The sequence below is a fragment of the Blastococcus sp. SYSU DS0552 genome, assembly GCF_054050815.1.
This window is the reverse complement of record NZ_JBJHAB010000010.1, coordinates 1-56286: the sequence shown is the minus strand read 5'-3', so window position 1 is coordinate 56286 and position 56286 is coordinate 1. Positions and strand designations below refer to the sequence as shown.

Annotated in this window: 56 protein-coding genes, 1 pseudogene and 2 riboswitches (1 of these 59 only partly in view); of the genes and pseudogenes, 28 read left to right on the top strand and 29 right to left on the bottom strand. The window is 74.0% G+C overall.

Annotated elements, in window-relative coordinates; genetic code table 11:
• A protein-coding gene (locus tag ACI8AG_RS12025) for an AI-2E family transporter (protein WP_456597221.1) crosses the window boundary here: on the bottom strand, positions 1 to 855 show its 5' portion. Its footprint begins 348 nt before the window's first position; the window shows 855 of its 1203 coding nt (coding positions 1–855); the start codon lies at positions 853 to 855; its stop codon lies beyond the left edge, outside the window.
• A 38-nt stretch (positions 856 to 893) separates the two neighbouring features.
• Complete coding sequence (gene metF, locus ACI8AG_RS12020) at positions 894 to 1799, bottom strand: methylenetetrahydrofolate reductase [NAD(P)H] (RefSeq protein ID WP_456589508.1); 906 nt, start codon at positions 1797 to 1799, stop codon at positions 894 to 896.
• 133 nt (positions 1800 to 1932) lie between these two features.
• On the opposite strand from metF, the gene ACI8AG_RS12015 reads away from it, so the two are divergent.
• From ACI8AG_RS12015 to ACI8AG_RS12005, 3 genes are read left to right on the top strand one after another with little or no spacing between them, the layout of a single operon-like run.
• Positions 1933 to 3129, top strand: a complete 1197-nt coding sequence (locus tag ACI8AG_RS12015) for a polyprenyl synthetase family protein (RefSeq protein WP_456597220.1) — start codon at positions 1933 to 1935, stop codon at positions 3127 to 3129.
• Positions 3129 to 4625 carry a phytoene desaturase family protein gene (crtI, locus tag ACI8AG_RS12010; protein ID WP_456597219.1) on the top strand — a complete coding sequence of 499 codons (1497 nt, stop codon included), beginning with the start codon at positions 3129 to 3131 and terminating at the stop codon, positions 4623 to 4625. Before ACI8AG_RS12015 ends, crtI begins: the two co-directional genes overlap by 1 nt.
• Positions 4622 to 5575 (top strand): phytoene/squalene synthase family protein, encoded by a 954-nt coding sequence (locus ACI8AG_RS12005; RefSeq protein ID WP_456597218.1) that lies wholly within the window; start codon positions 4622 to 4624, stop codon positions 5573 to 5575. The genes crtI and ACI8AG_RS12005 overlap by 4 nt, the downstream gene beginning before the upstream one ends.
• Here ACI8AG_RS12005 and ACI8AG_RS12000 read toward each other — a convergent pair.
• The 3 genes and pseudogenes from ACI8AG_RS12000 to ACI8AG_RS11990 form a co-directional block, all read right to left on the bottom strand.
• Positions 5572 to 5733 (bottom strand): annotated as a pseudogene (locus ACI8AG_RS12000) (lycopene cyclase domain-containing protein); the annotation flags it as partial. The gene ACI8AG_RS12005 and the pseudogene ACI8AG_RS12000 overlap by 4 nt on opposite strands.
• A 44-nt stretch (positions 5734 to 5777) precedes the next feature.
• Positions 5778 to 6122 carry a lycopene cyclase domain-containing protein gene (locus tag ACI8AG_RS11995; protein ID WP_456589512.1) on the bottom strand — a complete coding sequence of 115 codons (345 nt, stop codon included), beginning with the start codon at positions 6120 to 6122 and terminating at the stop codon, positions 5778 to 5780.
• 43 nt (positions 6123 to 6165) lie between these two features.
• Complete coding sequence (locus ACI8AG_RS11990) at positions 6166 to 6489, bottom strand: Rv2175c family DNA-binding protein (protein ID WP_456589513.1); 324 nt, start codon at positions 6487 to 6489, stop codon at positions 6166 to 6168.
• A gap of 43 nt (positions 6490 to 6532) precedes the next feature.
• Between ACI8AG_RS11990 and ACI8AG_RS11985 the strand changes: the two genes are divergently transcribed.
• From ACI8AG_RS11985 to ACI8AG_RS11970, 4 genes are all read left to right on the top strand, one after another.
• Positions 6533 to 7657, top strand: coding sequence for an alpha-hydroxy acid oxidase (locus ACI8AG_RS11985; RefSeq protein ID WP_456597217.1), 1125 nt, complete (start codon positions 6533 to 6535; stop codon positions 7655 to 7657).
• 4 nt (positions 7658 to 7661) lie between these two features.
• Positions 7662 to 7746: riboswitch (ZMP/ZTP riboswitch) on the top strand.
• A 23-nt stretch (positions 7747 to 7769) separates the two neighbouring features.
• Complete coding sequence (locus ACI8AG_RS11980) at positions 7770 to 9236, top strand: glycine hydroxymethyltransferase (RefSeq protein WP_456597216.1); 1467 nt, start codon at positions 7770 to 7772, stop codon at positions 9234 to 9236.
• 148 nt (positions 9237 to 9384) lie between these two features.
• Positions 9385 to 11370, top strand: coding sequence for a Stk1 family PASTA domain-containing Ser/Thr kinase (gene pknB / locus ACI8AG_RS11975; protein ID WP_456597215.1), 1986 nt, complete (start codon positions 9385 to 9387; stop codon positions 11368 to 11370).
• A gap of 4 nt (positions 11371 to 11374) precedes the next feature.
• Positions 11375 to 12283, top strand: coding sequence for a deoxyribonuclease IV (locus tag ACI8AG_RS11970; RefSeq protein WP_456597214.1), 909 nt, complete (start codon positions 11375 to 11377; stop codon positions 12281 to 12283).
• A gap of 98 nt (positions 12284 to 12381) precedes the next feature.
• Here the strand turns inward: ACI8AG_RS11970 and ACI8AG_RS11965 are convergent, their stop codons facing one another.
• Entirely contained in the window at positions 12382 to 13383 is a 1002-nt protein-coding gene (locus ACI8AG_RS11965) for a threonine aldolase family protein (protein WP_456597213.1), read from the bottom strand.
• A gap of 108 nt (positions 13384 to 13491) precedes the next feature.
• A complete protein-coding gene (locus tag ACI8AG_RS11960; RefSeq protein ID WP_456597212.1) occupies positions 13492 to 14829 on the bottom strand; it encodes a class II 3-deoxy-7-phosphoheptulonate synthase in 1338 nt (445 codons plus the stop codon).
• A 240-nt stretch (positions 14830 to 15069) separates the two neighbouring features.
• Between ACI8AG_RS11960 and ACI8AG_RS11955 the strand changes: the two genes are divergently transcribed.
• Positions 15070 to 17220 carry a methyl-accepting chemotaxis protein gene (locus ACI8AG_RS11955; protein ID WP_456597211.1) on the top strand — a complete coding sequence of 717 codons (2151 nt, stop codon included), beginning with the start codon at positions 15070 to 15072 and terminating at the stop codon, positions 17218 to 17220.
• A gap of 63 nt (positions 17221 to 17283) precedes the next feature.
• Here ACI8AG_RS11955 and ACI8AG_RS11950 read toward each other — a convergent pair whose 3' ends face one another.
• From ACI8AG_RS11950 to ACI8AG_RS11925, 6 genes are all read right to left on the bottom strand, one after another.
• The gene (locus tag ACI8AG_RS11950) at positions 17284 to 17577 is read right to left on the bottom strand and encodes a GlsB/YeaQ/YmgE family stress response membrane protein (RefSeq protein WP_456597210.1); all 294 of its coding nucleotides are present in this window, start codon (positions 17575 to 17577) and stop codon (positions 17284 to 17286) included.
• Between the two features lie 136 nt (positions 17578 to 17713).
• Positions 17714 to 17956 (bottom strand): STAS domain-containing protein, encoded by a 243-nt coding sequence (locus tag ACI8AG_RS11945; protein WP_456597209.1) that lies wholly within the window; start codon positions 17954 to 17956, stop codon positions 17714 to 17716.
• Positions 17957 to 18308: 352 nt separating this feature from the next.
• Positions 18309 to 18899 carry a PucR family transcriptional regulator gene (locus tag ACI8AG_RS11940; RefSeq protein ID WP_456597300.1) on the bottom strand — a complete coding sequence of 197 codons (591 nt, stop codon included), beginning with the start codon at positions 18897 to 18899 and terminating at the stop codon, positions 18309 to 18311.
• Positions 18900 to 18946: 47 nt separating this feature from the next.
• Entirely contained in the window at positions 18947 to 19516 is a 570-nt protein-coding gene (locus ACI8AG_RS11935; protein ID WP_456597208.1) for a hypothetical protein, read from the bottom strand.
• 55 nt (positions 19517 to 19571) lie between these two features.
• The gene (locus ACI8AG_RS11930) at positions 19572 to 20054 is read right to left on the bottom strand and encodes a polyadenylate-specific 3'-exoribonuclease AS (RefSeq protein ID WP_456597207.1); all 483 of its coding nucleotides are present in this window, start codon (positions 20052 to 20054) and stop codon (positions 19572 to 19574) included.
• A gap of 154 nt (positions 20055 to 20208) precedes the next feature.
• Positions 20209 to 20970: a lysophospholipid acyltransferase family protein gene (locus ACI8AG_RS11925; protein ID WP_456589525.1), complete on the bottom strand. Its 762-nt coding sequence runs from the start codon at positions 20968 to 20970 to the stop codon at positions 20209 to 20211.
• Positions 20971 to 21080: 110 nt separating this feature from the next.
• Here ACI8AG_RS11925 and ACI8AG_RS11920 point away from each other — a divergent pair, with 110 nt between their 5' ends.
• From ACI8AG_RS11920 to ACI8AG_RS11910, 3 genes are read left to right on the top strand one after another with little or no spacing between them, the layout of a single operon-like run.
• Complete coding sequence (locus ACI8AG_RS11920; protein ID WP_456597206.1) at positions 21081 to 21899, top strand: alpha/beta hydrolase; 819 nt, start codon at positions 21081 to 21083, stop codon at positions 21897 to 21899.
• Positions 21896 to 22576, top strand: a complete 681-nt coding sequence (locus ACI8AG_RS11915) for a hypothetical protein (RefSeq protein ID WP_456597205.1) — start codon at positions 21896 to 21898, stop codon at positions 22574 to 22576. Before ACI8AG_RS11920 ends, ACI8AG_RS11915 begins: the two co-directional genes overlap by 4 nt.
• Positions 22577 to 22578: 2 nt before the next feature.
• Positions 22579 to 23814 carry an ornithine cyclodeaminase, nickel-pincer nucleotide-dependent gene (locus ACI8AG_RS11910; RefSeq protein ID WP_456597204.1) on the top strand — a complete coding sequence of 412 codons (1236 nt, stop codon included), beginning with the start codon at positions 22579 to 22581 and terminating at the stop codon, positions 23812 to 23814.
• 66 nt (positions 23815 to 23880) lie between these two features.
• Here ACI8AG_RS11910 and ACI8AG_RS11905 read toward each other — a convergent pair whose 3' ends face one another.
• Genes ACI8AG_RS11905 through ACI8AG_RS11890 form a run of 4 tightly spaced genes read right to left on the bottom strand, consistent with a single transcriptional unit; the run spans position 23881 to position 26793 of the window.
• A complete protein-coding gene (locus ACI8AG_RS11905; protein ID WP_456597203.1) occupies positions 23881 to 24867 on the bottom strand; it encodes an ROK family glucokinase in 987 nt (328 codons plus the stop codon).
• A complete protein-coding gene (locus ACI8AG_RS11900; protein ID WP_456597202.1) occupies positions 24864 to 25211 on the bottom strand; it encodes a hypothetical protein in 348 nt (115 codons plus the stop codon). The genes ACI8AG_RS11905 and ACI8AG_RS11900 overlap by 4 nt, the downstream gene beginning before the upstream one ends.
• On the bottom strand, positions 25208 to 26356 hold the full coding sequence (locus ACI8AG_RS11895) for an ArsA family ATPase (protein ID WP_456597201.1): 1149 nt from the start codon (positions 26354 to 26356) through the stop codon (positions 25208 to 25210). Before ACI8AG_RS11895 ends, ACI8AG_RS11900 begins: the two co-directional genes overlap by 4 nt.
• A 5-nt stretch (positions 26357 to 26361) precedes the next feature.
• Positions 26362 to 26793: an SRPBCC family protein gene (locus ACI8AG_RS11890; RefSeq protein WP_456589532.1), complete on the bottom strand. Its 432-nt coding sequence runs from the start codon at positions 26791 to 26793 to the stop codon at positions 26362 to 26364.
• Between the two features lie 157 nt (positions 26794 to 26950).
• On the opposite strand from ACI8AG_RS11890, the gene ACI8AG_RS11885 reads away from it, so the two are divergent.
• Positions 26951 to 28744, top strand: coding sequence for an AMP-dependent synthetase/ligase (locus tag ACI8AG_RS11885; RefSeq protein ID WP_456597200.1), 1794 nt, complete (start codon positions 26951 to 26953; stop codon positions 28742 to 28744).
• 42 nt (positions 28745 to 28786) lie between these two features.
• Here the strand turns inward: ACI8AG_RS11885 and ACI8AG_RS11880 are convergent, their stop codons facing one another.
• From ACI8AG_RS11880 to ACI8AG_RS11860, 5 genes are all read right to left on the bottom strand, one after another.
• Positions 28787 to 29911: a glycosyltransferase family 4 protein gene (locus tag ACI8AG_RS11880; protein WP_456597199.1), complete on the bottom strand. Its 1125-nt coding sequence runs from the start codon at positions 29909 to 29911 to the stop codon at positions 28787 to 28789.
• Positions 29908 to 31173 carry a M48 family metallopeptidase gene (locus tag ACI8AG_RS11875; protein ID WP_456597198.1) on the bottom strand — a complete coding sequence of 422 codons (1266 nt, stop codon included), beginning with the start codon at positions 31171 to 31173 and terminating at the stop codon, positions 29908 to 29910. The genes ACI8AG_RS11880 and ACI8AG_RS11875 overlap by 4 nt, the downstream gene beginning before the upstream one ends.
• Before the next feature lie 240 nt (positions 31174 to 31413).
• Positions 31414 to 32493, bottom strand: a complete 1080-nt coding sequence (locus ACI8AG_RS11870) for an NlpC/P60 family protein (protein ID WP_456597197.1) — start codon at positions 32491 to 32493, stop codon at positions 31414 to 31416.
• A gap of 17 nt (positions 32494 to 32510) precedes the next feature.
• Positions 32511 to 32687: riboswitch (cyclic di-AMP (ydaO/yuaA leader) on the bottom strand.
• Between the two features lie 176 nt (positions 32688 to 32863).
• Positions 32864 to 33172 carry a hypothetical protein gene (locus tag ACI8AG_RS11865; protein ID WP_456597196.1) on the bottom strand — a complete coding sequence of 103 codons (309 nt, stop codon included), beginning with the start codon at positions 33170 to 33172 and terminating at the stop codon, positions 32864 to 32866.
• 83 nt (positions 33173 to 33255) lie between these two features.
• Positions 33256 to 35001, bottom strand: a complete 1746-nt coding sequence (locus tag ACI8AG_RS11860) for a D-alanyl-D-alanine carboxypeptidase family protein (RefSeq protein ID WP_456597195.1) — start codon at positions 34999 to 35001, stop codon at positions 33256 to 33258.
• Between the two features lie 196 nt (positions 35002 to 35197).
• Between ACI8AG_RS11860 and ACI8AG_RS11855 the strand changes: the two genes are divergently transcribed.
• Together ACI8AG_RS11855 and ACI8AG_RS11850 are read left to right on the top strand one after the other, a co-directional pair.
• A complete protein-coding gene (locus ACI8AG_RS11855; RefSeq protein WP_456597194.1) occupies positions 35198 to 36973 on the top strand; it encodes a DEDD exonuclease domain-containing protein in 1776 nt (591 codons plus the stop codon).
• Positions 36970 to 37257 (top strand): Lrp/AsnC family transcriptional regulator, encoded by a 288-nt coding sequence (locus tag ACI8AG_RS11850; RefSeq protein ID WP_456589540.1) that lies wholly within the window; start codon positions 36970 to 36972, stop codon positions 37255 to 37257. The genes ACI8AG_RS11855 and ACI8AG_RS11850 overlap by 4 nt, the downstream gene beginning before the upstream one ends.
• An 11-nt stretch (positions 37258 to 37268) precedes the next feature.
• Here ACI8AG_RS11850 and trpD read toward each other — a convergent pair whose 3' ends face one another.
• Both trpD and ACI8AG_RS11840 read right to left on the bottom strand, forming a co-directional pair.
• Positions 37269 to 38327 (bottom strand): anthranilate phosphoribosyltransferase, encoded by a 1059-nt coding sequence (trpD, locus tag ACI8AG_RS11845; RefSeq protein WP_456589541.1) that lies wholly within the window; start codon positions 38325 to 38327, stop codon positions 37269 to 37271.
• On the bottom strand, positions 38324 to 38752 hold the full coding sequence (locus ACI8AG_RS11840) for a hypothetical protein (RefSeq protein WP_456589542.1): 429 nt from the start codon (positions 38750 to 38752) through the stop codon (positions 38324 to 38326). Before ACI8AG_RS11840 ends, trpD begins: the two co-directional genes overlap by 4 nt.
• Before the next feature lie 132 nt (positions 38753 to 38884).
• Between ACI8AG_RS11840 and ctaE the strand changes: the two genes are divergently transcribed.
• From ctaE to qcrB, 4 genes are read left to right on the top strand one after another with little or no spacing between them, the layout of a single operon-like run.
• Positions 38885 to 39502 carry an aa3-type cytochrome oxidase subunit III gene (gene ctaE, locus ACI8AG_RS11835; protein ID WP_456597193.1) on the top strand — a complete coding sequence of 206 codons (618 nt, stop codon included), beginning with the start codon at positions 38885 to 38887 and terminating at the stop codon, positions 39500 to 39502.
• Between the two features lie 7 nt (positions 39503 to 39509).
• On the top strand, positions 39510 to 40355 hold the full coding sequence (gene qcrC / locus ACI8AG_RS11830; protein ID WP_456597192.1) for a cytochrome bc1 complex diheme cytochrome c subunit: 846 nt from the start codon (positions 39510 to 39512) through the stop codon (positions 40353 to 40355).
• Positions 40352 to 41464, top strand: coding sequence for a cytochrome bc1 complex Rieske iron-sulfur subunit (gene qcrA / locus ACI8AG_RS11825; protein ID WP_456589545.1), 1113 nt, complete (start codon positions 40352 to 40354; stop codon positions 41462 to 41464). The genes qcrC and qcrA overlap by 4 nt, the downstream gene beginning before the upstream one ends.
• A complete protein-coding gene (gene qcrB / locus ACI8AG_RS11820) occupies positions 41464 to 43149 on the top strand; it encodes a cytochrome bc1 complex cytochrome b subunit (protein ID WP_456597191.1) in 1686 nt (561 codons plus the stop codon). Before qcrA ends, qcrB begins: the two co-directional genes overlap by 1 nt.
• 768 nt (positions 43150 to 43917) lie before the next feature.
• Here the strand turns inward: qcrB and ACI8AG_RS11815 are convergent.
• Both ACI8AG_RS11815 and ctaC read right to left on the bottom strand, forming a co-directional pair.
• Positions 43918 to 44322, bottom strand: coding sequence for a cytochrome c oxidase subunit 4 (locus tag ACI8AG_RS11815; RefSeq protein WP_456597190.1), 405 nt, complete (start codon positions 44320 to 44322; stop codon positions 43918 to 43920).
• Positions 44323 to 44373: 51 nt separating this feature from the next.
• On the bottom strand, positions 44374 to 45273 hold the full coding sequence (ctaC, locus tag ACI8AG_RS11810; RefSeq protein WP_456597189.1) for an aa3-type cytochrome oxidase subunit II: 900 nt from the start codon (positions 45271 to 45273) through the stop codon (positions 44374 to 44376).
• A 319-nt stretch (positions 45274 to 45592) separates the two neighbouring features.
• Between ctaC and ACI8AG_RS11805 the strand changes: the two genes are divergently transcribed.
• The 3 genes from ACI8AG_RS11805 to asnB are packed head-to-tail and all read left to right on the top strand — an operon-like array spanning position 45593 to position 48277.
• Positions 45593 to 45958, top strand: coding sequence for a metalloprotease (locus tag ACI8AG_RS11805; RefSeq protein ID WP_456597188.1), 366 nt, complete (start codon positions 45593 to 45595; stop codon positions 45956 to 45958).
• A complete protein-coding gene (locus tag ACI8AG_RS11800; protein WP_456589550.1) occupies positions 45948 to 46304 on the top strand; it encodes a DUF3817 domain-containing protein in 357 nt (118 codons plus the stop codon). Before ACI8AG_RS11805 ends, ACI8AG_RS11800 begins: the two co-directional genes overlap by 11 nt.
• A 41-nt stretch (positions 46305 to 46345) precedes the next feature.
• Positions 46346 to 48277: an asparagine synthase (glutamine-hydrolyzing) gene (gene asnB / locus ACI8AG_RS11795; RefSeq protein WP_456589551.1), complete on the top strand. Its 1932-nt coding sequence runs from the start codon at positions 46346 to 46348 to the stop codon at positions 48275 to 48277.
• A gap of 208 nt (positions 48278 to 48485) precedes the next feature.
• Here the strand turns inward: asnB and ACI8AG_RS11790 are convergent, their stop codons facing one another.
• On the bottom strand, positions 48486 to 48833 hold the full coding sequence (locus ACI8AG_RS11790; protein WP_456589552.1) for a HesB/IscA family protein: 348 nt from the start codon (positions 48831 to 48833) through the stop codon (positions 48486 to 48488).
• Between the two features lie 152 nt (positions 48834 to 48985).
• Between ACI8AG_RS11790 and ACI8AG_RS11785 the strand changes: the two genes are divergently transcribed.
• Positions 48986 to 49603, top strand: a complete 618-nt coding sequence (locus ACI8AG_RS11785) for a DUF3043 domain-containing protein (RefSeq protein WP_456597187.1) — start codon at positions 48986 to 48988, stop codon at positions 49601 to 49603.
• A gap of 55 nt (positions 49604 to 49658) precedes the next feature.
• Entirely contained in the window at positions 49659 to 50642 is a 984-nt protein-coding gene (locus tag ACI8AG_RS11780) for an aldo/keto reductase family protein (protein ID WP_456597186.1), read from the top strand.
• 39 nt (positions 50643 to 50681) lie between these two features.
• Here the strand turns inward: ACI8AG_RS11780 and ACI8AG_RS11775 are convergent, their stop codons facing one another.
• Positions 50682 to 50894 (bottom strand): hypothetical protein, encoded by a 213-nt coding sequence (locus tag ACI8AG_RS11775; protein ID WP_456597185.1) that lies wholly within the window; start codon positions 50892 to 50894, stop codon positions 50682 to 50684.
• A 123-nt stretch (positions 50895 to 51017) separates the two neighbouring features.
• Between ACI8AG_RS11775 and ACI8AG_RS11770 the strand changes: the two genes are divergently transcribed.
• From ACI8AG_RS11770 to ACI8AG_RS11755, 4 genes are all read left to right on the top strand, one after another.
• Complete coding sequence (locus ACI8AG_RS11770) at positions 51018 to 51464, top strand: phage holin family protein (RefSeq protein ID WP_456589556.1); 447 nt, start codon at positions 51018 to 51020, stop codon at positions 51462 to 51464.
• Entirely contained in the window at positions 51461 to 51910 is a 450-nt protein-coding gene (locus ACI8AG_RS11765; RefSeq protein WP_456597184.1) for a DUF3618 domain-containing protein, read from the top strand. The genes ACI8AG_RS11770 and ACI8AG_RS11765 overlap by 4 nt, the downstream gene beginning before the upstream one ends.
• Positions 51907 to 52179, top strand: a complete 273-nt coding sequence (locus ACI8AG_RS11760; protein WP_456589558.1) for a DUF4235 domain-containing protein — start codon at positions 51907 to 51909, stop codon at positions 52177 to 52179. Before ACI8AG_RS11765 ends, ACI8AG_RS11760 begins: the two co-directional genes overlap by 4 nt.
• An 87-nt stretch (positions 52180 to 52266) precedes the next feature.
• Complete coding sequence (locus ACI8AG_RS11755) at positions 52267 to 53409, top strand: YihY/virulence factor BrkB family protein (RefSeq protein ID WP_456597183.1); 1143 nt, start codon at positions 52267 to 52269, stop codon at positions 53407 to 53409.
• Between the two features lie 13 nt (positions 53410 to 53422).
• Here ACI8AG_RS11755 and gcvT read toward each other — a convergent pair whose 3' ends face one another.
• Positions 53423 to 54541, bottom strand: a complete 1119-nt coding sequence (gene gcvT / locus ACI8AG_RS11750) for a glycine cleavage system aminomethyltransferase GcvT (RefSeq protein WP_456597182.1) — start codon at positions 54539 to 54541, stop codon at positions 53423 to 53425.
• 89 nt (positions 54542 to 54630) lie between these two features.
• Here gcvT and ACI8AG_RS11745 point away from each other — a divergent pair, with 89 nt between their 5' ends.
• The gene (locus ACI8AG_RS11745; protein WP_456597181.1) at positions 54631 to 56142 is read left to right on the top strand and encodes a leucyl aminopeptidase; all 1512 of its coding nucleotides are present in this window, start codon (positions 54631 to 54633) and stop codon (positions 56140 to 56142) included.
• Positions 56143 to 56286 lie beyond the last annotated feature (144 nt).

The window sequence follows — 56286 nt, the reverse complement described above, 5'->3', positions numbered from 1 at the left end:
CAGCGCCGTCGTCAGCCCCTGGTCGGCCAGCGCGACGAGGACGGCCAGCAGCCCCGAGACGAAGGCCCCCACGATGGGGAAGAACCCGCCGAGGAAGACCAGCACCGCCAGCGGCATGGCCAGCGGGACGCCGAGGAGGACCAGCCCGATCCCGATCGCCACGGCGTCCACGAGGGCGACGACCAACTGACCGCGGAAGTAGGCGCCGAGGGTCCAGAACAGCTGCCCGGACACCCGACGGACGTGCTGCCGGGTGCGCTCGGGCAGCAGGCTGATGATCCCCGACCAGATGCGCCCCCCGTCGCGCAGGTAGAAGAACAGGGCCACGAGAAACAGGACGACGGCGGTGGCGACGTCGCCGAGCGTCCGCGCCACCTGCAGCCCGCGGTCGACGACGTCGCTGCCACCGCCGCCGAGCGCACCGGCTGCCTGCTGGGCCATGTCGGCGAGCCCACCGTCGCCGACGTCGAAGGGCAGCGAGAAGGGCGTGTCAGCGACCAGCTCCGCCAGGTCGCTGAGCGCCTCCTCGACGCTCTCCGCCAGCGCCGGGATCTCGTCGGCGAAGCGCGGCACCACGAACCAGATCGCCAACCCCAGCAGCCCGAGGAGGGAGATCAGCAGCAGCAGCGCGACGACGGTGGAGGGCAGCCCCTTCCGCTTCAGCCAGGCCGCGACCGGCCACAGCACGGCGGCCGGGAACAGGGCGATCGCCAGCGGGGTGGCGACGACGCTGACCTCGCGCAGCAGCAGGTACGCCAGCACCGCCAGGGCGAGCACGCCGAGCGCGGCCCAGGCCCGCCGCCCGGCGCGCACCAGCCAGGAGTACCGATCCGCCTGCTCCGCTTCCGCGACCATGGGGCCTCCATGCCCCGCCGCGCGCGGGCAGACCCTGGTCAGCGGACGGCCGGTGCGCTCCCGGCCAGGTTGGCGAAGACCTCACGCGTGGCGGTGGACCGGTTCATGGTGATGAAGTGGATCCCCGGCACCCCCTCGTCGAGCAGCCGCCGGCACAGATCGGTGGCCACCTCCACGCCCAGCGCCCGCACCGCGGCCTTGTCCTCCGGCCGGTCGCCGTCCAGCGCGGCGAACCGGTCGGCGAGCTCCGCCGGGAACGCCTGACCGGACAGCTGGACGATCCGGGTGATCTGCCGGACGTTGGTGACCGGCATGACCCCGGCGATGACCGGGACGTCGCACCCGCGGGCGACGACCCGGTCCCGCATCCGCAGGTAGTCCTCGGCCCGGAAGAACATCTGGGTGATGGCGAAGTCGGCACCGGCCCGGCACTTCGCCACGAACATCTCGACGTCCGTGTCGAAGTCCGGCGAGCGCGGGTGGCGCTCGGGGAAGGCGGCGACGCCCACCGAGAAGTCGCCGACCGAGCGGATCAGCTCCACCAGCTCGGCGGCGTAGCGCAGCCCCTCCGGGTGGGCCACCCACTCCGCCTGCGGATCGGCACCCGGTGGGTCACCCCGCAGGGCCATGATGTTGCGGACCCCTGCCGCCGCCAGGCGGCTGATCACGTGCCGCAGCTCCGCGACGCTGTGGTCGACCGCGGTCAGGTGCGCCAGCGGCGTCATCGTGGTGTCCGCCGCGATCCGCTCGGTCATCGCCACGGTGCCCTCGCGGGTCGAGCCGCCGGCGCCGTAGGTGACCGACACGAACGAGGGGTGCAACCGCTCGAGCTCGCGCAGCGCCGTCCAGAGCAGCTCCTCCCCCGCCGGGGTCTTCGGCGGGAAGAACTCGAACGACCACGTCGGGCGCTCGGTGGCCAGGAGCTCACGGACGGTGGGTGTCACGGCACCCGAGGGTACGGGCGGTGCGGCAGCCCGCCCGCGACCGTCCTGTCGGAGAACTCCCCCGGCAGGTGCATCCGCAGCGCTCCCGCGCCCGGAAGAGGGCGTGTCCCGACCACCGAGCGACGGAGGAACGATGCAGCGGAGCACCCCCGCCGCCCTGCTGGTGCGGCGGCACCCCACCGGATCGGGCGATACTGACCAGATGATCGTCGGGGCGCAGCAGCGCGAGTCCGCCCGCCCCGCACCTCCGCTGTCGGTGGCCGACCTGGACCGGGTGCGCGCCGCGGTCGCCGAGGCGCTCACCCGCTTCCTCGACCAGCAGCGCAGCACGCTCGCCGCAATGGACGCCAGCCTCGTCCCGGTGGTCGACGAGGTCTGCGCCGTCGCCGCGGGCGGCAAGAAGCTGCGCCCCTCGTTCGCCTACTGGGGATGGCGGGGAGCGCGCGGACAAGGCCCGGGCGCCGGCGAGGACGAGGACGCCGTCCTGCGCGCGGTCGCGGCCCTGGAGTTCGTGCACGCCAGCGCGCTGGTGCACGACGACGTCATGGACGCCGCCGGCACCCGGCGCGGCCGCCCCACCACCCACATCGGCTTCGCCGACCGGCACACCATTCACGGCTTCTCCGGCGACCAGGACCTCTTCGGCGTCGGCGCGGCGATCCTCGTCGGCGACCTGGCGCTGGTCTGGTCCGACGAGATGCTGCGCTGCTCGGGCATCTCCGAGCCGGCCCTGGGCCGGGCGCGCGCCGTCTGGGACGCCATGCGCACCGAGGTCACCGCCGGCCAGTACCTGGACCTGCTGCGCGCCGCCGGTGGGCTGCCCGGGCCCGACGGCGCGCTCACCGTGGCCCGCTACAAGAGCGCGGGGTACACGGTGCAGCGCCCGCTGCAGCTGGGCGCCGCCATCGCCGGGGCCGGCCCGGCCGTGGTCGAGGCCTGCTCGGCCATCGGGCTGCCCCTGGGCGAGGCGTTCCAGCTCCGCGACGACCTGCTCGGGGTCTTCGGCGACCCCGAGGTCACCGGGAAGTCCGTCGATGACGACCTGCGCGAGGGCAAGCAGACGCTGCTGGTCGCGCTGGCCGAGGAGGCCGCCGACGACGCCGGGCGCCGGCTGCTCGGCGACCTGCTCGGCAACCCGGCCGCCGGGCCCGACGAGTTCGAGGCGCTGCGCGCGCTGCTGGTCACCACCGGCGCCCGCGACCGGGTGGAGGAGCGCATCGCCGCCAGCACCGCCCGGGCCCGCCAGGCCATCGCCGAGGCACCCCTCGCCGATGACGCCCGCGCGGCGCTGGACGCGCTCGCGGTCGCCGCGACGTCACGCACCGCCTGATGGTGCGCACCGTTCCGGGTCGCACCGACCGCGTCGTCGTCGTCGGGGCGGGGCTCGCGGGGCTGGCCGCGGCGCTGCGCCTGCGCGGTGCCGGTCGCGAGGTCACCGTCGTCGAGCGCGCCGGGGGGCCCGGCGGGCGGGCCGGGCGCATCGAGCGCGGCGGCTACGCGCTCGACACCGGGCCGTCGGTGTTCACCGCGCCGGAGATCGTCGCCGAGACGCTCGCCGCCGTCGGCGAGCGGCTGGAGGACCGGCTCGAGCTGCGCGCGCTGCGGACGAGCTACCGGGCGCAGTACGCCGACGGCACGCACCTGGACGTGCAGGCCGACCCGGAGGCGTTCGCCGCCGAGGTGGCCGCGCTGTGCGGGCCGGCCGAGGCCGCCGCCCTGCGGCGCTACCTCGCCGACCTCGCCGAGCTGTACCGGCTGCAGCTCACCACGTTCATCGACCGCAACCTGGACTCGCCGCTGGACCTGCTGGGCCCCGAGCTCCTGGCGCTCGCCCGCCGGGGTGGCTTCGGCCGGTTGTCCCGGCACGTCGCGCGGTACTTCGCCGACGACCGGCTGCGCCGGCTGTTCAGCTTCCAGGCCCTCTACGCCGGGGTCTCCCCCTTCCGCGCCATCGCCGCCTACGCGGTGATCGCCCAGCTCGACATCGGTGCCGGCGTGTGGCACCCGGTGGGTGGGATCGGCGCGGTGCCGCGCGCGCTGGCCGGCGCCGCCGCCGACGCCGGGGTGGTCCTCCGGTACGACACCGCCGTCGGCGAGCTGGAGACGCTCGGCAACCGGGTGACCGGCGTGGTCCTGGCCGACGGCGAGCGGCTGCCCGCCGACGCCGTCGTCGTCGCCACCGACGCGCCGCACACGCTGGTGCCCGGGCTGCGCGGACCCCGCCGCCCGGTCTACTCGCCCTCCTGCGTCGCGCTGCACCTCGGCGTGCGGGCCGAGGTGCCGGGGCAGGCGCACCACACGATCAGCTTCGGGCACTCCTGGCGCGGGGTGTTCGACGAGCTCACCCGCGACGGCCGGCCGATGAGCGACCCCAGCCTGCTGATCAGCATGCCCTCGGTCACCGACCGCTCCCTGGCCCCCGAGGGCGGGCAGGTGCTCAGCGTCGTCGCGCCCACCCCGAACCTGGACCCGCGCAGCGGCGGCAACCCGGACCTGGACTGGGCCGCCCTCGGCCCCCGCTACCGGGAGGAGCTGCTGGCCACGCTGGAGGCCCGCGGCTTCACCGGCGTCGCCGGCGCGATCGAGGTGGAGCACATGGACACCCCGGCGACCTGGGCGGCCCAGGGCATGGCCGCCGGGACGCCGTTCGCGCTGGCGCACACCTTCGGCCAGACCGGCCCGTTCCGCACCCCGACGCTGCCCCGCCGCGGCCCCGAGAACGTGGTGCTCGCCGGGTCGTCGGTGCAGCCGGGCGTCGGGGTCCCCATGGTGCTGATCAGCGGCCGGCTGGCCGCCGAGCGGATCACCGGGCCGGTGGCGCGGTGAGCCCGCTCCGGCCGCCGGGTACCCAGGCCGCCCGGCAGGCGCAGCTGGCTGCCGCCTACCGGCACTGCGCCGCCATCGCCGCGGAGCACGGCAAGAGCTACCACCTGGCCACCCGCCTGCTCACCCCCGAGCGGCGGCCGGCGGTGCACGCCCTCTACGCCGCGGCGCGGGTCGCCGACGACTTCGTCGACCACCCCGGCGCCGACCCGGCCGGCGACCTGATGACCTGGTCGGCGGCGCTGCTCGCCGAGCTGGAGACGGGCTGGTCCGACGACCCGGTGCGGCTCGCGCTGGTGCACACCTTCCGGCGCTACGGCATCCCGGTCGAGCACCTGGTCGACTTCCTCGCCGCCATGACCAGCGACCTCGACGTCACCGGCTACGCCGACCTCGACGCGCTGGACCGCTACATGTGGGGCTCCGCGTCGGTCATCGGCCTGCAGGTGCTCCCCGTGCTGGGCACCGCTCCCGGCGTCGCCCGCGAGGAGGCGGCACCGCACGCGATCGCCCTCGGCGAGGCGTTCCAGCTGACGAACTTCCTGCGCGACGTCGGCGAGGACGTCGACCGCGGCCGGGTCTACCTGCCCGCCGACCTGATGGCCGCGCACGGGGTGACCCGGGAGCAGCTGGCGGCCAAGCGGTTCGACGACCGGTTCCGGCAGCTGATGCGGGAGATGGTGGCGATCGTGCGCCGCCGGTACGACGACGCCGCGCCCGGCACCCCGATGCTGGCGCCGGAGTCGCGCGACTGCGTGCGCGCGGCCACCGCCCTCTACGGCGGGATCCTCACCGAGATCGAGCGGGCCGACTACCGGGTGCTCGACCGGCGGGTGTCGGTCTCCAGGCCGCGCCGCCTGGCCGTGTTCGCCCGGCGGTTGACCGCCGCCCAGGTGGCGAGGGTGAGGGTGACCATGGCGAAGCCGAAGAGCAGGTCCTCCACCGGCGCGTAGGCGATCCGCGGCCCCCAGATCGTGGCCGGGTCGTAGGTCACCACGTCCAGCCCGGTGAGCACGCCGTTCATCAGCAGCTGGAAGAACAGGATGATCGCGTAGGCGACCCAGAACACCCGCCGGGTGACCATGCGCGTGCGGAGGACCGCCAGGTCCACCACGAGGACGGCGGCGACCGCGGTCACCGCCAGGGCGCTGTAGCTCACCTCTCGGCCTCCCTCGCCGGGTAGCCCGCATCCCAGCCGGTCACCTTCCGCACCGCCTCGAGCGCGAGCACCGAGCACAGCGGGACGACGAGGAAGAACAGGACCTCCTCCACCGGGATCCCCCCGGGCAGCCGGACGCCGACGGTGCGCGCCGCCGAGTAGTCCCAGTGGCCCTGCGCGATGGCGTAGAGCACCCAGCCGACGAAGACGACGAACATCGGGAGGACGGCGAGGAGGAACCGCCGCCAGCGCGCGTAGACGCGCACGCCCAGCAGCAGCTCCAGCGGCGCGGTCACCACCAGGCAGCCGACCAGCAGGCCCAGGTACGTCAGCCGCTCCACGGAACCCGCTTCCGTCCCCGGCCCGCCCCCGGATGCACCCGGCTCAGAGCGCCAGCGCCTGCGCCCGCCGGGTGACCTCGGTGTGCCGGTCGTCCCGCAGCGCCTGCACCGGGGTGCCGGGCAGCGACTCGTCCTCCCGGAACAGCCACTCGAAGGCCTCCTCGTCGCTGAAGCCGCCGTCCCGGAGGACCGTCAGCAGCCCGGGCAGGTGCTTGAGGACCACCCCGTCCTGCACGAAGTCGGCGGGGATCTTGCCGTTCCCGCTGCCGGGGACGGCCATCAGCTTCCCGTCGCGCAGCAGCTGCCGGACCCGGTTCGGGGAGGTGCCCAGCAGCTGGGCGACCTCCGCGGGGGTGAGCGTCTCCATAGAGTGTCAGCCTATGGCGAGCAGAGGACCAGCGGGCAGCCCGGTGCCGGGACCGACCGGCCGGCACGACGGGGCGGAGGCCGCCGAGGTCACCGAGGTTGCCGAGGACCCCCGCCCGGAGCCGCCGTTCGTCGACCTCGTCGACCTCGAGGCCCGGTCCCGGGAGCTGCTGCCCCAGCCGGTCTACGACTACTACGCCGGCGGCGCCGAGACCGAGACGACGATGGGCGAGGCGACGGCGGCCTGGCGCACCTGGCGGCTCCGGCCCCGGGTGCTGCGCGGCACCACCAGCGCCTCGCTCGCCACCGAGCTGCTGGGCACACCGGTGGGCACCCCGATCGGCATCGCCCCCTGGGCCTACCAGGCCATGGCGCACCCCGACGGCGAGCTCGCCACCGCCCGGGCCGCCGCCGCCACCGGTGCCCTGATGACCGTGTCCACCAGCGCGACCCACAGCCTGGAGGAGGTCGCCGCCGTCGAGCCCGGCAGCCCGAAGTGGTTCCAGCTCTACCGGATGCACTCCGAGCGGCACACCGACGACCTCGCCCGCCGCGCCGGGGACGCCGGCTACCGGGCGCTGGTCATGACCGTCGACGTCCCGCTGCTGGGGCGCCGCCGGCGCGATCTGCGCCACGACTTCGTGCACCGCGCCGGCGTGCGGATGGCCAACCGGCCCCCGGAGGGCGAGGGGCCGACCCTGGACGGCCTGGCCACCGCCACCTGGACCTTCGACGAGATCGCCCGCTTCGGCGAGCTCTCCGGCCTGCCGGTGGTGGTCAAGGGCGTGCTCCGGGGCGACGACGCCGTCCGCTGCGTGCAGGCCGGCGCCGCCGCCGTGTGGGTCACCACGCACGGTGGCCGGCAGGTCGACCCCGCGGTGAGCAGCGCCCAGGCGCTCCCCGAGATCGTCGACGCCGTCGGCGAGGACGTGGAGGTCTACGCCGACGGCGGCATCCGTTCCGGGTCGGACGTGCTCACCGCGCTCGCCCTGGGGGCCTCGGCGGTCTTCCTCGGCCGGCCGGTCGTCTGGGGGCTCGCCGCCGGGGGCGAGCAGGGCGTGGCGCGGGTCCTCGGCGGCCTCGCCGAGGAGCTCGAGCACACGATGGTCCTGTGCGGGCTCGACGACGTCCGGTCGGTACCCGCCGACACGGTGGTGGCGGCGCGATAACCTCCCGGAGGGCCGTGACTGGCGCGTCGAGGTGGGCCACCACCGGGGAGCGGCCCGCACCACCGTCGCCGTGCGCCTGGGCACCTCACCGTCGTTCAGCGCAGGAGCCCTCATGACCACCGCCCCCCGCATCACCCACTCCTTCGACGGCACCGCTGCCTCGGCCGCCTACCGCAACGCCCTGGCCGTGATCGGCGCCGTCGAGCCCCGGGTCGCCGACGCGATCAGCCAGGAGCTGACCGACCAGCGCGCCTCGCTGAAGCTGATCGCCAGCGAGAACTACGCCAGCCCCGCCGTGCTGCTCACCATGGGCAGCTGGTTCAGCGACAAGTACGCCGAGGGCACCGTCGGGCACCGCTTCTACGCCGGCTGCCAGAACGTGGACTCCGTCGAGGCGCTCGCCGCCGAGCACGCCCGCGAGCTGTTCGGCGCGCCGTACGCCTACGTGCAGCCGCACTCGGGCATCGACGCCAACCTGGTCGCCTTCTGGGCCGTGCTCGCCCAGCGGGTCGAGCTGCCCGCCCTGCAGGAAGCCGGCGCCCGGCACGTGAACGACCTCACCGACGCCGACTGGGCGCAGCTGCGCCGCGCCCTGGGCGACCAACGGATGCTCGGGATGTCGCTGGACGCCGGCGGTCACCTCACCCACGGCTTCCGCCCCAACATCAGCGGCAAGATGTTCGAGCAGTCGTCCTACGGCACCGATCCGTCGACCGGGCTGCTCGACTACGCCGCCGTCCGCGCCCGGGCCCGCGAGTTCCGGCCGCTGATCCTCATGGCCGGCTACTCCGCCTACCCGCGGCGGGTGGACTTCGCGGCGATGCGCGAGATCGCCGACGAGGTGGGCGCCACCCTGGTCGTCGACATGGCGCACTTCGCCGGCCTGGTCGCGGGCAAGGTGCTCACCGGCGACTTCGACCCGGTGCCGCACGCGCACGTCGTCACCAGCACCAGCCACAAGTCGCTGCGCGGCCCGCGCGGCGGATTCGTGCTGGCCCAGCCGGAGTTCGCCGACGCCGTCGACCGCGGCTGCCCCATGGTGCTCGGTGGCCCGCTGCCGCACGTGATGGCCGCGAAGGCGGTCGCCTTCGCCGAGGCCCGCCGCCCCGAGTTCGCCGGCTACGCCCAGGCGGTCGCCGACAACGCGCAGACCCTCGCCGAGGGGCTGACGAAGCGCGGCGCCCGACTGGTCACCGGCGGCACCGACAACCACCTGGTGCTCATCGACGTCACCGGCTTCGGCCTGACCGGTCGCCAGGCCGAGTCCGCGCTGCTGGACGCCGGCATCGTCACCAACCGCAACGCAGTGCCGGCCGACCCCAACGGCGCCTGGTACACCTCCGGCGTCCGGCTGGGCACCCCGGCGCTGACCAGCCGCGGCTTCGGCCCGGCCGAGTTCGACCGGACGGCGGAGCTGATCGTCGACGTCCTCTCCGCCACCACCCCGGCGGCGACCCGCGACGGCGCGGCCTCGCAGGCGAGGTACGTGGTGGCCGACGGCGTCGCCGACCGCACCCGGGCGGCGGCCGCCGAGCTGCTGGCCGCGCACCCGCTGTACCCCGGCCTCGACCTCGCCTGATGCGGCCTCCCCGCAGGGGCCCGGCGCGAGCTCGCGAGCGCCGGGCCCCTGCAGGGAGGTCCTTCTCCATCCGTCACAGGCGCCCCGGTGATCCCCGTCGCCGCGTCGTGGAGCGACCAGGACCCTCCCCGCTCCTACACTCGGCCGTGTGGACACCGCCGTGACCGACCCCGTGGTCGGCCTCGTTCTCGAGGGGCGCTACCGCCTCGAGGAGCGGGTGGCGCGGGGCGGCATGTCCACCGTCTACGCGGCCACCGACCTCCGGCTGCACAAGACCGTCGCGGTCAAGGTCATGGCCGAGCACCTGGCCCACGACCCCACGTTCGTCGACCGGTTCACCCGCGAGGCGCGGGCGGCGGCGATGCTCAGCCACGTCAACGTCGTCGGGGTCAGCGACCAGGGCAGCGACCAGGGGCTGGTCTTCCTGGTCATGGAGCTCGTGCGCGGGCGGACGCTGCGCGACCTGCTCAGCGCCCGCGGCCGGCTCACCGTCGGCGAGGCCTTCGCCGTCCTGGAGCCGGTGCTCGCCGGGCTCACCGCCGCGCACCGGGCCGGGATCGTGCACCGCGACATCAAGCCGGAGAACGTGCTCATCGGCGTCGACGGCGTGGTCAAGGTGGCCGACTTCGGCCTGGCGCGCGCCGTCGTCGGCACCGGCCAGACCAGCCAGACCGGCGGGGTGCTCATCGGCACCGTCGCCTACCTCTCCCCCGAGCAGCTCGAGCGCGGCCGCGCCGATGCCCGCAGCGACATCTACGCCGCCGGCATCGTGCTCTACGAGATGCTCACCGGGCACCCGCCGTTCGGCGGTGACACCCCGCTCGCGGTGGCCTACCAGCACGTCCACCACGACGTGCCCGCACCGTCCGCGGAGGTTCCCGGCCTGCCCTGGCAGGTCGACGAGCTGGTGGCCCGGACCACCCGCCGCGACCCGGCCGGGCGCCCCCTGGACGCCGGTGCGTTCCTCGCCGAGCTGCACGACGTCCGCACCGACCTCGGCATCGACCCGGTCCCCGTGCCGACCGGGCAGAGCACGGCCGGCCCGGCCACGCTGCGGCCCACCAACCGCCCGACCCGGCCCCGGCCCGGCCACCCCAGCGATCCCGGCACCGAGGTGCTCGGCGGCCGCGGCTCGCGCGCCGGGCGCACCAGCATGCTGCCGGGGATGGGCGCCGGTCCCACGACCGACGTGCAGGGCCGTCGCCCCGGGCCGGCGCGGCCGCGTCCCGGCGTCCCCGACCACATCCGGCGGCGCCGCGCCCGGCTGCTGGTCGCCGTCGTCCTGCTCATGGCGATCACGGTCGGCGCGGTCGGCTGGTGGCTGGGCTCCGGCCGCTGGACCGACGTCCCCGCGCTGACCGGCAAGCAGGAGGCCGCGGCCATCGACCTGCTGCAGGACGCCGGGCTCGACCCCGACCCGGTCGTGCGGGAGTGGAGCGAGTCGGTGCCGGAGGGCGTGGTCATCTCGACCGACCCGTCGTCGGGCGAGCTCATCCGCGGCACCGACGTCCGCGTCGTCGTCTCCAAGGGGCCCGAGCGCTACACCGTGCCGCCGGAGCTCGTGGGCCAGCCGGTCGACGACGTCGAGGCGCGCCTGCAGGCCGACCTGCCGATCCAGATCACCCGGGGCCAGGCCTACGACGACGCCGTGCCCCCGGGCAATGTGATCGGCTTCGACCCGCCCGCGGGGACCGCGCTCAAGCGCGACCAGGTCGTGACGGTCGTGGTCAGCCAGGGCCGGGCACCGGTCGCCGTCCCCGACGTGACCGGACAGACCCCGGAGCAGGCGCGGGCCAACCTCGAGGCGCAGGGCTTCACCGTCGAGCGCGGCGAGGACGGCCGCAGCGACCAGGTCGACAAGGGCGAGGTCATGGCCGTCGAACCTGGTCCCGGCGCGGGCCCCGTCCCCTACGGCAGCACCGTGCGCATCCAGGTCTCGGCGGGCGTCCCGCTGGTCACCGTGCCCGACGTCGTCGGCAAGAGCGGCGACGAGGCCACCGCGATCCTGCGGGCCGCCGGCCTGCAGGTGGAGGCCACCCGGTTCTTCGGCAACCGGGTGCTGCGGCAGAGCCCCGCTGCCGGCGAGACCGTGGAGCGCGGCACCCCCGTCACCATCCTGCTCACCTTCGGATAGGTCCTTGTCGCACACCTCCCCCGGTGTGCCCGCCATCGGCGCGCACATCCAGATCAAGGGCGGCCTGGCCACGGGTGGGCTCGCCTACACCGACGCCGTCGCCGCCCGCGCCGTCCAGGTCTTCGTGGGCAACCCCCGCGGCTGGAAGCTCACCGACGGCGACCCGGCGCAGGACGCGAGGTTCACCGCCGGCTGCGCCGAGCGCGGCGTGCCCTCGTTCGTCCACACCCCGTTCCTGGTGAACGTCGGCTCGCCGACCGAGGCGACCGTGACGCAGTCGGTCGCCTCGATCGCGCACAACCTGCGGCGCGGCGCGCAGCTGGGCTGCCAGGGCGTCGTCGTGCACGCCGGGTCCGCCGTCGGGGAGGACCGGTACGAACCGGCCCTGCGCCAGCTCCACGAGCAGTTGCTGCCCGTGCTGGAGGCCGCCGACCCCGACGGGCCGCGGCTGCTGATCGAGCCGACGGCCGGCGGCGGCAAGGCCCTCGCCGCCACGGTCGAGGAGCTCGGCCCCTACTTCGCCGCGCTGGAGCACCACCCGCTGCTGGGCGTGTGCTTCGACACCTGCCACGCCTGGGCCGCCGGCCACGACCTCGCGGCTCCCGGCGGGATGTCGGCTACCCTCGAGGCGCTGGAGGCCACCGTGGGCCCCGGCCGGCTGGGCCTGGTGCACGTGAACGACTCGCTCGACGCCTGCGGTTCCAAGCGCGACCGGCACACGACCATCGGCGAGGGGCTGATCGGGTCGGGCGAGTACGGCACCGGCCCGTTCGCCGAGCTGCTGCGCCACCGCACCACCGCCGGGGTGCCCATGGTCGTGGAGACGCCGAGCCTGCGCGACGGCGACCCGTGCGGCGGCCACGCCGCCGACATCAAGCTGCTGAACTCCCTGATCGGCGACCCCGCCGCCTGACCCGGGCGAGATCTGCACACTCGCCCCCATCAGCCGCCCGATGCGGGCCACATCGCAGATCTGGCGGTGCCGGCCGCTCTCACCGGTCCGCCCGGCGGCTAGCGGTCGAGGAGGTCCGCGAGGACGTCGGCGGCGTGGTCGACCGCGACGCGGTCGACGTCCAGGTGGGTCACCAGCCTGATCCGGCGCGGGCCGACCTGCCCGACCAGCACGCCCCGCGCCCTGGCCGCCTCGGCGATCGTCGGGGCCGGCACCTCGTCGAGGACCACCATGTTGGTCTCCACCGACGCCGGGTCGACCCCCAGCCGCTTGGCCAGCAGCTGCGCGTGCTCGTGGTCCTCGCCCAGCCGCGGCAGGTGGTGGTCGAGGGCGTGCAGGCCCGCCGCGGCCAGCACCCCGGCCTGCCGCATGCCACCGCCCAGCCGCTTGCGCCACAGCCGGGCGGCCGCGATCCGCTCCGCCGACGCGACCAGCACCGACCCCACCGGCGCCCCCAGGCCCTTGGACAGGCACACCGAGGCGGTGTCGGCGAGCCGGCCGTAGGTCGCCAGGTCGACGCCGGAGGCGACGTGCGCGTTCCAGATGCGGGCGCCGTCGAGGTGGACGGCGACGTCGGCGCCGCGCGACCAGTCCCACAGCCGCTGGAGCTGGTCGAGCGGCTGCACCCGGCCGAAGCCACGGTTGTGGGTGTTCTCCACGGCGACGGCCGCGGTGGCGGTGAGGTGCCAGTCGTCCTTCGGCCGCACCTGCGCGATGACCTGGTCCGCGTCCAGCCGACCCCGGTCGGAGACCACGGTGCGGGTGGAGATGCCGAAGACCGCCGCCGCGGCACCCATCTCGTAGGTGACCACGTGCGCGTCGGCGTCGCAGAGCACCTCCTGGCCGGGCTCGCAGACCAGCCGCATGCCGATCTGGTTGCCCATGGTCCCCGAGGGGACGAACAGGCCGGCCTCGTGCCCGAACATCGCCGCCACCCGCTCCTCGAGCGCGGTGATCGACGGGTCCTCGCGGTAGACGTCGTCGCCCACCTCCGCCTCGGCCATGACGCGGCGCATCGCCGCGGTGGGCCGGGTGACGGTGTCCGAGCGGAGGTCGATCACGGCCCCGTCCAGAGGCTCGTCCCGAGCATGCGAGGGATCGGCGGCCCCGTCCAGGGCACCGCCGCGAGCGTGCGAGCGGTGGGGAGGATGGGGTCCTTCTGGGGGCCCTTACCCACGCAGCATCTCCGCCACGAGGAACGCCAGCTCCAGCGACTGACCGGTGTTCAGCCGCGGGTCGCAGGCGGTCTCGTACCGGCTGTTGAGGTCCTCGTCGCTGATCTCCATCGCCCCGCCGAGGCACTCGGTGACGTCCTCACCGGTCAGCTCCACGTGGATGCCGCCCGGCCAGGTGCCCAGCGCCCGGTGCACGTCGAAGAAGCCGAGCACCTCGTCGACCACGCGGTCGAAGTGCCGGGTCTTGTAGCCGGTCGAGGACTCGTGGGTGTTGCCGTGCATCGGGTCGCACTGCCAGACGACGGTGTGCCCGCTGGCGGTGACCTTCTCCACGATGCCCGGCAGGACGTCGCGGATCTTCCCGTTGCCCATCCGGCTGATCAGGGTGAGCCGGCCCGGCACGCCGTCCGGGTCGAGGCGCTCGACGAGCTCCACGGCCTGCTCCGGCGTCGTCGTCGGGCCGATCTTCACGCCGATCGGGTTCGCCAGCTTCGACACGAACTCGATGTGCGCGCCGTCCATCTGGCGGGTCCGCTCCCCCACCCAGACGAAGTGGGCGGAGAGGGCGTACGGCCGGCCCTCGTGCATGCGCAGCAGCGCGCGCTCGTAGTCGAGGATCAGCGCCTCGTGCGAGTTGAACAGCTCCACCCCGCGCAGCGCGTCGGAGTCGATGCCGCAGGCCCGCATGAACGCCAGTGCGCGGTCGATCTCCCGGGCGATCACCTCGTACCGCACGCCCGCCGGCGAGTTGGCGACGAAGTCGCGGTTCCAGTCGTGCACGGCGTGCAGGTCGGCCATGCCGCCGCGGGCGTAGGCCCGGATCATGTTCATGGCGGCGGCGGAGTTCGCGTAGGCCCGCACCAGGCGGTTCGGGTCGGGGATGCGCTTCTCCAGCACCGGCTCCAGGTCGTTCACCATGTCGCCCCGGTAGGAGGGCAGGCCCAGGGCGTCGGTGTCCGACGAGCGCGGCTTGGCGTACTGCCCCGCCACGCGGCCGACCTTGACCACCGGCACGCTCGCGCCGTAGGTGAGCACGACGGCCATCTGCAGCATCGTGCGGGTGGTGGCCTGCAGGTGCGGCTCGGTGTTGAGGTCGAACGTCTCCGCGCAGTCACCACCCTGCAGCAGGAACGCCTTGCCCTGCGCGACGTCGGCCAGCTGGGCGCGGAGGGTGTCGACCTCGCTCGGGGCGACGATCGGCGGGACCGAGGAGAGAGTCGCCAGCACGGCGTCCAGCGCGGCCCGGTCGGGCCACCGCGGCTGCTGGGCGGCGGGCAGTTCCCGCCACCGGTCCAGACCGGGGACCAGCTCGGCAGGTTCGGGGAGGCTCACGCCCCGAGGGTACGGCGAGACCCCTCCGCGCTGGCCAGGGAGTCGTCCCACGAAGCGGGACGGCGTCCCGGCGCGGACGCCGGCGGACCGTGGAGCGACTCCATCCAGGCGCACCACCCGCCCCGCGCGGTGACGATCAGGCCACAGACGGTCGCTCCCGCGGCGAACCCCGCGCTGAGCTGCCGATATCCCGGTCGAGCGGCGGCACCCAGATCGCCGCCCCTACCTGGAAGGCAGAACATGCGCTGGACGAACCTGCCCGCCTGGGCGGTTCCCTCGAACACGGGCATCCGGACCAAGGTCGTGGCCCTCGCGGTGGCCAGCGTCACCGCGACCGGCGTGGCCATGGGCGGCGTCAGCGCCTGGCAGAGCAGCCGGTTCGCCGACGACGCCGCGCAGCACATGGACGCCCTCGTCGAGCAGGACATCAGCCGGGCGGCCCGCGGCACCTACGACGTCGTCGCCACCCAGGGCGCCTCCACCGCCGCCAAGGTCGGCTCCGACCTCGCCACCGCCCGGTACGTCCTGCAGCAGGCCGGCGGGTTCGCGATCGACGACTCCGGCACCGGGTTGGTCCCCTGGGACGCCAAGAACCAGCTGACCGGCGAGGTCACGCCCCTGACCCTCCCCCGCGTCCTCGTCGGCGGCGAGTGGCTGGGGAAGAACAGCGACGCCGCCGTCCCCACGCCGGTGGTCGACACCGTCAAGACGATGGTCGGGGCCACCGTGACCATCTTCCAGAAGACGCCCTCGGGCGACTTCCTGCGCGTGGCCACGAACGTGCAGGCCGCGAGCGGCGCCCGCGCCATCGGCACCTACATCCCCGCCGTCAACCCCGACGGCGCGCCGAACCCGGTCGCCTCCGCCGTGAGCAAGGGCGAGACCTACCGCGGCAACGCCTTCGTCGTCGACTCCTGGCTGGTGTCGGCCTACGAACCCATCCTCGGGCCCGCGGGTGACGTGGTCGGCGTCCTCTACGTCGGGGTGAAGCAGGAGAACCTGCCCGCGCTCCGCGAGGGCCTGCAGGCCACCACCATCGGGGAGAACGGCCACGTCGAGATCTACGGCGGCACGGGGGACCGCGCCGGCACCGTGCTGATCAGCCCCGACGGCAGCCGCGACGGCGAGCAGATGCTCTCGGCCACCGACGCCGACGGCACGCCCTACGTGCAGCAGATCGTCGACGCCGCCCTGCAGCTGCAAGGCGGCGAGCAGGCGACCGTGCGCTACGACGACCCCCAGGCCGGGCCCACGACCGTCCGGGTGTCGTACTACGCCCCCTGGGACTGGATCATCGCCACCGTGGCGCGCGACGAGGACTTCGCCGGCGCCCAGGAGTCCCTCGCGTCCGGCCGCTCGTCCATGATGTGGGCGATGGTGGTCGCCGGCCTGGTGATCGCCGTGCTGGGCGGGGTGCTCGCCCGGTGGGTCGGGCACCGGCTGACCCAGCCCCTGACCCACCTGCGCGACCGCATGGCCGAGATCGCCGACGGGGAGGGCGACCTGACCCAGCGGATGGACGACTCCCGCGACGACGAGGTCGGGCAGCTCTCCGGCGCCTTCAACCGCTTCGTGGAGAAGGTGGCCGGCACCGTGCGCGACATCCACCGGTGCGCGCAGGACGTCGCCGCCTCGGCCGCAGGGGTGTCCACCGTCGCCGACGGCCTGGCGCAGCGGGCCTCCCGCAGCCGGGACCAGGCGCAGGGGGCCCACGGCGTCGCGGCGGAGATCAGCAGCAGCGTCTCCTCCGCGGCCGCCGGCGCCGAGGAGATGGGGGTCTCGATCACCGAGATCGCCCGCAGCGCCGCCGAGGCGGCGGAGGTCGGCCGCCAGGCGGCGTCCCTCGCCGAGCAGACCGAGACGACGATCGCCGCGCTCGGGGCGAGCTCCGCGGAGATCGGGGACGTCGTGAAGGTCATCTCCGGGGTGGCCGAGCAGACCAACCTGCTGGCCCTCAACGCCACCATCGAGGCGGCCCGCGCGGGCGATGCGGGCAAGGGCTTCGCCGTCGTCGCCAACGAGGTCAAGGAGCTCGCGCAGGAGGCGGCGAAGGCCAGCGAGGAGATCGCGCAGCGGGTGCAGGGCATCCAGTCCGAGACCACCGACGCGGTGCGGTCGATCTCGCGCATCGCCGAAGTGGTCCGGGCGATCAACGACCACCAGACGACGATCGCCAGCGCCGTCGAGGAGCAGACGGCGACCACCCGGGAGCTCAGCCGCAGCGTGGCGACGGCGGCGGAGGGCGCCGGCACCGTCACCACCACGTTGACCACGGTGAGCCGGGACGCCGACGACAGCGCGACCGACGTGGAGCGGGCCCGCTCGGCGGCCCAGGAGCTGGACGGGCTGTCCAAGGAGCTCAACCGGCTGCTCGCCGTCTTCACGGTGTAGCCGCCGCCGTGTGGGGGAAGGCCCTCTCCCGGCGACGGGAGAGGGCCTTCTGCGCTTCTCAGGTCAGCGCACGCCGCGCCGTGCCCCCGAGCCGGCCTCGCGCCGGCCGGAGAACCGGTTGTAGAGCAGGAGCACGAGCACCGCTCCCAGGACGGAACCGATGATCCCGACGGGACCGAATCCGCGGTCCCGGAAGCCACCGAAGAGGAGGCCGAGGACCAGGCCACCGACGACGGAGCCGCTCACGCCGAGCAGCAGCGTGGCGCCCAGGCTCATGGTGTCCTTGCCGGGCACGAGCGCCCGGGCGAGGAAACCGGCGATCAGACCGACGACGAGCAACCAGAGCAGGGAGAGCACGGGGAACACCTCTTCACGACGACGCAGCGGGACGTGCTGCGGATGTCCGGGACGGTGGTGGCGCACCCGGTCGGGATCGGGCAGCGTTCCGGGGGCCGTCCCTTCCCGGTGGCGGCAAGCGGCTCGCCGCGACGGCTCAGGCGCCGCCGGACCGGGGACGGCCGCGGCGGGGACGGCCGCGGCGGGGCCGGCCGACGCCGTGCCGGATCTCGCCGGGCGGGGGGATCGGGAGGCCCAGCAGCCGCAGCACCCGGGCGACCACCGGCGAGGCCGCCACCAGGACGACGTCGCGGGCGAGCGCCGGGGAGAGCCCGTGCGAGTCGATGAAGCTGACGCGGCCGAGGTCGACCGCGATCGGCCCCGGATCGGTGGCCCGCACGTGGGCGAGGAGGGCCGCGAACAGATCAGCGCCCGCCAGGTCGGCTCACCGGACACCTCGACGAGAGGACGGCGCCCGCCCCACCGGATATCCAGGGTCAGCTCGGCACCGTCCGCGACCGCGCCGGTGTGCCGGGACGCCGGGTGCCCGGCGCGCAGCCGCTGCGCGGATCGGCCGGGTCGGGCCACCGACGGGGTGGCCGGGGAGGCGGTGGGCCGCGGGAGCGGGTGGGAGGTCCGAGCCATGTCCCGACGCTAGGACTGCGCGCCCGCCGCCGGCAGGGGCCGGGCCGGACGACACCCGCTGCCACTCGTTGCCGGGATCCGGCAGCGTCGACCGGGCAACCCGCTGCTCAGCGGAGGGTGAGGGGCCTCGCCGGCCAGTCGAGCAGGCGCGCTCCGGTGACGGCGACGAGGAGCGGCAGCTGGTCGGCCGGATCCGCCGGGTCGTACCCGCTGAGCTCCCGGATCCGCTGCAGCCGGTAGGTCACCGCACGCACGCTCAGGTGCAGCCGACGGGCCGCCGAGGCCGCATTGCGCCCGCCGGCGAAGTACACCTCTGCCGTCGCGACAAGGGGTTCGGGGCCACCCCGGGCGTCCACCAGCGGACCGAGCACCGTGCCGACGAGGTCGGCGATCGCCTCCTCGTCCCGGAGCAGCACCCGGTAGACGAGCATGTCCCGCGCGTGGACCACCGGTTCGGGGAGGCTCAGCCGCTGCGCGACCTCGAGGGCGTCCACCGCCTCGCGGTAGGAGCGGAGGACCCCCCGCGGACCGGGGTACGAGCGCCCCACCCCCACCCGCCACCGCGCACGGCGGGTCAGCCGGCCCACCGCCTGGCCGGACAGCTCGGCCAGCGCGTCGTCGTCGGGTGCCCGCCCACCCGGCGCCGGGACCGAGGACAGCACGCAGACGAGCCGACCGTCCTTCGCCGCGACGAGCAGCCCTCGGTCGCCGAAGCGGGCGCGCGCCTCCGCTTCCAGCCACCCGGTCAGGGCATGCCGGAGTCGGTGGGCCGGTCGGTCGCCGCCACCGTCACGGTGTGGCTGCCGGTCAGCGCCAGCCCCAGCCGGTCGGCCCGCTCGACGAGCGCGCCGACCTCCGACCGGCCGGTGAGCAGGTCGTCGACGAACTCCCGCCGGAACGCCTCCTCGCGACGGACCACGTCCCGCTCGGCGTCGACGTGCCCCGCGGCCAGGGCCGCCAGCGCCGTGTCCGCCCCGCGCCACACGGCCTCCCCGACGGACACCAGGTCGACGGAGCCCGACCGTCCGCGGGAGTCACCCACGAGGCCCGGGAGGCGCGGCCAGAGCCTGCGCGACGCAGTCATGTACAGGTCCACCAGCGCGGGCAGCCCGACCCCCTGCTCCGCCGCCCTCGCGCCGAGCTGCCGGCAGTGGGCCTCCTCGGCGGCCGTCAGCCGGCGCCCCTGCACCGCCACGGCGGTCAGCACGGTCAGGTACCCGTCGAGCAGGGACGCCGGCACCCCGTGCTCCCGGGCGGCGGCGTCCTCCACCTCCGCCAGCACCTCGGACTCCGGGCGCTCGCTGGGTCGGCCCACACCGGGCACTGTTCCGTCTCCCGCCCCCGGGGTCCACCTGCGGGCGGTGGGCACGTCAGCCCGCGGCCTCGATGGCGTGCCAGCGCGCGAGGTTGTACCGGGCGTCGACCAGCGCGTCGTGGGTGCCCTGCGGCTTCGGCGGCAGCGGCGGCTGCCCCCGGTCGTCCCAGCGCTGCCGCAGCTCCCGGGTGAAGCGCGGGATGGGCCCGGGCAGCGCCGGCATCGCGCCCCACAGCTGGCACAGCGCCACGTGGTCGTAGGCGGCGAACCAGGCCCACAGCTCGATCTCCTCCCCCGGTGCGGTCAGGAAGGAGAGCAGGTCCTCGCGGATCCGCTGGCGGCTGCGCCACGCCTTGTCCGCCGGCGGGGGCAGCTGGTCGAGCACGTTGCGGCGCACCCAGGGAATGGCCTTGCCGGGGTCGAACTCCGTGCTCACGGCGTAGAACTCCCGGCCGGTCTCGTCGACGACGCCGATGGAGACGAGGTCGATCGTGGTGCCGTCCTCGATGAACTCGGTGTCGTAAAAGAAGCGCCGCACGCCGTCCACCGTAGGTCGCCGCCGACGGCAGCTGGTGCGCGCGTTCTTCTCCGTCACCGAGGACCTCGTCGCCCAGTGGGTCCGGGAGCCCCACGATGCCCCGAGCCGCGCTGCTCACGCTGCCGCGCGACGTGCTCGACCGGCTGCTGCCCCGTCAGCCGGCGAGCGTCGTGGGTGCGCGGTCGGCGGCCTCGGTGACCGGCGGCTGCAGGGTCGCGATGACGTCGTTGGCGCTGGCGCCCGTCGCGTCCATCGACTTCTTCACCGTGGCGCCGTAGACGTCGACGTACTCCTGGCCCGACAACGTCATGATCTCGTACATGATCTCGTCGGTGATGGAGCGCTCGACGAACCGGTCCCCGGCCAGCCCCTCGTAGCGGCTGAAGTCCAGCGGCTCCCCGAAGACGACCTTCACCCGCATCAGCTCCTTGCCGAAAGGCAGCTTCCGGGAGCTGTAGCACATGGCCACCGGGATCACCGGGACACCGGTCTCCAGCGCCATGCGGGCGACCCCGATCTTGCCGCGGTAGAGCCGGCCGTCGGGCGAGCGCGTGCCCTCCGGGTAGATGCCGAGCAGCTTGCCCTGGCGGAGGATGCGCAGGCCGGTCTGGATGGCGTTCTCGGCCGCCGACGCGCTGGACCGGTCGATCGGCACCTGGCCGGCGCCGGAGAAGAAGGCACGCTGCAGGAAGCCCTTCACACCCTTGCCGGTGAAGTACTCCGCCTTCGCCAGGAAGGTCACCCGCCGCTTCAGCTGCAGGGGCATGAAGATCCAGTCGGCCGCGGAGAGGTGGTTGCTCGCCAGGATCGCCGCCCCCGTCGCCGGCACGTGCTCGACGCCCTCGGCCTTCGGGCGGCAGACCACGGTCACCGCCGGACCGATCGCGACGAACTTGAGGAACCAGTAGAACAACACGCCTCCCTCGGGGACTGCCAGACTAGGGAGCCTGGGGCCCCGATCACAATCCGGGACCCGTCGTGAGGTAGCCGACACCGGCGCGACGCCGGATGCCGAGGAGGAGCGCCGTGCCCGGACCGACCCCCGTTCCCGAGGTCATGCCCGGCGCCGAGCCGTTCGAGTTCCCCGGCGGCGAGGGGCCGGCGGGGCGCACCGGCGTGCTCCTCGTCCACGGGTTCACCGCGACGCCGATGAGCGTGCGGCCCTGGGGCGAGCACCTGGCCGCCGAGGGCTTCGCCGTCCGGTGCCCGCTGCTGCCCGGCCACGGCACCCGCTGGCAGGACTGCAACGCCAGCACCTCCGACCAGTGGACGCAGACGGTGGAGCACGCGTTCGACCAGCTCGCCGCCACCTGCGACCGGGTGTTCGTCGCCGGCCTCTCGATGGGCGGGACGCTGGCCACCCGCCTGGCCGAGGTGCGCGCGGGCGACGTCGCCGGACTGCTCCTGGTGAACCCGGCGCTGACGACCCAGCGGCTGGACGCCAAGCTGCTCCCGCTGCTGGCCCGGCTGACCCCCAGCTGGGCACCGATCGCCAGCGACATCAAGAAGCCCGGCGTCACCGAGCTCGCCTACCCGAAGCTGCCCACGCGCGCGATGCTGCAGCTGCGCGGCCTCTGGGCCGCCACCCGCGCCGACCTGGGGCTGGTCACGGCGCCGGTCATCGTCTTCCGCAGCGCCGAGGACCACGTCGTGGAGCCCGTGAGCAGCGCCCTGCTGCTGGCCGGTGTGGCCAGCCCGGACACCACCGAGGTCGTGCTGGAGGACAGCTACCACGTGGCCACCCTGGACAACGACGCCCCGCTGGTCTTCCGCCGGTCCGCCGAGTGGATCCGTGCGCGCGTGCCGGTGGACGAGACCGGCGCCTCGTCGGGCGGGCGTCGGTGACCGAGCGGCGCGGCCGGGGCCGCCGCGACAACGGCCTGGACGCCGCGCTCTGGAGCCCGGTGCGCGACGTCGACCCACGCGTGGGCGAGCACCTCCTCGACGTCCTCGAGGCCGCCGGGATCGCCGCCTACCTGGAGCCGGCCGCCGACGTCGGCCCCTACACCCGGTCGGTCGTCCTCCCCAGCCCGCCGTCGGACCGGCTGTTCGTCGACCGGTCGCGCCGGGCCGAGGCGCGGGGGCTGGTCGAGCAGCACGCCGACGAGCACCCGGCCGAGCCGCGCGTGCTCCGCCGGCCCGCCGGGCGCGACCTCGACGAGGACGCCGAGTGGCGCCGCATCGTGGCCGCCTTCGAGGCCGAGCACGGCCCCACGGCCGTCGACGGGGCGCCGTCGGACGCGCCCCCGCCGACGCCGCACGAGGTGCCGGTGCTCGACCGGCCGGAGGAGCACTTCGAGCCGCCGGCCCCGCCGCCGCTGCCGGTCCCCGCACCGGCGGTCCTCTACGCCCTGCTGCTGGTGGCCGCCGGCATCCTGCTCATCGGCGTCCCCTCGATCATCGGCCTCTCGGCCGACGCCGGCCTCGTCCTCGGGGTGGGCGTGGTGGCCGGTGGCGTGGCGCTGCTGGTCTCCCGCATGCGCGACCGCTCCGACGACGGCGACGACGGGGCGGTGGTCTGAGCATGGGCACCGCCACCGCCACCGTCACCGTCGCCGGCCACCTGATGGACACCGGCACCCTCGCCCGCATCCTCGACGACGTCCTGGAGTACGGCGGGGACTACCGGATCGCCGACCTGGCCCTGGGGCGCGAGCACGCCGACGAGTCGACGGCGCTGATCGAGATCACCGCCGACGAGGCCGAGCGGCTCGAGCGGATCCTCATGCGGGTGCAGGTCCACGGGGCCAACGCCGTCGACCCGGGGACGGCGACGACCCGCCCCGCCCCCGCGGACGGGGTCTTCCCGGACGACTTCTACTCGACCACCAACCTGGAGACCCTCGTCCGCCTGGACGGGGAGTGGCTGCGGGTGCGCAACCCGGAGATGGACTGCGGCCTGGTGGTGTCCACCGAGGAGACCGGCACGGTCGTGCGCACGGTGCCCGTGAGCGACGTGCGCGCGGGAGACGCCGTCGTCTGCGGGGCCCAGGGGGTGCGGGTGGAGCTGCCCGTGCAGGCCCCGCGCGGCACGGAGGACGACTTCGGCTTCATGTCCTCCGCGGTGTCCAGCGAGAAGCCCCAGGCGCTGCTGGTCCGGCAGATCGCCGAGCGCATGCGCGAGGTCAGGGCCGCCGGGAAGCGGGTGCTGTGGGTGGGCGGGCCGGCCGTGGTGCACACCGGCGCCGCCCCCGCGATGGTGCGGCTGATCCGCGCCGGCTACGTCGACGTCCTCTTCGCCGGCAACGCCCTGGCCACCCACGACATCGAGTCGGCGCTGTTCGGCACCTCGCTGGGGGTCGACCTCGCGAAGGGCTCGGGGGTGCCGCACGGCCACGAGCACCACATCCGCGCGATCAACACGATCCGGGCGGCCGGCTCCATCCAGGCGGCCGTCGACTCCGGCGTCCTCACCGGCGGGGTCATGCACGCGATGGTGCAGGCGGGGAGACCGTTCGTGCTGGTCGGCTCGGTGCGCGACGACGGGCCGCTGCCCGACGTGCACACCGACGTGATCGAGGGTCAGCGCGCGATGCGCGCCGAGCTGCACGACGTCGGCTTCGCGATCATGGTGGCGACGATGCTGCACTCCATCGCCACCGGGAACATCCTGCCGGCGTCGATCCCGCTGGTCTGCGTCGACATCAACCCGGCCACGGTCACCAAGCTGGCCGACCGGGGCAGCGCGCAGGCGATCGGCATCGTCACCGACATCGGCCTGTTCCTGGAGCAGCTGGCCCGCGAGCTCGCTCCGGAGTGAGGCTCTGGGCGGCCCCGTCCAGAGGCTCGCCGCGAGCCTGCGAGCGGGGAGGGGGACGGGGTCCTTCTACTCGCCCTCGGCGACGGCCCTCCGCACCAGGTCGGCCGCGCCCACGATGCCGGCCTGCGGCCCCAGTTCGGCGACGACGACCCGGGGGCCGGGGCGGAAGCCGCGGCCGGGCAGGGCGCGCTCCAGCCGCTCCCGGGCGGGCCGCAGCACCATCTCGCCGAGCACGCTGACCCCGCCGCCGATCACCACGATCTCGGGGTCGAGCACCGCCGCCAGGTCGGCGATCCCCTGGCCCAGCCAGTACCCCACGTCGGTGACCAGCTCGAGCGCCAGCGGGTCGCCGTCGTAGGCGGCGCGGGCCACGTGCTCGCCGGTCAGCCGGTCGGGCTCGCAGTCGACCCGCTCCAGCAGCAGCGCGGCGGCCGCCGGTGAGGTGCGGGCCACCTCCCGCGCGGTCTGGCCCAGCGCCGTCCCGCTGGCGTACTGCTCCCAGCAGCCCCGGTTGCCGCAGGCGCACAGCCGCCCGTCGGGGACCACGCGCATGTGCCCCCACTCCCCCGCGACCCCGTGCGAGCCCCGGCGCAGCCGCCCGTCGAGCACGATGCCGCCCCCGATGCCGGTGCCGAGGGTGATCATCAGCGCCAGGTCGGCGCCCCGGGCGGCGCCGTAGCGGTACTCGGCCCACGCCGCGGCGTCGGCGTCGTTGCCCACCCACAGCGGGCGCTGCAGCCGCGCGCCCAGGTCCTTGCGCAGGGTGGAGTTCCGCCACGCCAGGTGCGGGCTGAACAGCACGGTGTCCCCCGTGCGGTCGAACCAGCCGGCGGCACCCACGCCGACGCCGACGACCTCGTCCCCCAGCCCCCCGGCGAGCTCGTCGACGACGGCCGCGATGGCGTCCTCGGTGTCGCTCACCGAGGCGCCGGGCGTCGCCCGCCGCGCGGTGGCCACGATCGTGCCGTCGGGCGCTACCAGCCCACCGGCGACCTTGGTGCCGCCGATGTCGATGCCGAGCGCCGGGCGGGCCGTCACCTCGGGCCCGGTCACGCGATGTCGATCCGCTGGACGGCCGGCTGGCCGGTGGGCTGCTCGTTGGACTGCTCGGTGGGCTGCTCGGGGGCGCGGTCGCCGGTCGCCGGGGTGGCGCCGCCGGCGCCCTGGTCCTCCGCGAACGCCCGGAGCGCGGCCGCGGTGGTGGTGAGGACGTCGGCCAGCGCGGCGGTCACCTCGGGACGCTCACCACGGACGACGGCGGCCGCCTGGCAGACCGGGCACCAGCGGCAGTCCCCGCCGTGCCCGTCGCCGGAAGCGTCGGCGGGCCGCTCGGCGCTGGCCCGGACGACGTCGAACAGGCGGCGGGCCTGGTCGAGCCAGTCGGCACCGGTGGTCATCTGTTCCTCCCCTCGGCCGCCAGGAGGTCGGCCGGCCACTGCTGCGGATCCGGGCGGAAACTGACCTCGAGGCGGGCGTCGGCGGTGCCGGGGGCGAGCAGCCGTCCCCCCGTCACCTCGCACCGGCGCAGCAGCGAGTCCAGGCGCAGCGAACGACGATCCTCCCCTACCGACAGCACGAGGTCATCGCCCCACCGGGTCAGCCCCACGGCGGCGCGGTCGGCGAAGGGCAGCGGGACGACCAACTGCCACCCGGACCCGCCCCGGTGCGGGGCCGGTCTCGCCGGCCCGCCGGACGCCGGGAGATCCAGCCCGTCCAGCAGGGCCCGGGCACCGGCCACGTCCGCCGGTGAGGCCGGCAGCTCGGGGACGTCGTGCACGGCGGCCACCTCCGCCAGCCGGGACCGGGCGGCGTCCTGCTCGGCGATGCGTCCCGCCCACCACTCCCCCGGACCGCCGGCCGGCAGCACCCGGGCGAGCACGGTGCCGACCCGCAACCCGTGCAGGGCCAGCACGGTCGCCGCGTTCCGCAGCTCCGGCACGGCGGGGCCGCGGGCGGCGGCGGCCAGCCAGACCGCCGTGGCGGTCGGATCGGCCAGCCGCTCCTGCGCGAGCAGCCGCTCGAGCCCGGGCAGCGCGGCGAGCAGTGCGTCCACCGGTCCCTGGCGGGCCGCCCCCGCCGCCACCGTCGCCGTCCGCACGGCGGCCAGCGCCCGGGCCGTCGGCGGCAGCGCCTGGTCCAGCCACCAGCGCAGGACGCCGGGCAGGGCCGCCAGCGCGAGCCCGTCCCGCAGGGGGCCGGCGTCGACCACCACCAGGTCGGCGTCGGCGGAGCCGAGCGCCGCCATCAGCGCGAGCTCCTCGGCACCCGGCAGCGGCACCACCGAGCTGGCCGGCGGCAGCTCCAGGTGCGGCAGCAGCGCACCGAGCGCACCGGCGTGGGCTCCCCACAGGTCCTCGACCGCCCGGCGCCCCTGCACGCGCAGCGTGCGCAGCCCCGGGACCTCGTCGAGGCCGGGCACGGGTGGCGGCTGCCGGGAGAGCAGCAGCGTGCGCCGGCCCTCCTGGGCGGCGCGGACGGCCGCGGCGGCCGCCAGCGTCGAGGAGCCCGTCCCGCCGGGGCCGGTGACCAGGAGGGTGCGCACTCGGCTCAGCCCTCGACGCGCTTCTTGAGCTCCTTGAGCGCGGTGTCGAGGATGACCTTCTCCGCCTTGCGCTTGATCATGCCGAGCATCGGGATGGAGAGGTCGATGGTGATCGAGTAGGTGACCTCGGTGCGGCCGCCGGTCTCGGCGAGGGTGTAGGAGCCCTCCTGCCGCTTCTGCATCTGACCCTGGACCAGCGTCCAGGAGACCCGGCGATCGTCGTCCCAGGTGTACTCGAGGACGTAGTCGTCCTTCACCGCGCCGGCGTCCAGCACGAAGTGCACCCGCCGGGCCCGGCCGTCCGCGCCGGTCTCGAGGACCTCGACCTTCTTAGCGGCGGTCACCCACTGCGGATACGAGGGGAAGTCGGCGATCACCGCCATGACCTCGGCCGCAGGCGCCTCGACGACGATCGACTGGGTGGACTGGTCGGCCATGGGCAGCAGGCTAGCCGCTCCCCGCCGTGCCCGGCCCCCGTACACCACGGCACTCGGCTACTCCCGGGTAGCACCAGCCGCTAGATTGTTCGGACGTCCCCGTACCGGGGCCGCGGGCGACGGTGCCTCCGGACGGTCGGGGAGGAAAGGACCGGGCGTGCGCGAGTTCAGCGTTCCAGCAACCCACGAGGTGGGCCCCGACGAGGCCCTCACCGACATGCTCACGACCAACGTCGCCGAGCACGGGAACGAGGTCGGCCTCCGGCGCCGGGTGGACGGCCGCTGGACCGACGTGACCTGGCAGCAGTTCGGCGAGGAGGTCCGCGGCGTCGCCAAGGGCCTGATCGCCGCGGGGGTGGCCGCCGGCGACCGCGTCGCCCTGCAGGCCAAGACGCGCTACGAGTGGACCGTCTTCGACTACGCCATCTGGACCGCCGGCGCGGTCGTCGTCCCGGTCTACGAGACCTCCAGCGCCGACCAGGTGGCGTGGATCCTCTCCGACTCCGGGGCCACGGTCGCCGTCGTCGAGCGCGACGAGCACGCCGCCGCCATCGAGTCGATCCGGGACCAGGCGCCCGAGCTGAAGGCCGTCTTCGTCATCGACGACGGCGCGGTCGAGCAGCTGACCGCGACCGGCCGGGAGATGCCCGACCGCGAGCTCGACGCCCGCCGGGCCACGCTCCACGCCGACAGCCCGGCCACGCTGATCTACACCAGCGGCACCACGGGCCGCCCCAAGGGCTGCGAGCTGACGCACGCCAACTTCCTGTTCGAGATCGGCAACGGCATCACGCTGCTCGACCGGTTCATGAACGTGCAGGGCTCGCTCCTGCTGTTCATCCCGCTGGCCCACGTGCTCGCCCGCGTGCTGCAGGTCGGCGCCATCAAGAACCGCACCGTCATCGGCCACACGCCCGACGTGAAGAACCTCGTCGAGGACCTCGGCGAGTTCAGGCCGACGTTCGTGCTCGCCGTCCCCCGGGTCTTCGAGAAGGTCTTCAACTCGGCCAAGGCCAAGGCGGAGGGCGACGGCAAGGGCAAGATCTTCGACCGGGCCGCACAGGTGGCCATCGACTGGTCCCGCGCCCAGGACACCGGCGGCCCGGGGCTGGGCCTGCGCGTGCAGCACGCGCTGTTCGAGAAGCTGGTCTACGGCAAGCTGCGGGCCGCCCTGGGCGGGCGCTGCCTGGGTGCCATCTCCGGCGGTGCCCCGCTGGGTGAGCGGCTCGGCCACTTCTTCCGCGGCATCGGCGTCACCGTCTTCGAGGGCTACGGCCTCACCGAGACCACCGCGGCCGCCTCGGTGAACCACGACGCGGCCCTGCGCATCGGCACCGTCGGCCGGCCGCTGCCCGGTGTCACGTTCCGGATCGCCGAGGACGGCGAGGTGCTCATCCGGGGCGGCATCGTCATGCGCGGCTACTGGAACAACCCGGAGGCGACGAAGGAGGCCATCGACTCCGAGGGCTTCTTCCACTCCGGTGACATCGGCGAGCTCGACTCGGACGGCTTCCTCAGGATCACCGGCCGGAAGAAGGAGATCCTGGTGACCGCGGGCGGCAAGAACGTCGCCCCGGCGGTGCTGGAGGACCGGCTGCGCGCCCACCGGCTGGTCAGCCAGTGCATCGTCGTCGGCGACCAGCGGCCCTACATCGCCGCGCTGGTGACCCTCGACGAAGAGGCGCTGCCGCAGTGGCTGGAGTCCAGGGGCAAGGACACCTCCCTCACCGCCGCCCAGCTGCGGGAGGACCCCGACGTGCTCGCCGAGCTCGACGCCGCGGTGCAGGAGGCCAACAAGACGGTCTCCCAGGCCGAGGCGATCAAGAAGTTCACGGTGCTGGCCACCGACTTCACCGAGGACAACGGGATGCTGACGCCCAGCCTGAAGCTGAAGCGCAACGTGGTCATGAAGGAGTTCGGCTCCGACGTGGACGCGCTCTACAGCCGCTGAACGCCGCGTACCGAGGCCCGCCGCGCCCCTGCGCGGCGGGCCTCAGTGCTTCGTGAGGAGCTCGTCGAACGTCGCGGCGATCGACGTCCAGGACCACCGCTGCTCCACCCAGGCCCGCCCGGCCAGGCCCATCGCCCGGGCGCGCCCCGGGTCGTCGAGCAACCCCACCAGCGCCGTCGCCACCGCCTCCGGTGACCGCGGGTCCACCACGTGCCCGGTGACGCCGTCGCGCACCGCCTCCGGCGCACCGCCCGAGGTGCCCGCGACGACCGGGCGGGCGCAGGCCGCGGCCTCGAGGAAGACCATGCCGAGGCCCTCGACGTCGAGTCCCCCGCGCCGGGTGCGGCAGGGCATGGCGAACACGTCTCCGGCGGCGTAGTGCGCCGGCAGCTCGTCGTGGTCCACCGGGCCGGTCAGCACGACGGAGCCCTGCAGGCCGCGGGCGGCGATCGCACGACGCAGCTTGCCCTCGTCCGGCCCACCACCGACCAGCAGCAACCGGGCCCCCGGGTGACGGGCGAGCACCCGCGGCCACCCCGCCACGAGCACGTCCTGCCCCTTGCGGGCGACCAGCCGGGAGACGCAGACGACCACCGGTGCGTCACCGAGCCCGTGGCGGGCACGCACCGCCGTCCCGTCGACCCCGGGGGCGAACCGGTCGACGTCGACCCCGGGCGAGAGCTGGGCCAGCCGGGTGCGGCCCCCGAGCGGCGGAGCGAGGCGCTCGCGGGTGTACTCGCTGATGTAGGTGAGGACGTCCAGCCCCGTGGCGATCCGCTGCATCACCTGCCGGCTGCCCGGGAGGGCGACCCAGCCGGTCTCGTGGCCGTGCGTGGCCCCGACCAGGTGCCGGACCCCGGCGGCGCGCAGCGCGGGCGCGAGCAGCCCCAGCGGCGCGGCCGCCCCGAAGAACGCGGTGTCGCAGCCGTACCGCTCCACCAGCTCCACGGCCGCGCGGGCGGTCGCCCGCGTCGGGAGGAGCATCCCGGTCGGCCGGCGCACCACCGGATAGGGCAAGGATCGGTCGTGCTCGGCCGAGCCCGGTGCGTCCGACGCCAGCACGACCAGCGAGTCCGGCGGCCGTCGCTCCAGCAGCGCCGCCACGAAGGTCTGGATGCCCCCTTGCCGGGGCGGGAAGTCGTTGGTGACGACGAGCGTCCGGCTCACGGCCCCTCCAGGCGCGCCCAGTCCTCGGCCATCGCGATGCGCTGCGCGGTCGTGGGGTGGCTGCCGAAGAACCAGTGCCAGGCCGCCGGCGGGTCCGGATCGCCGAGGTTGGCCGTGGCGAGCCGCTGCTGCATGGCGATGAAGGCCTCCGGATCGCGGGTGAGGTCGAGGGCGTGCAGGTCCGCGCGGGCCTCGACCTGGCGCGACACCAGGTTCTGCACGGGTGTGGCCAGCAGGCTGCCCACGGCGACGAGGAACAGCAGCAGGGGGACCACGCGGGGGTCGCCGGCCGAGGGCGCGCCGGCGCGGCGCAGCAGCGGCGTCCACGTCAGCAACCAGCCGAGCAGGGCGGTCGCCGCGCCCGCGCCGAGCGCGCCCATGAGCGTGCCGGTGAGGACGTCGTCGGTGGCGACGTGCCCGAGCTCGTGCGCCGAGATCGACTCGATCTCCGCGTCGGGCAGCTCGCCGAGGACGGTGTCGTAGACCACGATGCGCCGGGTGGAGCCGAACCCGGAGACGTAGGCGTTCAGCGCCGTGGTCCGCCGGGAGGCGTCGGAGACCAGCACGTCCTGCACCGGGGTGCCGTTCTCCTCGGCGAGCGCCAGCAGGTCACTGCGCAGCTCACCCGCCGGCAGCGGCTCGAAGGAGTTGAACGCCGGCTCGATGACCACCGGGTAGAGGAACGAGCCGACGACGACGAAGCCGGCCACTGCCGCCCCGCCCCAGGCCCACCAGGTGCGCGGCGCGCGACGGGCCAGCCACAGGAAGGCCAGCACCACGACCACTGTCAGCGCCGCGCTGATGGCCCACGAGACGGCGACGTCGCGCAGCCAGAGCCCCCAGCCGCGGGTGGACAGGCCGTAGCGCGTGCGCACGGACTCCGCGTAGGCGGAGATCGGCAGGGTCACGGCGCGGCCCAGGAGGAGCAGGACCGGCACCCCCAGCACCACCCGCACGACCCAGCGGTCCCTCCCCCGCGCCCCCAGCGACCGCATCAGGCGGGCCCCCAGCGGGGTGAGCCCCAGCACGGCCGAGACCGCCAGCCCGAGGACGAGGGAGACCAGCGACGCGGGTCGCAGGGCGGCGGCGAAGGCCTCCGCGCGCTCGATCGCCGCGGGATCCAGGCCGGCGGTCGGGTCGGGCTCGGTGTGCCCTCCGGGCGGTTCGGGCAGCACGTCCCACGGGGTGCGGACGACGATGACGACGACGACGGCGATCCCCAGCAGGGCCGCGGCCACCAGGGCGGCCCGGCGAACGCTCACCCGGCCGATCCTAGGCGGGCCAACCGCAGCGGCCCGTCCCGGTTCGGGGACGTGCTGGGCGGCCTGCATCCTGCTCGACCCGGTCGCGAGGCCCGCCCTCACCGTGTTCCCGTCCTCCGGGCCTGCCCGAGGTCCTCGGGATCGGGCCCTCGGTCACCTGACCGGCCAGCGACGGCGAGGGCCGGCGACCCCTGTCGGGATCACCGGCCCTCGTTCCTCGCTGCGATGCTCCCGGAGCCGTCAGCCGGCGATGCGACGGGCGCTGTTGTAGTTCCCCATCGAGTCCACGCTCGCCACCTTCACCGGCTGGCCGGAGGTGGAGGCGTGCACCATCTGGCCGTTGCCGATGTACATGCCCACGTGGCTCACCGGGCTGTAGAAGAACAGCAGGTCGCCAGGCTGCAGCTCGCCGCGCGAGACGGGCCTGCCCATCTGGCTCTGCGACCGGCTGGAGTGCGGCAGCATCACACCCGCCGCGGCGTAGGCGTACGACGTCAGCCCCGAGCAGTCGAAGGCGTTCGGCCCGCCGGCACCCCACACGTACGGGTCGCCGATCTGGGCGAGCGCGGTGTTCACCGCCACCTGGGCGGCCGAGCTCGGCGCGATGACGGCGCCGGTGGGCGCCGGGAGGCCGGTGCCACCGTGGGCCTGCGCCACCTGCTCCTGCTGCGGCGCGGTGAGCGCCTCGTACCGGCGCTGGTAGTCGGCGATCTTCGCCTCGAGCTCCTCCTGCTGGGCGGCGATCTGCTCCACCGCCCGCCGGGCGTCCGCCGCGGCCTCCTCGGCGGCGTCGCGGGCCTGCTCCGCGTCCTCGGCCGCGCGCGACACCTCGGTGAGCACCTCGCTGGTGTGCCCGGCGATGGCGTCGAGGGTGCCCAGCTGGTCGACCAGCTGGTCGGCCGAGGTGCTGGTCAGCAGGACGTCGAGCTGCGACATGCCGCTGCCGGTGTAGACGCTGCGGGCCAGCCGGCGCATGTGGCCGTCGAGGGAGCCGAGCCGGCCCTCCGCCTCCGCGACCGCCTCGCTCGCGGCCTGCGCGTCGCGCTGGTGGCCCTCGAGGACGACGCGCGCCTCGTTCAGCTGCTCGGAGACGACCTCCAGCTCGTGGCTGGCCTCGGCCACCTGGGCGGCGATCTCGTCGGCGGTGCCGGGGACCGCCGACGCGGTACCCGGGAGGACGGTGACGGTCAGGGCTGCGACGGCGCTGACCAGGAGCCCCGAACGGAGCGGTCCGAAGCGGCGGGCGCTGGCGGAGCTGCGCCGGCCGGCGGTGTGGAGTTGTTCGGGGGCGTGCGTCAGTAGTGCGTGAGGGGTCGCCACGTGCGGCGGCTCTCCGTTTCTTCCACTTCGACCGCCGACCGAGTTAGCTGACGGGTTCGGGCTGGGAAGACTGGCCCTATCCCCCACCCACCGGCGAGCCGGCGGCGGGAGAACTCACCCCAGAGTGCGGTGGGTCCCCGGTACACCTCGGGCGCAGTGGTGCGCGCCACGCGGTGATTAGGCGGTGTCCGGTCGAGGCCATCCATCGATGGATGACGACCACCCGGCCGAACGGAGGGAACCCTACGACCGTGATGCGCCTGTGACAAACGGGAACAGCTGAGGCGTGTGCGACGGGCGCCTGGCCGCCCACCTGGGCATTCACCCGATCGGGTGGTCACCCGGCCCTCGCCGCGGGGTGCGGCGGCGATCAGCCGGTGCGCCGTCCGGACCGCTCCCCGCCGTGCCCGTCGGGATGCCGCAGCGGGGGAACCAGGCCCCCCTCGGCCAGCGCGCGCACGGCGCTGCGTTCCACCTCGTCGAACTCCACCACCACGCCCGGCGGTGGCACGACGACGTCCTCGGCGGCCGCGGCCGGCTCGCCACGCGGCCGCCCGGTCATCGGCACGACGACCGGGTCGCCCCCCTGCCACCCGGGCGGGGCTCCCAGCAGCACGGTCACGACGCAGTCGGCGCAGCCGGTCCCGCGGGCGGTGCAGGTGTCGCAATCGATGAGCATCGCTTCTTCTCCTCCGTGAGTTGCTGCGCACGGTAGGAAGGGCCACCGACATTTCCGCGGCGCCACCGACGGCCCGCGCCGGATCAGCTGCCCGCGAACTCCCAGTGCCACGGCTCCTCGCGGCCGTTGCCCGGATCGGCCCACGTGGGGTGCAGGAAGCCGAAGCGGCCGGCGTTGGCGGCCATCCAGGCGTACTGCGGGGTGCCGAACGTCTCGACGCCGCCGCACAGGTCCACCGCCAGACCCCAGCCGTGGTTGCTGGTGCCGGGCACCGCGGCCAGGGCCGGCTTCTCCCCGTACAGCCGCACCTGGCTTGCGTAGGTCCGGTAGGAGTCGGTGATGCACAACGGGCTGCCGAAGGCGGTCGCGTAGGCCGCCGACATGGCGCGGTAGGCGGCGGCCGCGTCGCAGGGCAGCGCGTGCCCGCCGACGCCCAGCGGGCACATGGCGCTGGGCGGGATGAGGCCGTTCGGGTAGCCGCCCCATGCGCGGGCTCCGTCGTAGCTGGGCGGGTAGACGGTGTTGCCGCACTCGGTCCGCAGCGCCCCCGCGGCCGGCCCCGGGACGGCGACGGGGGGCCGCTGGCCGAGGACCGGGCGGCCGATCGCCAGCACCTGGTCGCCCGGCAGCATGCGCACCACGACCGCGCCGGCCCGCGCGTCAGCGGTCAGCATGGTCCGCGGGTCCAGGGCGATGCCCACGTGCCCGAGCCCCGCCTCCGGGGAGCCCAGGAAGACCAGGTCGCCGGGGAGGACGTCGGCGCGGTCCACCGGCACGGCGCTCGCGAACAGCTCCTCCTGCGTCGCGGGCAGCTGGACACCGGCCCGGCCGTAGGCCACCCGGACCAGTGCGCCGCAGTCCCAGGACTCCGGCCCCGCCGTCCCCGGTGCGTACGGCTGCCCCAGGGCCTCCATCGCGCCGCTGACGGCGGCGAGGGTCTCGGCGGGCAGCACCAGGAGCGAACTCGGCCGCCCGGGCAGCTGGGCCACCCCGCGCTGCGCGCCGCCACCGGCGGCGCCCACCGGAGCCAGGCGGTCGGGGAGGCTGCGCCCGGGTTCCCGCAGCGCAGCGGCGGGCACGTCCGCGAGGCCGGCGGTCCGGAGCTGGTCGACGTAGGCCCGCCAGCTGGCCGCCGTCTGCTCGTTCACCGACGCCTGCTCCCCCTGGAGCGCCGCCAGCTGCCGGTCGACGACGGCGAGCGTGTCGTGCAGCTCCGTGGTGACCGCGTCGGCGGCCGCCTCCAGCGCGGCCACCCGCGCGGCCACCTCGTCCGCCCGCCCCTGGGCCTCGTCGAGCGCGGCCTGGGCGCGCTGCTGCTGGTCCAGGGCGGCGCGCCGGTGGCTCTCCGCGATGCCGATGAGGTGGGCGAGGTGCGCGTCGACGGCGTCGAGGAAGCCCACGCCGGCGAGGACCTCCCCCGGATCCCCACCGGCGAGCAGGAGCGTGAGAGGGGTGAGGGCGCCACCGTCCCGGTAGACGGCGACGGCGTACCCGGCGACCTCGCGCTGGTGCCCGGCCAGCACGCCCCGGGCGTCCTCGAGCACCGTCCTCGCCTCGTCCACCGACCGCTGCGCCTCGGCCAGCGCCTCGCGTGCGGCGACGACCTGCCCCTGGCGCGCGCGGAGGTCCTCCTGGACCTCCGCGGCCCGCCGTTGCAGCTGGTCCAGGTCGCGGCTGTCCAGCACGCCGGAGGTGCCACCCGGCTGGTCGCTGGGCGCGGCGGCCACCGGCCCGGCGGGCAGCAGCACGGCCGCGCCCGCCACCAGCACCGCGGCCACCGCGCACCGCCGGGCCCGGGCGGGCGGGCGCCACCTGGAGCGCGCGGGCATCACCGACCACCTCTGCCTGCGGGCCGGTCGCACCGGACGCGACGGCCACTGGCAGGCATGGTGTCCCGATCGGGGCCGGAACACCAGGTCCCACTCGATGCGGGCAGCCCCGGACCCCCCGGTCAGGGGGCCCGTGCGCGGCCGGCCCCGGCGCGCGTCCCCCGGAGTGTCAGCCCCCCGACCTAGCGTCCGCCCCGTGGCACCCTCCCCCGCACCGCTGCGCTACCAGCAGGTCTCCATCGAGGAGGTCGGGACACCGCTGGCGCAGGTCACGTTCGTCGTCGTGGACCTGGAGACCACCGGCGGGTCCCCGAAGGACAGCGCCATCACCGAGATCGGGGCCGTGCGCGTCCGCGGCGGGCAGGTGCTCGGCGAGTTCCAGACCCTCGTCGACCCAGGCCACGAGATCCCGCCCTACATCAGCGTGCTGACCGGGATCACGTCGACGATGGTCGCCACGGCCCCGCGGATCGGCGCCGTGCTCCCCACCTTCCTCGAGTTCGCCCGCGGCGCCGTCCTGGTCGCCCACAACGCCCCGTTCGACCTCGGGTTCCTCAAGGCGGCGTGCGCCGAGAACGGCCTGGTGTGGCCCACGGCGGCGTCCGTCGACACCGCCGTCCTCGCCCGGCGGCTGCTCAGCCGGGACGAGGTGCCCAACTGCAAGCTGGCCACCCTGGCCCCGTACTTCTCCGCCACCACCTCGCCCACGCACCGGGCCCTGGACGACGCGCGGGCCACGGTGGACGTGCTGCACGGCCTCTTCGAGCGGCTCGGCCCCCTGGGCGTCACCACCCTCGAGGAGCTGACCGGGCTGACCCGGCAGGTCGATCCGGAGCGTCGGCGGAAGCGGCACCTGGCCGACGCCGTCCCCAGCGGCCCCGGCGTCTACCTGTTCCGCGGCCCCAGGGACGAGCCGCTCTACGTGGGCACCTCCAGCGACCTCCGCAGCCGGGTCCGCAGCTACTTCACCTCGGGCGAGCAGCGCAGCCGCATCACCGAGATGGTCAGCCTCGCCCAGCGGGTGGAGCCGATCCCGTGCGCGCACGCGCTCGAGGCCGCGGTCCGCGAACTGCGGCTCATCGCCCGCCACAAGCCGCGGTACAACAGGCGGTCCCGCTTCCCCGAGCGCGCGCTGTGGGTCCGGCTCACCGACGAGCCCTTCCCGCGGCTGTCGGTGGTCCGCCGGGTCCGCCCCGACGCCGGCGTGTTCCTCGGGCCGTTCCCCGACCGCCGCGCCGCGGACGCCGCCGTGGCCGCCGTCCACGAGGTGCTGCCGCTGCGGCAGTGCACCGCCCGACTCTCCCCCCGCACGCCGGTCAACGCCTGCGCGCTGGCCGACATGGGGCGTTGCGGCGCCCCCTGCACCGGCGCCCAGTCGGTTCCCGAGTACGCCGGCGTGGCGGCGGTCTTCGCCGCCGCGGTGGGCCACGACCCCCGTCCCCTGCTCGCCCCGCTGCTGGACCGGGTGGAGCGGCTCGCCGCCGAGGAGCGCTACGAGGACGCCGCCGTGCTGCGCGACCGGGTCGCCGTGCTGGTCCGGGCCCTCCGCCGTCGGCAACGGCTCGAGTCGCTGGCTGCCGTGCCCGAGCTCGTGCTGGCCCGTCCCGACGGCCAGGGCGGGTGGGAGCTGTCCGTCGTCCGGCTGGGGCGCCTCGCCGCGGCCGGGAACGCGCCGCGTGGCACCACCGTGCGGAGCGTGCTGCCGGGCCTGCTCGCGACCGCGGAGACCGTTCCCGGTGCGGACGACCCGACGTCGGTCGACGAGACCGAGCTCGTCCTCCGCTGGCTGGAGAAGCCCGGCACCCGGTTGGTGCAGCTGACCGGCACCCTCGCCTCCCCCGCACCCGGCACCGGCGCCTACAGCGGGTTCCTGGCGCGGGTGGAGTCCGGGCGTGACGCGCAGGACCCCTTCGCCGACGGGCGGTCGCTGGGCACCCGCGCCCGGCCGGAGCGGATAGCATCCCCCGCGTGATCACCGCCATCGTGATGATCGACGCCGCCACCGACTCGATCGCCGAGGTCGCCCAGGCCGTCGCCGAGCTCGACGGGGTCAGCGAGGTCTACTCCGTCGCCGGCGATGCCGATCTGATCGCCATCGTCCGCGTCCGCGAGTTCGAGCAGGTCGCGGAGGTCATCGCCGGCCGGATCAACAAGGTCGCGGGAGTCCTCGACACCGACACCCACATCGCCTTCCGCGCCTACTCGCGCCACGACCTCGAGGCAGCCTTCTCCATCGGCTTCGACACCGAAGCCTGAGCGGCCGGCGCTCAGCGGCCGGGCGGGGCGACCTCCCGGCTGACGGCGATCCAGCGGTCCAGCAGCGCCGCCGCCCGACCGTCGTCGATCGCTGCGGCGGCCCGCTCCATCCCCGCGGCCAGGGCGTCGTGCAAACGCGCGGGCCGTTCGTCGAACGCCACCAGCGCCGCGGCGGCATTGAGCAGCACGGCGTCGCGCACCGCCCCGCGGTCGCCGTCCACGAGCCGCCGGAACACCTCGGCGTTGTCCCGGGCATCCCCGCCGCGCAGCGCGTCCGGGGCGGGCGCCTCGATGCCCAGCGCAGCCGGGTCCACCCGCTCGGCCGACACGGCGCCGTCCCGGACCGTCCACACCGCCGACGTCGCCGCGGTGGTCAGCTCGTCGAGTCCGTCGTCGCCCCGGAACACCAGCGCCCGCGTCCCCCGGGCGGCGAGCACCTCGGCGAGGACGGGGGCCATGCGCGCGTTGGCGCAACCGATCGCAGCCGCCACCGGGCGCGCCGGGTTGGTGAGCGGCCCGAGGAAGTTGAAGACGGTGCCGATGCCCATCTCCCGCCTCGGGGCGGCGGCGTGCCGCATGCCGGGGTGGAAGACCGGTGCGAAGAAGAACCCGATGCCGGCCTCGCGCACGCACGTGGCCACGGCGTCGGCGGGCAGGTCGATGACCACCCCGAGCGCCTCCAGCACGTCGGCGGCGCCCGAGGAGGACGACGCCGCCCGGTTGCCGTGCTTGGCCACCGGCGCGCCGGCGGCGGCCGTCACGACCGCGGCCATCGTGGAGATGTTCACCGTGTGCGCGCCGTCGCCACCGGTGCCGACGATGTCGACGCAGTCCATCGGCAGCTGCACCGGCGTCGCCTGCGCCAGCATCTCGGCGGCCAGTCCCGCGACCTCCTGCGGCGCCTCGCCCTTGGCCCGGAGCGCCACGGTGAAGCCGGCCACCTGGGCCGGCGTCGCCTCGCCGGTCATGACCTCGCGCATCGCCCAACGGGTGTCCTCGGCGGTGAGGTCCTGGCCGGCGAGCAGGCGGTTCAGCAGCCCCGGCCACGTGGGGGCGGACGAGGACGTCACCGGCGGGCCACGGACCGTCCCGCGCGAGCGCGCAGGAGGTCGGCCACCACCCCGGGCGCCACCAGCGGGTCGACCGGCAGGGCCAGCGTCGCCTCTGCGCGCGACCAGTGCGCCAGCCAGCGGTCGGGCTGCCGGGCGACGAGCAGGCAGACGGCCGGCCGGTCGGCGACCTCCATCTCCAGCTGCCGGGCGAGGGCCATGCCCCCGGCGGGCTGGGCCTCACCGTCGAGGATGCACAGGTCGATCCCTCCGGCGTCGACCGCGGCGACCACCTCGTCGCCGGTCACGCACTCCAGCCAGGTCAGCGGACCCACGTCAGCGGCGGGCCGCCGGCCGACCGCTGCGCGGACCGCGTCGCGCACCTCCGGACGGTGGCTGTAGACGAGCACGGTGGCCGGGGCGGCGGGCTTCTCGGCAGCACTCACGCCGCCGAGCCTAGTGCCCGGAGACGTCTGCGCAGGCCCGGCCGGTGAGTCGGTATCGAGCTGGTCACATTGGCGCCACGCCGTCACCACCCGCAGTCGTGACGGGGTCCTGCCGATGCCATGATGACCCCCGTGACAACGGCCCCCGTCGCGAGCAGCACCTTCGACACCTCGCGGGTGCACTCCCTGACCCGACCGAACATGGTCAGCGTCGGCACGATCATCTGGCTCGCCAGCGAGCTGATGTTCTTCGCCGGCCTGTTCGCCATGTACTTCACCGCCCGAGCACGGGCCGGCGCCGAGAGCGGCTGGCCGCCCGAGCCCACGGAGCTCAACGTCCCGTACGCGCTCGTGATCACGCTGATCCTGGTCAGCTCGTCGGTCACCTGCCAGTTCGGTGTGTTCGCGGCCGAGGAGGGCAACGTCTACGGGCTGCGCCGATGGTTCACGATCACCTTCGCCCTGGGGCTCGTCTTCGTGCTCGGGCAGGCGTACGAGTACTACGAGCTGGTGCACCACGGCACGACGATCTCGTCGTCCACCTACGGCTCGGTCTTCTACCTCACGACCGGCTTCCACGGCCTGCACGTCATCGGCGGACTGATCGCCTTCGTGTTCGTCCTCATCCGGTCCACCATGGGCCGTTTCACGCCCGCCCAGGCGACCTCCGCCATCGTGGTCTCGTACTACTGGCACTTCGTCGACGTGGTGTGGATCGCCTTGTTCGCCACGATCTACTTCATCCGATAGGGAACCGGTGTCCACCACGAACCCTCACCCCGACGCCCCGCTCGCCGACGCCGCGAGCCCGGACCAGCGGGCCCGCGCGCGACGGAGGTCCAAGCACCGCCGTCGTCTCGCCAACGTCGCCGGCCTGATGGCCTCGCTGATCCTCACCGGGGCGCTGTACTCGGTGTTCGCGCCGGCGCAGGCCGCTCCGGCCGGCACGCAGACCGAGTCGGCGGCCGAGGCGGCCGGGCGCGAGCTGTACGAGCGCAGCTGCATCTCCTGCCACGGCTCGAACCTCGAGGGCGTGCCCAACCGCGGCCCGTCGCTGATCGGCGTCGGTGAGGCCTCGGTCTACTTCCAGGTGCACACCGGGCGCATGCCGCTGGTGCGCCAGGAGGCCCAGGCGCCGGACAAGCCCGTGGTGTTCTCCGACGAGGAGATCGACCAGCTGATGGCCTACGTGCAGGCCAACGGCGGCGGGCCGACGCTGCCCTCCGGTGACCTGCGCAACGGGGACCTCGCCATGGGCGGTGAGCTGTTCCGGCTCAACTGCGCGTCCTGCCACAACTTCGTCGGTGAGGGCGGTGCCCTCTCCTCGGGGAAGTACGCCCCGAGCCTGCACGACGCGACCGACCTGGAGATCTACACGGCGATGCTGACCGGCCCGGAGAACATGCCGGTGTTCGGGGACAACCAGCTGTCGCCGGAGGAGAAGCGCTCGATCATCGCCTACGTCCAGACCATCACGAACATGACCGACCCGGGCGGCGCGGGCGTCGGCCGGCTGGGGCCGGCCGCCGAGGGCGTGGTCATCTGGGTCGTCGGCGTCAGTGCCCTGATGTTGGGCATCTTCTGGATGGGGAGCAAGGCGTGAGCACGCGCGACACCCGCCCCGGCTCGGCCGGCGGCGCGGACACCGAAGGGCCGCTGCACGGCGGCCCGGACGACGACTACACCCCCGAGCAGCTCGCGGCGATGAGCCGTGAGGAGCTGGACCTGCTCGGCGCGCGGTACGACGGCGTGGAGATCCTCCACGTCGACCCGGGCCCGGAACCGGGGTCCGCCATGGAGCGGCGGGCGGTGCGCCAGGTCGGCTGGACGTTCGCCCTCGCCGGGGTCTTCGCCTTCCTGTTCCTCGTGGTGTACGTCGGCTCCGGCTGGTTCCTCCCCGAGTGGTCCTGGGCCGAGGAGGGGAGCACCTGGAGTGCCCTGTTCACCCCGCTCCTGGGCCTGTGCATGGGGCTGTCCCTGACGCTGGTGGGCGTGGGCCTGGTCCTCTACACCAAGAAGCTGCTCCCCCACGAGACCGCCGTCCAGGACAAGCACGACGGCTCGCACTTCGATCGGGTCACGACCGGCGCCACGCTGGTCGGCGGGTACCACAACAGCGGGCTTCCCCGGCGCAAGCTGATCACCCGGTCGCTCGGCTTCATGGGCGCCGGCGTCGGCGTCATGCTGCTGGCGCCGCTCGGCGGGCTGATCAACAACCCGAGCACCGGGAACGTGCTCGGGCGCACCGCGTGGGCCGAGGGCGTCCGCCTGGTCCGTTACGACGGCAGTCCCGTCCGGCCCGGCGACCAGGAACCCGGCTCGCTGGAGACGGTCTTCCCGGCCGTCCCCGGCGGCAACCGGCAGACCGATGCGCCCACCATGCTCATCCGGCTGCGCCCCGAGCAGATCCAGTCGCTGCGCCCGCGCGAGGGGCACGCCGACTACGGCTACGGCGACTACGTCGCCTACTCCAAGATCTGCACGCACGCCGGCTGCCCGGTGTCGCTCTACGAGCAGGAGACCAGCCGCATCCTGTGCCCCTGCCACCAGTCGATGTTCGACGTGACGCAGGGCGCCAAGCCGGTCTTCGGCCCGGCCACCCGCTCACTGCCGCAACTGCCCATCACCGTGGACGACGAAGGATTCTTCGTCGCCCGCAGTGACTACCCTGAGGCCGTCGGCCCCACGTACTGGAACCGGGAGCGCATCTGATGGCAGCTCGCACCGCCACGGCGCCGGGGGCCCCGACGACGCGGCTCGGCAAGGCCGCGCTCGAGTTCGACGACCGCATGATCGTCGCCGGACCCGTCCGGCGGACCCTCAACAAGGTCTTCCCCGACCACTGGTCCTTCCTCCTCGGCGAGATCGCGCTCTACTGCTTCATCATCCTGCTGCTGTCGGGCACGTACCTGACCTTCTTCTTCCAGGCCTCGATGACCGAGGTCACCTACGACGGGTCCTACGACCCGCTGCGTGGGCTCGACATGTCGATCGCCTACGCGTCCGCCCTCGACCTGTCCTTCGACGTCCGCGGCGGCCTGTTCATGCGCCAGCTGCACCACTGGGCCGCACTGCTGTTCGTGGCGGCGATCGTGGTGCACCTGCTGCGCATCTTCTTCACCGGCGCCTTCCGCCGCCCGCGGGAGAGCAACTGGCTCATCGGCGTCGTGATCCTGATCCTGGCGCTGCTCGAGGGCTTCTCGGGCTACTCCCTGCCCGACGACCTGCTCTCCGGCACCGGTCTGCGGATCATGTCGGCGATCATCCTCTCCATACCGGTCGTGGGCACCTGGGTGCACTGGGCGGTCTTCGGCGGGGACTACATCGGTGAGCTGATCATCGGCCGGCTCTACATCGCACACGTCCTGCTGATCCCGGCGATCCTGCTGGCGCTCATCGCCGTGCACCTGCTGGTCCTCGTCAAGCAGAAGCACACGCAGTTCCCCGGCCCGGGCCGGACCGAGCACAACGTCGTGGGCAACCGGCTCTTCCCCACCTTCGCGGGCAAGGCGACCGGCCTGCTGTTCGTGGTGTTCGGGGTCTGCGCGGCCCTCGGTGGCCTGGCCCAGATCAACCCGATCTGGCTGTGGGGCCCGTACAACCCGGCGCAGGTCTCGGCCGCGTCGCAGCCCGACTGGTACATCATGTGGCTGGACGGCTCCAGCCGACTGTTCCCCGCATGGGACCTGAACCTGCCGGGTGACTACACGATCCCGGCGCTGTTCTGGCCGACGGCGGTTCTGCCCGGCATCATCTTCATGCTGCTGCTCTTCTACCCGATGATCGAGCGCAAGCTGACGGGTGACACCGCATCGCACCACCTGCTCCAGCGGCCCCGCGACGTGCCCGTGCGGACGTCGCTGGGCATGATGTCGATCACGTTCTACGTGATCCTTCTGCTCTCGGGCGGGAACGACGTCATCGCCGACAAGTTCAACATCAGCCTCAACGCGATGACGTGGGCGGGCCGGATCGGCCTGGTCCTCCTGCCGCCGATCGTCTACGTGATCACCTACCGCATCTGCCTGGGTCTGCAGCAGCACGACCGCGAGGTGCTCGAGCACGGCATCGAGACCGGTGTCATCCGGCGACTGCCGCACGGCGAGTTCATCGAGGTGCACCAGCCGATCGGCCCGGTGGATGACCACGGCCACGGGCAGCTCGCCTACGGCGGTGCTCCGGTACCGAAGAAGATGAACCAGGTCGGTGCGGCACGGCGCGCGGTCCGCGGTTTCTTCTCCCCCGTGGAGGAGCCGACGGCGGTCGAGATCGAGCAGCGCGGCGAGGGCCGCGGGCTTTCGGCCAGCGAGTCGGACCGGGAGCTGACGACCTCGGGACGCCCGTCCGAGGGTGGGCGCCCGTCCGACGGCGGCCGCCCGCAGGACCCGCGCGACTGATCAGCGTCTGACAGAAGAGCCCCGGTGGGATCTCCACCGGGGCTCTTCTGCATCTGCTGACCGGAGGGCGCGGACCGCTCCCCGTGGACACGCATCGATCGGGGGCCGAGGCCCGCTCGGCACGACCTGGTGGCCGACTGCCGACCCGCACCAGGCGCGGGGGACGACCACCCCGAGGTCGCCCGCGGCCGATGATCGCGCCCGGCCGCTCCCCCGCGCCGATACCCCGCCGCGGAGCCCTCGGGAGCCGGTACCCGGCCTGCGTACCGTGGGGGCCCGCCACCGCTCCGCCACAGTCCGTCAGCGGCCAACCGGGCGGTCCGGTTTCCCGCTGCCGGACGGGTGCAGCGAACCGGACCAGGCCCCGCCCCGCCCTGTGGACGCGTCGCGGCCCCCAGCACGCCCGTCGACCACCAGCTGGGACGCCCTCCATCCCCGACGAGTTGTGGCCGACGAGCCGGATCGGGGCCCTGCAACGTGCCCGCCGCTCCGAGGCAGCCACCGCACGGAGGTGCTGGGATCTCGCGGACATGCCACACCCGCTGCCACACGCCGGCTCGACACCCTCGACGGCTCCGGCACCCGGCCGGCGGCCCGGGTCGGTGAACGCGGGCAGGCGTCGTGGTGGCCGCTCCAGTCCTCCGGCCTTCCAGCCGGCCAGAACAAGCACCGGAGGAACCCGGATGCGCGTCGCACCGCGTCCCTGGACGACGAAGGCCCCCTCACCCGCAGTGGGTGGAGGGGGCCTTCGTGGGTGGGTCCGAAGGCTCAGCTCTGCTGAGCGTTCTGACCCACGTAGTACTCGAACAACAGGCCGCCGACGGCGAGCAGCAGGGCGACGGTGGCGAGCGCGATGAGCCAGATGTACCAGAACGCGAGGCCCAGACCCATCAGGCCGGCGCACAGCGCCAGCGTGAAGGGCCAGTAGCTGGCGGGGCTGAAGAAGCCGAGTTCGCCTGCGCCGTCGGCGATCTCGGCGTCCTTGCGGTCCTCGGGGCGGGCGTCGATCCGGCGCGAGACGAACCAGAAGAAGCCACCGATGAGCAGCGTGAGCCCACCCGAGAGCGTCAGCGCCGTCGTGCCGATGGGTTCACGCGCCCAGAAGCCGTAGACGACCGCGGCCACGAAGCAGAACACCGCGAGCAGATTGAAGATCAGTGCCTCGACCTTCACGGCCGCGCCTCCTCGTACGTGTGTGGGGTCCGGTTACCGGATGCGAGGACCTCAGCCACCGGTCTGCAGCTGCTCCTCGGTCTTGTCCAGCACCAGGTCCAGCGGAGTCGTGGTGCCGGCCACGCCGGACTGCCCGATCTCCTCGAGCGCCTCGTAGGTGCCCAGGCCGGATTCCCGGGCGGCCAGGTAGGCGTCGTAGTCGTCGCCCGACACCGCGCGGACCTCAAAGTTCATGTAGGCGTGGTAGGTGCCGCACAGCTCGGCGCAGCGGCCGACGTAGGCGCCCTCCTCGCGGACGGTCACCTCGAAGACGTTGTCCCGGCCGTTCTCGTTGCCTGGGATCACGTCGAGCTTGAAGAGGAACTCCGGCACCCAGAAGGAGTGGATGACGTCGGCGGAGGCCAGCTCGAACCGGACGGTCCGGTCGGTCGGCACGACGAGGATCGGGATCTCGGTGCTCGTCCCCACCGTGTCGACCGGCTCGCCGTCAGGGCCCGCCGTCTCGGGGTAGACGAACTGCCAGTTCCACTTGAAGGCGTTGACGGCGATGACCTCGTCGGGGTCCTCGCTGCGCTCCATCACCCGGTTCTGCGTGGTGATGGTGAAGAAGAAGAGGCCCGCGATGACCAGGAAGGGGAAAATCGTGTAGACGATCTCCAGCGGCAGGTTGTACGCCGTCTGGCGTGGCAGCTCGTCGCTGTTCTTGCGGTGGCGGATCACCGTGTAGGCGATCAGCGCCCACACGACCAGCCCGATGATCAGGGCGACCCAGGTGGACCCGATCCACAGCTGGCGCATCGCCTCGGCCTCGTCGGTGATGCCGTCGGGCCAGCCCCACCGGATGAAGTTGCGCTCCCACCATGCACTGTCGCCGAGCTCGCATCCGGTGAGGGTCAGCACCCCCAGGAGACCGAGCGCGGCCAGCCGCGCGAGCCTGCTGCCTCGAGCCACTGCTCGCTGCCTCCTCGTCCTCCGCCCGACGTCCGGGCGGTCTCTCCAGCGGGTCCTCCACCGGTCCTCGGCAGAGTGCAACCACGCCGGACTCAGTGTGGGCCGAGACTAGCCGACCCGCCTCAGGGGCCGACCACCGGAGACGGTCCGGCGGGTCGCGACCTCGCTGCCCGCCGGGCGGGGCAGCCCCGGGTCGGCACCGGCGGCCGGTCGCCGGTTCCCATCCTCGGCGGCCGCCGGTCGGCCCCCGCGCTCGCGCGACGGGGCGCGCCGGTGCGGGCGGACCGGCCGCGCCTGGGTGGCGGTTAGAGTCGGTGCCGTGTTCTCCCGGCTGCTGACCCCGAAATGGGTGCTCCTGCACCTGCTCGTGGTCGCCCTGTTCGTCGCCACCTTCTTCCTCGGCTACTGGCAGCTCTCCAAGGCCGAGGCCGGCGGCGGCGCCGTCAACTGGAGCTACGCCCTCCAGTGGCCGCTGTACGGCTTCATGGGGCTGTGGTTCTACGTGCGGATGGTGCGTATCGAGCTCCACCGCGATCCGGACGACGACCAGCCGGGCAACGCGGTCGTGCTCTACCAGCGCCCGCGCATCGACACCAGCGGTGACCCCGAGCTCGCCGCCTACAACGCCTACCTCGCCGAGCTCAACGAGCGGGCCCTCGGACAACGGAGCAGCAATGGCCGCTGAACGGACCGCCACGCCGACCGGGCGGGGGGACGACCGCAGCATCGGAGCGGCGCTGCAGCGCTACCGGGCCATGGCCTGGGTGGTGGGCGTGCTGCTCATCCTGCTGATCTTCGTGGCGGTGCCGCTCAACCACCTCGCCGGCATCCCGGAGCCGTCGGCGGTGCTCGGCACTGCGCACGGTTTCCTGTACGGGCTCTTCTTCCTGGCCACCGTCGACCTGGCGATCCGTGCCCGCTGGACGTTCAAGGGCACCGTGCTCACGCTGGTCGCCGGCACCGTGCCGGTGCTGTCGTTCTTCGCCGAGCGGAAGGCGACCGCGAAGACCCGCGCCGGCGAGCGCGTCTGACCTGGCCACCCCTCCCCCGACCCCCGGAGTCCCGCGCCCCCATGTGTGGCCTGCTCGCCTACTTCTCCACCGACGCCCCCCGCGTGACCGACGACGTCGTCGCCGACGTCCGTGGCGCCCTGCACTGTCTGCGCCACCGCGGCCCGGACGAGAACGAGGTCTGGCACGACGACCGCGTCGTCTACGGGTTCAACCGCCTGTCGTTCATCGACATCGAGCACAGCCACCAGCCGATGCCCTACGCCGACGGCCGGTACCGCATCGTCTTCAACGGCGAGATCTACAACTACCTGGAGCTGCGCGAGGAGCTGGCCGCGGCGGGCGCCACCTTCGCCACGGAGGGCGACACCGAGGCGATCGTGGCCGGGTTCCACCTCTGGGGACAGGACGTCGTCACCCGGCTGCGCGGGATGTTCTCGTTCGTGATCTGGGACAGCCAGACCCGCACCGTGTTCGGCGCGCGCGACCCCTTCGGCATCAAGCCGTTGTTCACCACCCGCCTCGCCGACGGGGCCATCGCCTTCTCCTCCGAGAAGAAGGCGCTGCTGGAGCTCCTCGGCGGCAGCGTCGCCGCCGGGGGTGTGGACGGTGCGTCCCTGCAGCACTACCTGACGCTGCAGTACGTCCCGGAGCCCGCGACCCTGCACCGGGGGATCCGGCGGATCGAGAGCGGCACCAGTTTCACCGTCGCCGACGGCGAGCTCACCACGCAGCGGTACTTCCACCCGGACTTCCCGCTCCGGCCGGTGGCGAAGGACGAGCAGCAGGCGCTGTACGACCGGATCGCCGAGGTCCTCGACGACTCCGTCCGCGTGCACATGCGGGCCGACGTCACCGTCGGCTCGTTCCTCTCCGGTGGCATCGACTCCACCGCGATCGCGGCGCTGGCCAAGCGCTACAACCCCGACCTCAGGACGTTCACCGTCGGCTTCGAGCGCGAGGGCTTCTCCGAGATCGACGTCGCCGCCGAGTCCGCGGCCGCGATCGGGGTGGAGCACATCACCACGGTCGTCACGGCGCAGGAGTTCGCCGAGTCGATCCCGCTGGTGGTCTGGTACCTCGACGACCCGGTCGCCGACCCGGCGCTCGTGCCGCTGTACTTCGTCGCCCGCGAGGCGCGCAAGCACGTCAAGGTGGTGCTCTCGGGCGAGGGGGCGGACGAGCTGTTCGGCGGCTACAACATCTACCGGGAGCCGCTGTCCCTGGCCGCCTTCGACCGGCTGCCGCGAGGTCTCCGCCGTGCCCTCGGCACCCTGTCGACGAAGCTGCCCGACGGGATGCGGGGCAAGGACCTGCTGCGGCGCGGCTCGATCCCGCTGGAGCAGCGCTACTACGGCAACGCGCGGATCTTCCGGGACGAGGAGCTGACCTTCCTCGAGAAGCGCGACCCGGACCTCTCGCACGTCGCGGTCACCCGGGAGCTGTACGAGCGCACCCGCGCCGCCGGCTACGACGACGTCACCGCGATGCAGTACGTCGACCTCTTCACCTGGCTGCGCGGCGACATCCTGGTCAAGGCCGACAAGATGACCATGGCCAACTCGCTGGAGCTGCGCGTCCCGTTCCTCGACCCCGAGGTCTTCCGGGTGGCCTCGACCATCCCGGTGGACCAGCGGGTCACCAAGGAGACGACGAAGTACGCCCTGCGGCGTGCGCTGGAGCAGATCGTGCCGCCGCACGTGCTGAACCGCCGCAAGCTCGGCTTCCCGGTCCCCACCCGCCACTGGCTGGCCGAGGACCTGCACGACTGGGCCCGGCAGATCATCGAGGACAGCCAGACCGACGAGTGGCTGGACAAGCAGCAGGTCCTGGCCATGCTCACCGCCCACCGGCAGAACCAGCGCGCCGGCTCACCGGTCGACCACTCCCGCAAGCTGTGGACCCTGCTGGTCTTCATGGTCTGGCACGGCATCTTCGTCGAGGAGCGGATCACGCCCGAGATCCCGGAGACGGTCTACCCCGTCCGGCTCTGACACCGCGATCCTCGCCGATCGCACCGCGGCCACGTGCCGTCCCCCGATCACGTGGAGCCGTTTCGTCACGCCCGCGCGGACACTCCGGGCCTCCCCTCGTCATGACCGGTCCCCGCGAACACCACGAGGCCCGGTTCCCCAGAAGGGGAACCGGGCCTCGTACGGCACCTCCGCCCCGCCGCGAGCGGCGGGGCAGAGGGGTCCTTCGTCAGTTGAAGGAGTCGCCGCACGCGCAGGAGCCCTGCGCGTTGGGGTTGTCGATGGTGAAGCCCTGCTTCTCGATGGTGTCGACGAAGTCGATGACCGCGCCGCCGAGGTAGGGACCGCTCATCCGGTCGACGATGACCTCGACGCCGTCGAAGTCGTAGGTCTGGTCACCGTCGAGGAACCGCTCGTCGAAGAAGAGCTGGTACCGCAGGCCCGAGCAGCCACCGGGCTGGACGGCGATGCGCAGCCGGAGGTCGTCGCGGCCCTCCTGGTCCAGCAGTGCCTTGACCTTGGCTGCCGCGGCGTCGCTGAGTACGACGCCGGTGGCCGTGGTGTCCTGCACCGTCATATTTCTGTCCTCTCCCTCCGGGGTGTCCGCGTAGGCGCGTCCTGCCGCGGACGAACGCCGTCGGAACGGCTCCGCTTCCCGTGCGCACCCACTGTACGGCTCCGAGCGCGACGTCCGGGGCTCCGTTGCTCACACACGTAGACTTCCGGGCCGTGAAGCTCCGCCTGCCCGGCCGCCGTGACCATGCCGAGACGACCACCGCCACGCCCGGCGACGACGGCGAGCTGACCGGGCAGCTGGTGAAGGCCGGCGGCAAGGGCCGGCCGACGCCGAAGCGCAACGAGGCGCAGGGCCGGCGGCAGGGCCCTCCCCCGCCGCCGCCCACCACGCGCAAGGAGGCCTACAAGCGCATGCGGGAGCAGCAGGCGCTGCGTCGCGCAGACGCCCGCCAGGGCATCGCCCGCGGTGAGACGGAGTACCTGCCCGCCCGCGACCGCGGCCCGGAGCGCAAGCTGGTGCGCGACCTCGTCGACAGCCGCCGCAACATCGGCAGCTTCTTCCTGGCCATCGCCGCCCTGGCCCTCATCGGCACCTTCGTGCCCAGCATGGCGGTGAAGAGCTACACGAGTTTCCTGCTGCTCGGTTTCTTCCTGCTGCTGATCATGGACTCGGTGGTGCTCGGGCGGAAGATCAAGCGCACGGTCCGCGAGCGGTTCCCCGACGGGGACCACAAGATGAAGGGCCTGGTCTGGTACGGCATCAGCCGGTCGACCATGATCCGCCGGTGGCGCTTCCCCAAGCCCGAGGTCCCGCTGGGCGCCGAGGTCTGAAAGAGGACCCCCTCCATCGGGCGGTGGTCGGGCGCGGCGCCTAACGTCGCGGTCCGTGGAATTCAGACGCCTCGGCCGCTCCGGCCTGACCATCTCCGAGATCGCGTACGGCAACTGGCTGACCCACGGCGGGCAGGTGGAGGAGGACGCCGCGCACGCCTGCGTCCGGGCCGCCCTGGACGCCGGGATCACGACGTTCGACACCGCCGACGTCTACGCCGGCACCCGCGCCGAGACCGTCCTCGGGACGGCGCTCGCCGGCCACCGCCGGGAGTCGATCGAGCTCTTCACCAAGGTCTACTGGCCCACCGGTCCCGGCCGCAACGACCGCGGGCTGGGTCGCAAGCACGTCATCGAGAGCTGCCACGCCTCGCTGCGGCGGCTGCAGACCGATTACGTCGACCTGTACCAGGCCCACCGCTACGACCCGACGGTGCCGCTCGAGGAGACGATGACCGCCTTCGCCGACCTGGTCCGGTCGGGCAAGGCCCTCTACATCGGCGTCTCCGAGTGGAACGCCGAGCAGATCGCGTCCGGCGCAGCGCTGGCCCGCGAACTCGGCATCCAGCTGATCAGCAACCAGCCGCAGTACTCGATGCTCTGGCGGGTCATCGAGGCCGAGGTGGTGCCGACGTCGGAGAAGGAAGGGCTCTCCCAGATCGTCTGGTCGCCGCTGGCGCAGGGCATCCTCACCGGCAAGTACCGGCCGGGCGAGCAGCCGCCGGCCGACAGCCGGGCCGGTCACGCCGAGGCCGGGCGGTCGATGCAGGGGTTCATGACCGACGACATCCTCGGCCGGGTGCAGCAGCTGCGGCCGATCGCCGAGGACCTCGGGCTGTCGATGGCCCAGCTGGCGCTGGCCTGGGTGCTGCAGAACGGCAACGTCGCCGCCGCCATCATCGGCGCGACGCGCCCGGAGCAGGTGCACGACAACGTCAAGGCCGCCGGTGTCCGCCTGGATGACGAGGTCATGGCCAGGATCGACGAGGTCCTCGGGGACATCGTGGAACGGGACCCCGCCAAGACCGCCCGCGGCTGAGGAGGCCGCACCACCTGACCCTCCACCTCACGTGGAGGGTCAGGTGGCGGCGAGCCCCATCGGTCCGTAGACCTTCTCGTCGCCGTCGAAGAGGGTCACCGTGGCCACCCCGCGGTCGAGCAGCTCCCGCCAGTTCTCCCCCAGCCACGACTCCGCGTCGCCCTGGTTGTCGGCCGTCGGCACCTCCACCCCCACCGCCGCGGGGTCGAGAGGGGATCCAGCGGGGTCCTCGAGACGCCAGTGCCAGCTCATGCAGGCAGGTTAGTGGCGAGGGCCACGCCGGGCGCATCGTTCCCCGGCTGTGATCACGGCGCCGGTTACGGGCCCGCCGCCGGGGGCATGGACCTGCATCGACCCCGCCCACCCGGAGGACCGATGAGCACACCCCGCCCCGACCCCACGGCCGGCGCGACCCGCGCGGCCGTGGACGCCGAGCCCCAGAACGCATCCACCGGTGAGTTGATCGGCCGGCTGACCGAGCAGATCAGCCGCCTGGTCCGGGACGAGGCCCGCCTCGCCCAGGTGGAGATGACCCAGAAGGCGAAGAGACTGGGCGTCGGCGCCGGCCTCTTCGGGGCCGCCGGCCTCGTCGCCTTCTTCGGGCTGGCCGCCCTCATCACGACCGCCATCCTCGCCCTGGCGCTGATCATGCCCGCCTGGCTGGCCGCGCTGATCGTCACCCTGGTCCTCTTCGCCATCGCGGGCGTCCTCGCCCTCGTGGGCAAGAAGGACGTCCAGAAGGGATCCCCGCCGGTGCCCACGGAAGCCATCTCCAGCGTCCAGGCCGACATCACGACCGTGAAGGAGAGTGCACGCCGGTGAGCACGCCCAGCGGGCCGCGACCCGACGACGCACAGTCCAGCAACGGGCCGACGCAGCCCGACGAGATCCGGGCCGACATCGAGGCGACCCGAGAGCAGCTCGGCCGCACGGTCGACGAGCTCAGCCAGCGCCTCGACGTGCCCGCCCGCGCCAAGGAGGGCGCCGCCCGGGCCAAGGACACCGCCGTCGAGACCTACCGCGAGAGCCCCCCGGCGTTCGCCGGTGCCGGCGCGGCGCTGGCCGGTCTGGTGGGTCTGGTGTTGTGGCGTCGGCGGCGCGCGCGGCGACGGGCCAGCACCGAGGAGCTCCTGGTCGGTGCGCGCGTGGGCCGCAGGCGCGAGGCCAAGCGGGCGCGCCGGGAACTGGCCGCCCGGCGTGCCGCCGCGCGGAAGGCTGCCAAGCGGGCCGAGAAGCAGGCCCGTCGGGATGCGAGGAGGAAGCGTTGAGCAAGGGAGCCAAGCTCGCCTACCGGCCGATCGGCCTGGCGGCGGGTATCGCGGCCGGTGCCGTGTCGGGTGCGGTCTTCAAGCAGGTGTGGAAGCGCATCAGCGGCGAGGACGACGCACCGGACGCGCTGCAGGGCGAGTACCCGATGTGGGAGATCGTCGTCTCCGCCGCGCTCCAGGGCGCGATCTTCGCGGCCACCAAGGCGACCATCGACCGCCTGGGGGCGCAGGGCTTCACCAAGCTCACCGGGGCGTGGCCGGGCGACTGACCCGGCGCGGTGGCCGGGCACCGCACCCGGCCACCGCCGACCCCACCACCCCGCGGCCGGTCGCCGGCCCAGCACCAGGGAGAGCTCATGACCGGCACCCGGCCACGGGAGAGCGCCGTCGACCGGATCCGCCAGCGGGTCGAGGAGAAGGCGGCACGACGCGCGGCAGCGGCCCGGGCGGCAGAAGAGGACGGGCCGCCGCGGGACCCCCACCAGCTCCCCTCGGACGCGCCCGCGCCCGAGCAGCTGCCGGGCATCCGGGCCGCGAACCCGCTGCAGATCCCGGCCGGCGGCTGGAAGCAGGTGCTCAAGCGCGCCTGGGCGGAGAACAACGCCGACAACATGCCGATCATCGCCGGGGGGGTGGCGTTCTTCGGCTTCCTGGCGATCTTCCCGGCACTCCTCGCGGTGATCTCGATCTACGGGCTCGTCGTGACCCCCGAGCAGGCCGCCGCCCAGGTCGAGTCCTTCACCGCCGGGCTCCCCGCGGAGGCGCAGCGGCTGATCGAGGACCAGGTCACCGCCGTCACCGCGAACGCGGGCGGGGCGCTCACCCTCAGCCTGGTGCTCTCGATCCTCGCGGCGCTGTGGAGCGCCTCCGGTGGGGTCAACAACCTGGTCAAGGCGGTCAACATCGCCTACGACGAGGTGGAGACCCGCAACTTCGTCAAGCTGCGCGCGCTCTCCCTCGTCCTCACCCTCGGCGCCATCGTCTTCGTCCTCCTGACCATCGGCCTGGTCGCCGTCCTCCCGGTGGTGATCGACCTCCTCCCGCTCGGCGCGGTCGGCACCGTGCTGATCGAGGTGGCGCGGTGGGTGGCACTGCTGACCGTCGTCGCGGGTTCGCTGGCGGTGCTCTACCGGGTGGCCCCCGACCGGGACGCGCCCCGCTTCCGGTGGGTCAGCCTCGGCTCGATCGTCGTCACCGTCGTGTGGGCGCTGGTCAGCCTCGGCTTCACGCTCTACGTGAACAACTTCGGCAGCTACGGCGAGACCTACGGCGCCATCGCCGGGGTCGTCGTGCTGATGCTGTGGCTGTACCTGACCTGCTACCTGGTGCTCCTCGGCGCGGAGATCAACTCGGAGGCCGAGCACCAGACCGGGCTGGACACCACCGACGGCGAGCCGCTGCCGATGGGTGAGCGGGACGCCGTGAAGGCCGACACCCTGCCGGCCAAGGCGGAGCCGGAGAAGGGCGACAGCGACCCGACCCGCAAGAACGCGCCCTAGCGAGCGGCCCCGCTCAGCGCACGTGCGAGGGCACGAAAGGCGGGCGCACGACCTCGACGGCTTCCCGCCGACCCCGGACGTCGACGGCGAGCCGGTCGCCCTCGACCACACCGGCGGCGGTGTCCAGCAGCGCGAGCCCGATGCCCGTCCGCAGCGTCGGCGAGAAGGTCCCACTGGTCACCTCGCCCACGCGGGCCTCGTCGGCGCCGAGCACCGCCATGCCCGGGCGCGGGATCCCGCGCCCGGTCGCCTTCAGGCCCCAGAGCAGCCGGGCCGGGCCCGCCTCCTTCTCGGCCAGCAGGGCCGCGCGCCCCCAGAATGCCGGCTTGCGCCAGCCGACGGCCCAGCCGGCGCGGGCCTGGACGGGGCTGATGTCGCGGGAGAGCTCGTGCCCGTGCAGCGGGTATCCCATCTCGGTCCGCAGCGTGTCCCGCGCACCGAGCCCGCACGGCCGGATGCCGAGGTCCTGCCCCGCCTCCAGCAGGGCGTCCCACATCTCCCCCGCCCGGTCGGCGCCGACGAGGAGTTCGTAGCCGTGCTCGCCGGTGTAGCCGGTGCGGCACACGGTCACCTCGGCGCCGGCCCCCCCGGTGCCCGTCACGAACGACATGTAGCCGATCTCGCCCGGGACGCCGAGCAGCTCCAGCACCTGCAGCGACCGCGGGCCCTGCACGGCCAGGACGGCGACCTCGGTGTGCCGGTCCGCCACCGCGACGCCCGCCGGAGCGATGTCGGCGAGCCGGCCGAGCACCTCGGCGGCGTTCGCCGCGTTGGGCACCAGCAGGACGTCGTCCGGTCCGTGCAGGTAGACGATCAGGTCGTCCACCACTCCCCCGGCGCCGGCCTCGCCGTCGGGCACGCAGCACATCGTGTACTGCGCCTGGCCAGGCCCGATGCGGGACAGGTCGTTGGTCAGGCAGGAGTCGACGAACGCGGCGGCGCCCGGCCCGCGGACCGTGCCGGTGCCCAGGTGGGAGACGTCGAACAGCCCCACGCCCTCCCGGACGGCGGCGTGCTCGGCGAGAACACCCCCGCCGGCGTACTCGATCGGCATCGACCAGCCGCTGAAGTCGGCGAGCTTGGCTCCGGCGGCGACGTGCCGGTCGTGGAGGGGCGAGGTGCGCGGGGTCACGCGGCCACGCTAGTGCCGAGCCCGAGCGCAGGTCCGCCCCTCGGGCCCGCGAACGGTGGTCGGCCGAGAGGTTCTCTTACGATCGACCGGTGCCGCCGACGATCTCCGCCACCGACCACCCGCTCGAGAAGCTGACCGGCGACGCCGTCGTCGTCGCCGTCGGCAAGGGGCCCGACGGGCCGCTCCCGACACCCGGCGCGGAGGCGCTCGACCGCCTGCTCGGCGGCCGCCTGCTCCCCGCGCTGACCGACCTGGGCGCCCGCGGCGCCGAGGACGAGGTGACCCGCCTGCCCTCGTTCGGCCAGGGGCCCTTCCCGGTCGTCGCCGTCGTGGGCCTGGGCGCGCCCGAGCCGTCCGGCGGCTACCGCGCCGAGGCCGTGCGCCGGGCCGCCGGTGCGGCCAGCCGCGCGCTGCGCGGCCGGCGCTCGGTGGTGAGCCTCCTGGCCGCCGTGGGCGGGACGCCCGACGCCGAGCGGCTGCACGCCGTCGGCGAGGGGTCCCTGCTGGGTGCGTACGAGTTCACCGCCTACAAGTCGCAGCTGCCCGCCGACCGCCCGGCCCCGCCGAGCGAGTTCACCATCGTCGTGCCCGGCGCCGGTGCCGCCGAGGCGGCCCTGCGCCGCGTCCGCGCCGTCGCCGACGCCGTCGCCCTCGTGCGCGACCTGGTGAACACCCCGCCGAACGACCTGTACCCGGCCGAGCTGGCCGCCCGCGGTGCCGCCGCCGGCGAGAAGCTCGGGCTCACGGCGGAGATCCTCGACGAGAACGCGCTGGCGGCCGGCGGGTACGGCGGCATCCTCGCCGTCGGGGGCGGGTCCACCCGCAAGCCGCGCCTGCTGCGCCTGACCTACGCCGGCGCGGGCGCGCGCAAGAAGGTCGCGCTGGTGGGCAAGGGCATCACCTTCGACAGCGGCGGCATCTCGATCAAGCCCGCCGCGAAGATGGAGGACATGAAGAGCGACATGGCCGGCGCCGCGGCCGTGATCGCCACCGTGTGCCTCGTGGCACAGCTGGGGCTACCGGTCGAGGTCGTCGCCACCGTGCCGATGGCGGAGAACCTGCCCAGCGGCACGGCCTACCGCCCGGCGGACGTGATCACCTTCCGCAACGGCAAGAAGGCGGAGATCACGAACACCGACGCCGAGGGGCGGGTCGTGCTGGCCGACGCGATCGCCCGCGCGGCCGAGGACTCCCCCGACGTCCTGCTGGAGACCTCCACCCTCACCGGCGCACAGATGGTCGCCCTCGGCGCCCGCACCTCGGGCGTGATGGGCAGCGACGACCTACGCGACGCGGTCATCGCCGCGGCGGACCGCAGCGGCGAGTCGATGTGGCCGATGCCGCTGCCGCCGGAGCTCCGGAAGGGGATCGACTCGACGGTCGCGGACTTCGTCAACGCCAACACCGACCGCATGGGCGGGATGCTCGTCGGCGGGCACTTCCTCGCCGAGTTCGTGCCGGCCGGGCTGCCGTGGGCGCACATCGACATCGCCGGCCCGAGCTACAACACCTCGGCGCCCTGGGGTTACACGCCGAAGGGCGGGACCGGCGTCCCGGTCCGCACCCTGCTCGCCACCATCGAGGCCCTCATCGCCGACTGACCTCTGATGATCAGGTGACCTGATCAAACGGGGTCCGGGGGGGGGGGGGGGGGGGGGGGGGGGGGGGGGGGGGCGGGGGCGGGGGGGGGGGGGGGGGGGGGGGGGGGGGGGCGCCGGGGGCGGTGTGCTAGTGTGTTCTGTCAG

Excerpts from the sequence above, each read along its gene's own strand:
- ACI8AG_RS12015 (WP_456597220.1), top strand. The coding sequence starts at position 1,933 with ATGCAGCGGAGCACCCCCGCCGCCCTGCTGGTGCGGCGGCACCCCACC.
- crtI (WP_456597219.1), top strand. The coding sequence starts at position 3,129 with ATGGTGCGCACCGTTCCGGGTCGCACCGACCGCGTCGTCGTCGTCGGG.
- ACI8AG_RS11990 (WP_456589513.1), bottom strand. The coding sequence starts at position 6,489 with ATGGAGACGCTCACCCCCGCGGAGGTCGCCCAGCTGCTGGGCACCTCC.
- ACI8AG_RS11980 (WP_456597216.1), top strand. The coding sequence starts at position 7,770 with ATGACCACCGCCCCCCGCATCACCCACTCCTTCGACGGCACCGCTGCC.
- ACI8AG_RS11955 (WP_456597211.1), top strand. The coding sequence starts at position 15,070 with ATGCGCTGGACGAACCTGCCCGCCTGGGCGGTTCCCTCGAACACGGGC.
- ACI8AG_RS11910 (WP_456597204.1), top strand. The coding sequence starts at position 22,579 with ATGGGCACCGCCACCGCCACCGTCACCGTCGCCGGCCACCTGATGGAC.
- ACI8AG_RS11900 (WP_456597202.1), bottom strand. The coding sequence starts at position 25,211 with ATGACCACCGGTGCCGACTGGCTCGACCAGGCCCGCCGCCTGTTCGAC.
- ACI8AG_RS11890 (WP_456589532.1), bottom strand. The coding sequence starts at position 26,793 with ATGGCCGACCAGTCCACCCAGTCGATCGTCGTCGAGGCGCCTGCGGCC.
- ACI8AG_RS11865 (WP_456597196.1), bottom strand. The coding sequence starts at position 33,172 with ATGCTCATCGATTGCGACACCTGCACCGCCCGCGGGACCGGCTGCGCC.
- ACI8AG_RS11860 (WP_456597195.1), bottom strand. The coding sequence starts at position 35,001 with ATGCCCGCGCGCTCCAGGTGGCGCCCGCCCGCCCGGGCCCGGCGGTGC.
- qcrB (WP_456597191.1), top strand. The coding sequence starts at position 41,464 with ATGGCAGCTCGCACCGCCACGGCGCCGGGGGCCCCGACGACGCGGCTC.
- ACI8AG_RS11800 (WP_456589550.1), top strand. The coding sequence starts at position 45,948 with ATGGCCGCTGAACGGACCGCCACGCCGACCGGGCGGGGGGACGACCGC.
- asnB (WP_456589551.1), top strand. The coding sequence starts at position 46,346 with ATGTGTGGCCTGCTCGCCTACTTCTCCACCGACGCCCCCCGCGTGACC.
- ACI8AG_RS11790 (WP_456589552.1), bottom strand. The coding sequence starts at position 48,833 with ATGACGGTGCAGGACACCACGGCCACCGGCGTCGTACTCAGCGACGCC.
- ACI8AG_RS11775 (WP_456597185.1), bottom strand. The coding sequence starts at position 50,894 with ATGAGCTGGCACTGGCGTCTCGAGGACCCCGCTGGATCCCCTCTCGAC.
- ACI8AG_RS11770 (WP_456589556.1), top strand. The coding sequence starts at position 51,018 with ATGAGCACACCCCGCCCCGACCCCACGGCCGGCGCGACCCGCGCGGCC.
- ACI8AG_RS11755 (WP_456597183.1), top strand. The coding sequence starts at position 52,267 with ATGACCGGCACCCGGCCACGGGAGAGCGCCGTCGACCGGATCCGCCAG.